52 protein-coding genes and 1 tRNA gene (2 of these 53 cut by a window edge) are annotated in these 57,671 nt (G+C 47.8%); 21 read left to right on the top strand and 32 right to left on the bottom strand.

Annotation, left to right across the window (positions count from 1 at the left end; translation table 11 throughout):
* A protein-coding gene (locus tag ACNI29_RS05910) for a class I SAM-dependent methyltransferase (RefSeq protein ID WP_419781274.1) crosses the window boundary here: on the bottom strand, window positions 1-13 show its beginning. 1,457 nt of this gene lie to the left of the window's left edge; only the first 13 of its 1,470 coding nucleotides appear in the window; its start codon is at window positions 11-13; the stop codon falls past the left edge of the window.
* Between the two features lie 359 nt (window positions 14-372).
* Window positions 373-1,197: a hypothetical protein gene (locus ACNI29_RS05905; protein WP_419781273.1), complete on the bottom strand. Its 825-nt coding sequence runs from the start codon at window positions 1,195-1,197 to the stop codon at window positions 373-375.
* 92 nt (window positions 1,198-1,289) lie between these two features.
* On the opposite strand from ACNI29_RS05905, the gene ACNI29_RS05900 reads away from it, so the two are divergent.
* Window positions 1,290-2,237 (top strand): hypothetical protein, encoded by a 948-nt coding sequence (locus tag ACNI29_RS05900; RefSeq protein ID WP_419781272.1) that lies wholly within the window; start codon window positions 1,290-1,292, stop codon window positions 2,235-2,237.
* Window positions 2,238-2,329: 92 nt separating this feature from the next.
* Here ACNI29_RS05900 and ACNI29_RS05895 read toward each other — a convergent pair whose 3' ends face one another.
* The 27 genes from ACNI29_RS05895 to modA (ACNI29_RS05765) all read right to left on the bottom strand — a co-directional run bounded on the left by ACNI29_RS05895 (window position 2,330) and on the right by modA (ACNI29_RS05765) (window position 31,463).
* On the bottom strand, window positions 2,330-2,623 hold the full coding sequence (locus ACNI29_RS05895; RefSeq protein WP_419781271.1) for a hypothetical protein: 294 nt from the start codon (window positions 2,621-2,623) through the stop codon (window positions 2,330-2,332).
* A 68-nt stretch (window positions 2,624-2,691) separates the two neighbouring features.
* The gene (locus tag ACNI29_RS05890) at window positions 2,692-3,624 is read right to left on the bottom strand and encodes an omptin family outer membrane protease (RefSeq protein ID WP_419781270.1); all 933 of its coding nucleotides are present in this window, start codon (window positions 3,622-3,624) and stop codon (window positions 2,692-2,694) included.
* Between the two features lie 68 nt (window positions 3,625-3,692).
* On the bottom strand, window positions 3,693-4,670 hold the full coding sequence (locus ACNI29_RS05885; protein ID WP_419781269.1) for an omptin family outer membrane protease: 978 nt from the start codon (window positions 4,668-4,670) through the stop codon (window positions 3,693-3,695).
* A gap of 21 nt (window positions 4,671-4,691) precedes the next feature.
* On the bottom strand, window positions 4,692-5,858 hold the full coding sequence (locus tag ACNI29_RS05880; RefSeq protein WP_419781268.1) for an ATP-grasp domain-containing protein: 1,167 nt from the start codon (window positions 5,856-5,858) through the stop codon (window positions 4,692-4,694).
* Window positions 5,859-6,365: 507 nt separating this feature from the next.
* Window positions 6,366-7,547 (bottom strand): iron-containing alcohol dehydrogenase, encoded by a 1,182-nt coding sequence (locus tag ACNI29_RS05875; RefSeq protein ID WP_419781267.1) that lies wholly within the window; start codon window positions 7,545-7,547, stop codon window positions 6,366-6,368.
* Window positions 7,548-8,065: 518 nt separating this feature from the next.
* Entirely contained in the window at window positions 8,066-8,653 is a 588-nt protein-coding gene (locus ACNI29_RS05870; RefSeq protein ID WP_419781266.1) for a peroxiredoxin, read from the bottom strand.
* 11 nt (window positions 8,654-8,664) lie between these two features.
* Window positions 8,665-9,210, bottom strand: a complete 546-nt coding sequence (locus ACNI29_RS05865; RefSeq protein ID WP_419781265.1) for a TlpA family protein disulfide reductase — start codon at window positions 9,208-9,210, stop codon at window positions 8,665-8,667.
* 162 nt (window positions 9,211-9,372) lie between these two features.
* Window positions 9,373-10,716, bottom strand: a complete 1,344-nt coding sequence (locus tag ACNI29_RS05860; RefSeq protein ID WP_419781264.1) for a sigma-54-dependent transcriptional regulator — start codon at window positions 10,714-10,716, stop codon at window positions 9,373-9,375.
* A 3-nt stretch (window positions 10,717-10,719) separates the two neighbouring features.
* On the bottom strand, window positions 10,720-11,910 hold the full coding sequence (locus tag ACNI29_RS05855; protein WP_419781263.1) for an ATP-binding protein: 1,191 nt from the start codon (window positions 11,908-11,910) through the stop codon (window positions 10,720-10,722).
* Window positions 11,910-13,052 carry an iron-containing alcohol dehydrogenase gene (locus ACNI29_RS05850; protein ID WP_419781262.1) on the bottom strand — a complete coding sequence of 381 codons (1,143 nt, stop codon included), beginning with the start codon at window positions 13,050-13,052 and terminating at the stop codon, window positions 11,910-11,912. Before ACNI29_RS05850 ends, ACNI29_RS05855 begins: the two co-directional genes overlap by 1 nt.
* Window positions 13,053-13,152: 100 nt before the next feature.
* Entirely contained in the window at window positions 13,153-13,776 is a 624-nt protein-coding gene (locus ACNI29_RS05845; RefSeq protein WP_419781261.1) for a histidine phosphatase family protein, read from the bottom strand.
* Window positions 13,773-14,909, bottom strand: a complete 1,137-nt coding sequence (locus ACNI29_RS05840; RefSeq protein WP_419781260.1) for a DVU_1551 family NTP transferase — start codon at window positions 14,907-14,909, stop codon at window positions 13,773-13,775. Before ACNI29_RS05840 ends, ACNI29_RS05845 begins: the two co-directional genes overlap by 4 nt.
* Before the next feature lies 1 nt (window position 14,910).
* The gene (locus tag ACNI29_RS05835) at window positions 14,911-15,948 is read right to left on the bottom strand and encodes an XdhC family aldehyde oxidoreductase maturation factor (RefSeq protein WP_419781259.1); all 1,038 of its coding nucleotides are present in this window, start codon (window positions 15,946-15,948) and stop codon (window positions 14,911-14,913) included.
* Window positions 15,945-17,279, bottom strand: coding sequence for a DVU_1553 family AMP-dependent CoA ligase (locus ACNI29_RS05830; protein WP_419781258.1), 1,335 nt, complete (start codon window positions 17,277-17,279; stop codon window positions 15,945-15,947). The genes ACNI29_RS05835 and ACNI29_RS05830 overlap by 4 nt, the downstream gene beginning before the upstream one ends.
* Window positions 17,272-18,621, bottom strand: a complete 1,350-nt coding sequence (trsS, locus tag ACNI29_RS05825) for a radical SAM (seleno)protein TrsS (RefSeq protein WP_419782091.1) — start codon at window positions 18,619-18,621, stop codon at window positions 17,272-17,274. Before trsS ends, ACNI29_RS05830 begins: the two co-directional genes overlap by 8 nt.
* The gene (locus ACNI29_RS05820; RefSeq protein WP_419781257.1) at window positions 18,611-19,075 is read right to left on the bottom strand and encodes a DVU_1555 family C-GCAxxG-C-C protein; all 465 of its coding nucleotides are present in this window, start codon (window positions 19,073-19,075) and stop codon (window positions 18,611-18,613) included. The genes trsS and ACNI29_RS05820 overlap by 11 nt, the downstream gene beginning before the upstream one ends.
* A 262-nt stretch (window positions 19,076-19,337) precedes the next feature.
* Window positions 19,338-19,988, bottom strand: coding sequence for a DVU_1556 family methyltransferase (gene trsM, locus ACNI29_RS05815; RefSeq protein WP_419781256.1), 651 nt, complete (start codon window positions 19,986-19,988; stop codon window positions 19,338-19,340).
* Window positions 19,988-20,203, bottom strand: coding sequence for a DVU_1557 family redox protein (locus ACNI29_RS05810; RefSeq protein WP_419781255.1), 216 nt, complete (start codon window positions 20,201-20,203; stop codon window positions 19,988-19,990). Before ACNI29_RS05810 ends, trsM begins: the two co-directional genes overlap by 1 nt.
* Window positions 20,200-22,473 (bottom strand): pyridine nucleotide-disulfide oxidoreductase/dicluster-binding protein, encoded by a 2,274-nt coding sequence (locus ACNI29_RS05805; protein ID WP_419781254.1) that lies wholly within the window; start codon window positions 22,471-22,473, stop codon window positions 20,200-20,202. The genes ACNI29_RS05810 and ACNI29_RS05805 overlap by 4 nt, the downstream gene beginning before the upstream one ends.
* A gap of 276 nt (window positions 22,474-22,749) precedes the next feature.
* A complete protein-coding gene (locus tag ACNI29_RS05800) occupies window positions 22,750-25,473 on the bottom strand; it encodes a molybdopterin-dependent aldehyde oxidoreductase (protein WP_419781253.1) in 2,724 nt (907 codons plus the stop codon).
* A gap of 66 nt (window positions 25,474-25,539) precedes the next feature.
* Window positions 25,540-26,559 carry a molybdopterin-binding protein gene (locus tag ACNI29_RS05795; RefSeq protein WP_419781252.1) on the bottom strand — a complete coding sequence of 340 codons (1,020 nt, stop codon included), beginning with the start codon at window positions 26,557-26,559 and terminating at the stop codon, window positions 25,540-25,542.
* A 615-nt stretch (window positions 26,560-27,174) separates the two neighbouring features.
* On the bottom strand, window positions 27,175-27,906 hold the full coding sequence (locus ACNI29_RS05790) for a Rossmann-like domain-containing protein (RefSeq protein WP_419781251.1): 732 nt from the start codon (window positions 27,904-27,906) through the stop codon (window positions 27,175-27,177).
* An 11-nt stretch (window positions 27,907-27,917) separates the two neighbouring features.
* Window positions 27,918-28,592 (bottom strand): molybdate ABC transporter permease subunit, encoded by a 675-nt coding sequence (locus ACNI29_RS05785; RefSeq protein WP_419781250.1) that lies wholly within the window; start codon window positions 28,590-28,592, stop codon window positions 27,918-27,920.
* A gap of 4 nt (window positions 28,593-28,596) precedes the next feature.
* Entirely contained in the window at window positions 28,597-29,322 is a 726-nt protein-coding gene (modA, locus tag ACNI29_RS05780; RefSeq protein ID WP_419781249.1) for a molybdate ABC transporter substrate-binding protein, read from the bottom strand.
* Window positions 29,323-29,344: 22 nt separating this feature from the next.
* Entirely contained in the window at window positions 29,345-30,067 is a 723-nt protein-coding gene (locus ACNI29_RS05775; protein WP_419781248.1) for an ATP-binding cassette domain-containing protein, read from the bottom strand.
* On the bottom strand, window positions 30,064-30,729 hold the full coding sequence (gene modB, locus ACNI29_RS05770; RefSeq protein WP_419781247.1) for a molybdate ABC transporter permease subunit: 666 nt from the start codon (window positions 30,727-30,729) through the stop codon (window positions 30,064-30,066). Before modB ends, ACNI29_RS05775 begins: the two co-directional genes overlap by 4 nt.
* Window positions 30,729-31,463, bottom strand: coding sequence for a molybdate ABC transporter substrate-binding protein (gene modA, locus ACNI29_RS05765; RefSeq protein ID WP_419781246.1), 735 nt, complete (start codon window positions 31,461-31,463; stop codon window positions 30,729-30,731). The genes modB and modA (ACNI29_RS05765) overlap by 1 nt, the downstream gene beginning before the upstream one ends.
* Before the next feature lie 136 nt (window positions 31,464-31,599).
* On the opposite strand from modA (ACNI29_RS05765), the gene ACNI29_RS05760 reads away from it, so the two are divergent.
* From ACNI29_RS05760 to ACNI29_RS05720, 9 genes are all read left to right on the top strand, one after another.
* Entirely contained in the window at window positions 31,600-32,679 is a 1,080-nt protein-coding gene (locus tag ACNI29_RS05760; RefSeq protein ID WP_419781245.1) for a TOBE domain-containing protein, read from the top strand.
* Window positions 32,680-32,865: 186 nt separating this feature from the next.
* Window positions 32,866-33,921 carry an ABC transporter substrate-binding protein gene (locus ACNI29_RS05755; RefSeq protein ID WP_419781244.1) on the top strand — a complete coding sequence of 352 codons (1,056 nt, stop codon included), beginning with the start codon at window positions 32,866-32,868 and terminating at the stop codon, window positions 33,919-33,921.
* Window positions 33,922-34,013: 92 nt separating this feature from the next.
* Window positions 34,014-34,529, top strand: a complete 516-nt coding sequence (gene tpx, locus ACNI29_RS05750) for a thiol peroxidase (RefSeq protein WP_419781243.1) — start codon at window positions 34,014-34,016, stop codon at window positions 34,527-34,529.
* Between the two features lie 106 nt (window positions 34,530-34,635).
* Window positions 34,636-34,711 (top strand) — tRNA-Thr (locus tag ACNI29_RS05745).
* Window positions 34,712-34,941: 230 nt separating this feature from the next.
* A complete protein-coding gene (locus tag ACNI29_RS05740; protein WP_419781242.1) occupies window positions 34,942-36,120 on the top strand; it encodes a hypothetical protein in 1,179 nt (392 codons plus the stop codon).
* Between the two features lie 652 nt (window positions 36,121-36,772).
* Complete coding sequence (locus tag ACNI29_RS05735) at window positions 36,773-36,985, top strand: hypothetical protein (RefSeq protein ID WP_419781241.1); 213 nt, start codon at window positions 36,773-36,775, stop codon at window positions 36,983-36,985.
* Window positions 36,986-36,990: 5 nt separating this feature from the next.
* Window positions 36,991-38,808 carry a DUF3987 domain-containing protein gene (locus ACNI29_RS05730; RefSeq protein ID WP_419781240.1) on the top strand — a complete coding sequence of 606 codons (1,818 nt, stop codon included), beginning with the start codon at window positions 36,991-36,993 and terminating at the stop codon, window positions 38,806-38,808.
* A gap of 129 nt (window positions 38,809-38,937) precedes the next feature.
* A complete protein-coding gene (locus ACNI29_RS05725; RefSeq protein ID WP_419781239.1) occupies window positions 38,938-41,484 on the top strand; it encodes an AICE element replication initiation protein in 2,547 nt (848 codons plus the stop codon).
* A gap of 327 nt (window positions 41,485-41,811) precedes the next feature.
* Window positions 41,812-42,678, top strand: a complete 867-nt coding sequence (locus ACNI29_RS05720) for a ParB/RepB/Spo0J family partition protein (RefSeq protein WP_419781238.1) — start codon at window positions 41,812-41,814, stop codon at window positions 42,676-42,678.
* Window positions 42,679-42,815: 137 nt separating this feature from the next.
* Here ACNI29_RS05720 and ACNI29_RS05715 read toward each other — a convergent pair whose 3' ends face one another.
* Window positions 42,816-43,127, bottom strand: coding sequence for a helix-turn-helix domain-containing protein (locus tag ACNI29_RS05715; RefSeq protein ID WP_419781237.1), 312 nt, complete (start codon window positions 43,125-43,127; stop codon window positions 42,816-42,818).
* Between the two features lie 262 nt (window positions 43,128-43,389).
* Here ACNI29_RS05715 and ACNI29_RS05710 point away from each other — a divergent pair, with 262 nt between their 5' ends.
* The 7 genes from ACNI29_RS05710 to ACNI29_RS05680 all read left to right on the top strand — a co-directional run bounded on the left by ACNI29_RS05710 (window position 43,390) and on the right by ACNI29_RS05680 (window position 54,116).
* Window positions 43,390-45,786, top strand: coding sequence for a type I restriction-modification system subunit M (locus ACNI29_RS05710; RefSeq protein WP_419781236.1), 2,397 nt, complete (start codon window positions 43,390-43,392; stop codon window positions 45,784-45,786).
* Window positions 45,777-47,072 (top strand): restriction endonuclease subunit S, encoded by a 1,296-nt coding sequence (locus ACNI29_RS05705; protein WP_419781235.1) that lies wholly within the window; start codon window positions 45,777-45,779, stop codon window positions 47,070-47,072. Before ACNI29_RS05710 ends, ACNI29_RS05705 begins: the two co-directional genes overlap by 10 nt.
* 80 nt (window positions 47,073-47,152) lie before the next feature.
* Window positions 47,153-48,268 (top strand): DUF262 domain-containing protein, encoded by a 1,116-nt coding sequence (locus tag ACNI29_RS05700; RefSeq protein ID WP_419781234.1) that lies wholly within the window; start codon window positions 47,153-47,155, stop codon window positions 48,266-48,268.
* The gene (locus ACNI29_RS05695) at window positions 48,261-49,367 is read left to right on the top strand and encodes an AAA family ATPase (RefSeq protein ID WP_419781233.1); all 1,107 of its coding nucleotides are present in this window, start codon (window positions 48,261-48,263) and stop codon (window positions 49,365-49,367) included. Before ACNI29_RS05700 ends, ACNI29_RS05695 begins: the two co-directional genes overlap by 8 nt.
* A complete protein-coding gene (locus ACNI29_RS05690; protein ID WP_419781232.1) occupies window positions 49,364-50,338 on the top strand; it encodes a hypothetical protein in 975 nt (324 codons plus the stop codon). Before ACNI29_RS05695 ends, ACNI29_RS05690 begins: the two co-directional genes overlap by 4 nt.
* A 14-nt stretch (window positions 50,339-50,352) precedes the next feature.
* Entirely contained in the window at window positions 50,353-53,400 is a 3,048-nt protein-coding gene (locus ACNI29_RS05685; RefSeq protein WP_419781231.1) for a type I restriction endonuclease subunit R, read from the top strand.
* The gene (locus ACNI29_RS05680; RefSeq protein WP_419781230.1) at window positions 53,400-54,116 is read left to right on the top strand and encodes a M48 family metallopeptidase; all 717 of its coding nucleotides are present in this window, start codon (window positions 53,400-53,402) and stop codon (window positions 54,114-54,116) included. The genes ACNI29_RS05685 and ACNI29_RS05680 overlap by 1 nt, the downstream gene beginning before the upstream one ends.
* Window positions 54,117-54,418: 302 nt before the next feature.
* On the opposite strand, the gene ACNI29_RS05675 is transcribed toward ACNI29_RS05680, so the two are convergent.
* Window positions 54,419-54,886: a hypothetical protein gene (locus ACNI29_RS05675; protein WP_419781229.1), complete on the bottom strand. Its 468-nt coding sequence runs from the start codon at window positions 54,884-54,886 to the stop codon at window positions 54,419-54,421.
* A gap of 244 nt (window positions 54,887-55,130) precedes the next feature.
* Window positions 55,131-55,502, bottom strand: coding sequence for a hypothetical protein (locus tag ACNI29_RS05670; RefSeq protein ID WP_419781228.1), 372 nt, complete (start codon window positions 55,500-55,502; stop codon window positions 55,131-55,133).
* 155 nt (window positions 55,503-55,657) lie between these two features.
* Between ACNI29_RS05670 and ACNI29_RS05665 the strand changes: the two genes are divergently transcribed.
* The 4 genes from ACNI29_RS05665 to ACNI29_RS05650 form a co-directional block, all read left to right on the top strand.
* On the top strand, window positions 55,658-55,978 hold the full coding sequence (locus ACNI29_RS05665) for a helix-turn-helix domain-containing protein (RefSeq protein ID WP_419781227.1): 321 nt from the start codon (window positions 55,658-55,660) through the stop codon (window positions 55,976-55,978).
* A gap of 52 nt (window positions 55,979-56,030) precedes the next feature.
* The gene (locus tag ACNI29_RS05660) at window positions 56,031-57,017 is read left to right on the top strand and encodes a putative phage abortive infection protein (protein ID WP_419781226.1); all 987 of its coding nucleotides are present in this window, start codon (window positions 56,031-56,033) and stop codon (window positions 57,015-57,017) included.
* The gene (locus ACNI29_RS05655; protein WP_419781225.1) at window positions 57,010-57,213 is read left to right on the top strand and encodes a hypothetical protein; all 204 of its coding nucleotides are present in this window, start codon (window positions 57,010-57,012) and stop codon (window positions 57,211-57,213) included. The genes ACNI29_RS05660 and ACNI29_RS05655 overlap by 8 nt, the downstream gene beginning before the upstream one ends.
* Window positions 57,214-57,394: 181 nt before the next feature.
* Window positions 57,395-57,671, top strand: partial view of an ERF family protein gene (locus tag ACNI29_RS05650; RefSeq protein WP_419781224.1) — the beginning only. 404 nt of this gene lie beyond the right edge of the window; the window shows 277 of its 681 coding nt (coding positions 1-277); the start codon lies at window positions 57,395-57,397; the stop codon falls past the right edge of the window.

The following is a 57,671-nucleotide window of genomic DNA, read 5'->3' as shown; positions in this document are numbered from 1 at the left end:
TTTGTCTGCTCACGAGTTGTCCGCTTTTTTGCAAGGTTAGACTTAGTCGTTATCTACCTGAAACCCGGACATAAAAAAAGCCCGCATAAAGCGGGCTTAAAAAAATAGTAACGGGCACCCCCCGTTAAGCAAAAAACTAGTCCTCTTGGCTGCCTGCTTTAATAAAAGCAATTGCAGCGATGGTCATAGCGAGTCCGAAGAAAAACCAGAAAAAGCTCATATCCTTACTCCTCCATTTAGTGCTTATTGAACTGGATTTCTTTCAAGTAGCAAAAAAAAAGAGAGTTGAACAGTAAATATGGGAGATTGAACCCGGTTTTTCAGCGGGATAGGTTTGTTTTGAACACTAAATATCCGGCGGGCCTGAATAGGCTATACGGAAATGTTGAGTACGGAACCTGTCGGAGGGGGAGCCATGTAGCTTCCGCTCTGAAGCTTGTCCATGATTTCTCCGGCGGCCATGGGAGCGACCATATCGGTTATTCCGGGGTTGGCCTTCTCGGCCTCGGTCAGGCTCTTGTCCAATCCTTTCTTGATGGAATCAATGCTCTTGCCATCGTCTTCAAGAACCTGTTCGATCATGCTCTTGATGCTTTCGGCGGTGTCTTCACCGAATTGCTGACTGACTTGCGCGAAAGTGTTCTGCAGGGTCAGCTGCGCGCCTGTTCCGGGGCTGGCGGCAAAGAAATGTTCCTGCAGCCCGTTTTCGAAATAGTCGTTGATGGCATTATTCAGATTGGAATTGAAATGGTCCATGACCTGATCCCCGGCGGCAAAACCGAAGTTGCGGTCAATGAACTGGATGGACTTGAGCAGTCCGTTGCTCAGGGAATCTTCAGTGATCTGGTCCCCGGAGTTGGCCATAACAATGCCTTTGAATGCAGTGGCTGCTTCATTACCGAATTTGCCTTCGATGAAATTGGCGGCACTGGCAAGTGCTCCGGCCAGATCAGAAGGGTCCTTTGGAGTTGTTTCTCCGTTGGACCCTTTCTGACTTTCGCCTGTCTGGTCGGGAGATACGGTCTTTTGAGCGATCAGATCAGCAAATTGGTCAGCAGTATTTACAGGCGGGGCCGATACATTCAGGCGCGTCGCTCTAACGCCGGAAGTCCGACTCCCGCCCAAAAGCGGAGAACCGTTGTCCAGTAAGTACGGAGCTCCGTAATTTGATTTTAATGCTGATCCACTTATTTGCATAACCGTATTCCTTCCATGTGGGTCATATCGGAGTATCTAAAGAAATGTTTAGGGCGTTCATGAAAAATAATGGGTAGAGGGGGGAAGTTTGGTTGACGGTTGACTGGGGTGTCCGTATCTTCGCGTTCATGAATATTGAAACCATTAAAGAATTCATCCAGTCGCGAAAAATTTTACTGGGCTGTATTGCCGGGGGCATTGCCCTGTGTATCGCCGGATACGGAATTTTTGCCGTGCAGCAGTCCATTGCCGTAGAAAATGCCCGTATTGCAGAGCAGAACAGGATCGAGCAGGAACGAATCCTCAAGGGAAAACAGGATGCGGAGCGGGCCAAGGTCATCGAGTCCATGAAAAGGCTCATTGAGACCGGCAATGCCGAGACAGCTCTTACTGTTGCGGAGCAGAATAAAGAGCTTATGAATAATGAATTGCGGGCCATGATTCATCTGGCTACGGAAAAAGACCTGCTGGACCGTATTGAGCGTACTTCCAAATGGAATTATTCCGATCTTGCCAAATATTACGGTGAACTGGCTGACCTTGATCCTGAAAACAGCAAATACCGCAAGGAACTCAAAGGATACGATAAAAAGTTGCGCAAAAGACTGGAGCGCAAACTTTATGCACAGGCGCAGGCTCTTCCGGTGCGCGATTTCAAAGCCAACATGGATATTTATGAAGAGTTAATGCAGCTCAATCCCGGCGAGAAACTTTATAAAAGTAAATATGACCGCTACAGGGAAAAGTATGATGCTTTCATGAAAGAACTGGCAAAGTTCGGTCCCAAGCCGGAGCTGTCAGCGGATCGTAAATTTTATCCTGAAGTAAAAAAATACCTGAAGAACTCTTCCATGTATCCTGAAACACTGGAAATGGAATCGGCTACGGATTGCTATTACACTGATTCGGGCTGGCTGGTCGGTTGTACCTACAGCGAGAAGAACGAGGTTGGAACAAAGTTCAGTGAATTCATGTGGTTTACCATTTCCAATTCAACTGTGCAGAAAGTTGAGCCGGGCGGGGCCTATACAGTAAATTAGAAATATTCATTTCCGCATAGAAACAAAAAACTCCGCCCGGATTGCCGGTCGGAGTTTTTTCTTATGCCCAAAGGCGAAATGTCTGAAGCGATTTAATCTTCCAGATCCTTGATCCAGCCTTGCAGGGCGTCGATGATCTTGCGGGCCTGATCGGGGCTGGAGATGTTGAATTTGGACTGCGGGCGGTATTCGCCTTTCATCTTGCGGAAACGGCGGATGGTGTACATGTCTTTGCCGTATTCACCGCTTTTACGGTCCAGCTGCTTGTAGCGGAACATGATGGTGGTCCATGCGCCTTTGGTCAGCACTTCTTTATCAAGTTCTTTTACAATAACTTCGCCGTCTTCTTCGTAATGTATAGTTAAATCTTCTATTGTTGAGCTCATGATCTCTCCTTGAGGGGTTGATATAATACCCGGAACCTGCCGTAAATGTCCGCTGATGTCAAAGGCGGTTAAAAGTTAAATCCCAGTTCGATTGAAAGGTGGATGGATTCGTTATCCATTCCGGCACTGTTGCTGGTTTTGGATGACTCCCCGGTGGCAGTGTCGGTCACTTTTGTGTGTCCCACCTGCCGGTAGTATTTCTGGTAGTCGAAGGAAATGCTGCTGAATACATTGGGGGTAAAGGAATAGCTGCCGGAAATCCCGGCTCCAAGAAATTTGATGTTGTAGATGTCTTCATTGAAGCGGAGATTGCGCAGGTAGTGGTGGTCTTCGTCATTTCCCCAAGCGTAAATGGTTCCCTTCACGTATGTTTTCAGCTTGAAATCGCCGAAGTCCGAGTCGGTCTGCAAGCCGAGGTAGGGGGTGTAAAACCACTGCTCGTAGCCGATGACCGATTCTCCTTCAGGAAAATTCATGGTTTCACTGCGCCAGCCGTTAAAGCTGTGCACGAATGTTCCGTCCTTAGAATCCCATTTCCAGTTGTCGAATTTAAAGCCGACCAACCCGGAAATATCCACATATTGGCTTTTAAATAAAATAGCCTCGAGGTTTGTGTCGGTCATGAAAACGCGCTCAACACTGGTCCGGGCGTTGTACCTGCTTTCCCAGCCACGCGGGTCAGCTGGAATACCCCAGTCGTAATCGTCCATTCGTCCATTGTCACCATTGGTCAGGTTGGTCCAGAATCCGCCATTGAAGCGCAACCAGTCTGTAAAATCAAAAGAGCCCTTAAAACCGGCAAGGACGACATTGTCTATTTCCCATTGCAGTTCGCTGATTTTCTGGCCCTTGTCTTCAAGATAAACCAGCTCTCGGGCCTGTCCGTTAGCAACCCCTATTTCAACACTCATGCTGACCGGAATTGTGGAGTTGTGTGATACCTGGGCATTGCGGAAAGAGTCAGCGTGATATGCCTGTGCCGGGATTGAACTGAGCAGCATCAAGGATACTGCCAGAACAATAAAAAATCCGTTTGAATAATATCTGTATTGCATAGAGTTATTACATCTTAGAAATTAATACCAAGTTCAAGGCCGATATTCCATGTTTCATTATCCATTCCGGCACTATTGCTGGATTCATATGTATCGCCGGTGATCAGGTCTGTTGTTTTGGTGTGCCCCACTTGCCGGTAATATTTCTGGTAGTCAAAGGACAGGGTGCTGAAAATGTGCTCGGTTATAGCATAGCTGGTCGAAATTCCTACTCCGAGGAATTTGATGTTGTAAATATCTTCATTGAAGCGGAGGTCACGGGAATAATGATGGTCTTCGTCTTCTCCCCAGGCGTAGATGGTTCCTTTTACGTATGTTTTCAGCTTGAAATCACCAAAATCCGAATCAGTCTGAATTCCTAAATAGGGCGTATAGAACCATTGCTCGTAGCCAAGACCTGATTCGTTTTCATCAAAGGTCCCACTGTCTGCACGAAAGCCGGACCAGCTGTAAACATAGCTCCCGCCACGATCCTGCCATTTGTAGTTGTCGAATTTGAAGCCGATCATACCTGATAGAGTCAGATACTCGAATTCCAGCAGATCCGCTTCAAGGTTGGCATCAGTAATGAGGACCCGTTTCACCTTCGCATTGCTGATGGAGTATGAATCCCAGCCGCGCGGATCATATGGAGTGGGCCAATCGGTGTCTTCAACTTTGCCGTTGTCCCCGGTGGTGAAGTTGGTCCAGAATCCGCCGTTGAAGCGCAGCCAGTCCGTAAAATCAAAGGAGCCTTTGACCCCGGCAATCATTACATTGTCCAGATCCCATTGCAGCTCACTGATTTTTTGTCCCTTGTCTTCAATGTAGACCAGTTCACGGGCCACCCCGTTGAGCAGTCCTATCTCCACACTGAGGCTTGCCGGGATGCCGGAGTCGTTTTGCAGTTTTGCACTGCGGAATGCATCCGCATGAAAAGCATGTGCAGTGGATGACAGACAGAGCAGGAAAGCAAATATACAAACAGTTTTTCGGAAAAAGCTTGCAGTCATTCTGGAATCCGGAGTTAGGGGTTAGAAATTAAGGTACGGTGTAAAATCCGCATGGAGCATCTTATTCAGTTCATCCATGTTGTCAGCAGCAACTTCAGCAAAGATGAAGGCGAACACCGGATGTATTTTGTAGTCGATTTCCCGTAACTCAAGCGGTTTTGAGAAATTGGCCTTGAATCCTTCGTAATCAACAGAAGTGATTTTGGAGCGGTCCACGGTGGAATCAATTTCACCGATGACCATGGCGAAGACCTTGCCGTCGCAACAGCCGGAAATCTTCTCCCAATCAGGCTTAATTCCTTCCATGAAATATTTATAGGGATTGATTCCGTATGCGTAGTAAGCGAGGTCGGTTACGCACCAGCCTGCAAAACGCATGGGGTTAACCTCAATGACCCCGATATTCCCAAGGCCGTCTGTGCGTACTTCAATATGAATGGGGAAGTTTTTGAGCTCCGCACGTTTGCCGATTTTCTGCAATAATTTCAGAAATTCATCGTGGTGTTTGTTGATGATCCCGGTGGAGGTGATGTAGCAGCGGTCGCTGACATCATCGCTTGATGCGAACAGGTGGCCGAGAATATTGATTATTACCGGGTTGCCTTCGGCATCATAGTAGGCATCAACAGCGAATTCTTCACCCTCGATGCATTCTTCAATGATGAAATTGTCCAGTTCCAGCACTTTTGCGGGGTACATGGTGCGGATGTCATCAACTTCGCTTTGGATGCTCTGCACAGCTTTTTGCCAGCCATCTACAGATTCAATCATATGCACGCCGAGACTGAAAAAACCGACACTGGGTTTTATGACGCAGGGGATAGGTAATTCTTCGGCCTTGATTGTATCCAGTTCTTCGAATTTAACAGTGCGGTAAAAGAAATCCGGGTACATTGATTTTACGAGATCACGGAATGCACCTTTGTCTTTAAACAGTCTGATCTTCCGGGGGAGTTCGCCGTTGTCCAGATTATTATCAATCCAGTCAATGGAGTTTTCGGAGTTGGAATAAACCGGCTGGGAGCGGTTTTCGTTGTAGGCCCTTATGAAATCTTTTGCTTTGGTGAGAGTGATGGAAGTGTTTTGCAGATTGTCGCAGGCAACATCATTTTCAAGTACCGGCTTTTCAAGTTCTGTAAGTGTTTTCTTCAACAGCTCGGATACATAGGGTCTTTCGAGAATAAACATTGTGTTTTCCTTTTTCGGGCTATTTTTCAATAGGAGTAATATCGCTATTGTCAGCCAAACACAATAGAGGAGGAAAACATAAACGGAAAGGTACAGAAATGAGAAAAGAAAGGGGAGCAGAAATCTTCAAAGAAAAAAGTGAGCAGGCCCGATTGCATTTGTTCCAAGGTGCCGGGGAGAACGGGCGGTATATACCGCTCGTGACTGAAACAATTTATGCATTGGTCCGTATGCTGTAATTGTGGGCTTATACAACAATCGGGCCTGCACGGGGTAAATTTCTGAGGGGGACCTTGCGTCCCCCTCGGGTAAATACTTTGTCCCTCCGGTAAATCCAGTTTGCAGCTCCACCTGCCAACTTTCATCCGGCTCTATACAGGAATAACGGATCCGACCTTTGCCTATCCATGACCTCTGTTATGCAAAATTATCCGCATTCCTGTGACAAAACATTTGAACATCCTGCCCGCGACTTGCAGAATCCGCAGGCAGGATGGAGTTCTCTAATTACATAGCAGCCTTGTAGATAGCAGCAACAGCTTCGTCAGTCATGCATCTGGGGTTGGTGAGACCACAAGCATCTTTCTGAGCGTTGGCGGTCATGGTCGGAATGTCTTTTTCGTCGACCTTCTTGCCGTATTTCTTGCCGAGTTCTTTCAGGCCTGCAGGGATACCTACGTCAGCGGAGAGCTGGCGGATAGCATCAAGAGCCGCATCAGCAGCAACGCGAGGAGCCATGCCTTCGGTGTTAACGCCGAGCCATTCAGCCATGGTTGCGAAACGGTCTACGTTAGCGATCAGGTTGTGCTGTTCAACGTGGGGCAGCAGGATAGCGTTACACTCACCGTGAGGCAGGTCATAGAAACCACCAAGCTGGTGAGCCATTGCGTGTACGTGACCCAGGGATGCGTTGTTGAATGCCATACCGCCGAGGTACTGTGCGTAACACATGCCTTCACGTGCATCGATGTCCTGACCGTTAGCAACTGCGCGGCGCAGGTACTGGTTGATCAGACGGATGGATTTTTCAGCACAAGCGTCAGTGATGGGGGTAGCGATGGTGGAAACCCATGCTTCAACGGAGTGAGTCAGTGCGTCCATACCAGTTGCTGCGGTCAGTGCCGGAGGCATGCCCATCATCAGCAGGGGATCGTCAAGTGCGATACCGGGGGTAACGCGCCAGTCAACGATAGCCATTTTAACTTTGCGGGAAGTGTCAGTGATGATGCAGAAACGGGTCATTTCAGAAGCGGTACCAGCTGTGGTGTTAACCGCTACATAAGGAGGCATGGGCTTAGTAGATTTGTCCACGCCTTCGAAATCATGAATTTTGCCGCCATTGGCAACAACGAGACCAACACCTTTACCGCAGTCATGGGAGCTACCGCCACCAAGGGTGATCAGGGAGTCACATTTGTTGTCTTCGTAGGCTTTAACACCGTCGGCAACATTAATGTCAGTGGGGTTGGGAATGGTTTCGTCATAGACTACGCAGTCCATACCTTCTGCTTTCAGAATATCAACGATCTGCTGGGTGATTCCGACAGCGGTGATACCCTTGTCTGTTACGAGCAGGGGCTTCTTACCGCCAAGTGCTTTAATGCGAGCGGGGATTTCTTTGTGTGCGCCAATACCAATAAGGGTTACGCTGGGAATGAAAAAACCGTTTACTTGTTCACGTACTGCCATTTTGAGACCATCCTTGTAGCTTAGTAGGTTTTTGAGAAGGTTGGGCCTAGTCTTGTACTTATTAACGCTTTCTATAGGGCAAGACGTGTGCCAAAAGTAAATATTATTAAAAAACAAACATTTAGAAGTTTTGGCGTCTTTTTGTAGTGAATCATTTGTGGTTGATTTACAGGTCCGATATCGGTTTTTTCAATGTGAAAAATATAACAAGAATGACAAAAGTGTTACACTGCAGGGCTTGAAAGAGGGGTGTGTCATTATGAACCAGCAATGTTCTGCTGTGTGTCAGATGGCACTTGTGCTCAGTTGGGCATACTTTTATGTTTGAAAAATGTCTTTTGCTGCACTTTTTACATGGTTTTTTTGTGTTTTAATACATTGATTACTAAATCAAATAGTTTTCTTTGTGTGTTGTTGTAATATGTGTTATGGATAAAAATTTTATTTTACATTGAATCTAAAGAAAAAGCTGTCCCGGTTTCCCGGAACAGCTTTAAATCTTCTATGTGATTCGACACCTAGTTTAGTTTTTCAAGGGCTTTTATTATCCCGCCGAGGTCCGGTCTTTTGTTTATGTCATGTACGTCAATATAGCGGATTACACCTTTCTTATCGATAATGATGATCGCCCGTTCACTGACTCCATCAGTGCGGAGGATTCCATATGCTTCTGCTGTCGCTCCGTGGGGGTAAAAGTCCGAGAGAACCGGAAACCAAATCCCGCCGTCGCCCATCTGGGTTGTCCAGGCATGCTGGGATGGGGTGTTATCGGTGGTGATCCCAAGGATGATCGCGTCATTCATCTCAAAAAGTTCACGGGCAATGTTGTAGCCCGGCCATTGGTCTGAGCATATGGGGGTGAATGCCGCAGGCACGAAGGACAAAACAACATTTTTGCTGCCCCGGTAATCTGAGAGGCTGACCTTCTTACCTGTGGTTGAGGGCAGGGTGAAGTCCGGTGCTAACGTGCCCACCTTAACTTTAAGCACGCTGTCCACCGGCTTGAGATGGCCCGGTTTGTAAATCTGTTCTTTGGCAACTTTTGCCGAGGCACTGCCGCAGAGCAGTAACAGCATAAGCAATATATAAAGCGATGTTTTTTTCATAACCGCCTCCGTTACAAATTATCTTTAATAGTTTTTAAGAATTTTTCAGGAGATTCAAAGGGGCCTTCGTGAGAAATAATTATCTTATATGAGATACCTTCTTTTTTGAGCATGAAAAAATGGGGAGTCCCTGGCTCGCCTATTTCGGAGTGTATATTCAGGTCCTGATCGCTGAATACCGGGAATTCTACTCCGAACTTTTTCTTGAAAAAATCTATTTCAAATTCAGAGTTGCCGGCAGCAATACCCATGAATTTAATATCTGCACACTCTTTTGATTCAGAGAGCATGTCGTAGAAAGAGTTTACCGCTGGGGCTTCTTTCTGACAGTGCGGGCAATACATACTGTACACTTCTATAATGATATGATCGGTATCCAGGTCATTTATCTTCCACGGACCATCTCCCTTCAGGCTGAGATAACTCTTATGGGTTTCGGTAAGCTTCCCTTCAAGCGTGATGTCCGGGAAAACGGCTCCGGGCTGGAGAGGTTTGGCGTAAGCCACTGAACTGAAAAGTATTACCAGCAATATGGTGGAAAAGAGTAATTTGCGCATAAAATGATCCTGTTTGAAGTTTATGATCATTCTATCATGGCTGAACAGGAAGAAAAGTCCAGAAGAACTGAAGATGGGGTTGGTTTGGCACTAAATAAGTAGGAAATAGCAAAGCCGCCCTGTGTGTAACAGGGCGGCATTAAATTTTTAATTACGGTTCAGTTAGAGGTTGTACTTGTCGATTTTCCGGTAAAGGGTCTTTCTTCCGATTCCAAGAGCCTGTGCAGCTTTCTGGCGGTTGCCGTTGAAAAAGTCGAGAGCCTTGATTATGTGCTCCCGCTCCATCCTTTCGAGGGAGAGGATTCCGGCTTCACTTTCTCGCTCGGGCTGGTCGGCGATTTCCTTGGGCAGGCAGGAGCAGGTGATTGTGTTATTGTCGGCGAGGATGATGCTGCGCTCCAAAACGTTCCGCAGTTCGCGTACGTTACCTGGCCAGTGGTAGGAGAGCATGCATTGTAAAGCTCTTTCACTTACTGTGTACTCGCCCTGCCCCATCTGAAAACCAAGCTTGTTGATGAAAAAATCTATGAGCAGTGGAACGTCTTCGCGGCGGTCTTTAAGTTCCGGCAGGCTGATGTTGAAAACGTTAATGCGGTGAAAGAGTGCTTCATGAAATCGGCCTTCTTCAACTTCTTTAGCGAGGTTGCGGTTGGTTGCAAACAGAAAGCGGATATCCACGGTGCGTTCATCTTTTTCACCTACCCGGCGGAACGTGTGCGCTTCGAGTACACGCAAAAGCGAAGCCTGCACTTCCATGGGCAGTTCCCCTATCTCATCAAGAAATAGGGTCCCGGTATGGGCGAAGGTCATCAGCCCGTCGCAGTTTTCCGTGGCACCGGTGAAGGAACCCTTGGTGTGACCGAAAAGTTCGCTGCGAGAAAGTTCTTTTTGCAGGGTGGCGCAGTTCTTGACGATCATTGGTTTAGCCGCGCGCTGGCTGGCACAGTGGATGGCGTGGGCCACAACATCTTTACCTGCACCGGATTCCCCGGTGATGAGTACCGGGACATTGGTTGGTGCGACTTTGTTGATCAGGTGGCGGATCTGTTTGATGGGAGTGGAGCTGCCGATAAGCTGGGAGCTGGCTGTCTCGCACTGCTGGGAATGGCGGTAACTGCGGTTTTCACGGGTCAGGCAGACTCTCTGCCAGGCCCGGTCGACCACCAGTTCCACCCGGTCAAGGCGGAAAGGCTTGGTGATGTAATCGTAAGCACCGATGCGGATGGCTTCCACTGCATTGTCGATGTTGCCGTGTCCTGTGATAAGGATGACTTCAACATCGGGTTCCATATCTTTGAATTCAGTTAGCAGTTCAAGTCCGTCCCCGTCAGGTAAGCGGATGTCGGAGACAATTACTTCATAGCGTTCCTTGCGGACCATTTGCCGGGCGGCTTCGGCACAGTTAGCTGTCTGTACTATGCGTTCCGGGCTGGCCAGTTCTTTGCTTAGCAGTTTGAGGATGGATTCTTCGTCGTCCACCACGAGCACTTTATACGATTCTGACATGTCCTAATCTCTTTGAAGTGGGAAAAGTACTGTAAAGGTGGACCCTTTGCCCACTTCACTATCTACAATTATTTCACCGTTATGTTCACGTACGATATTGTAACAGGTTGAAAGTCCGATACCGATTCCTTTGCCCACCTGCTTGGTGGTGAAGAACGGTTCGAAAAGCATATCCCTGTTGTCTTCGGGAATGCCGTAACCGGAGTCGCTGACCCTTAGTCCGACATGTTCGTTCTCAATGAACGTCTCGATACTGATTTTCCCGTTATTCTCAATGGCGTCCACAGCGTTGGTCAGCAGGTTGAGAATAACCTGTTTGAGCTGGGCTTCGTTACCCAGTATGGACTGCATGGGGGAAGTGAGCTGTACCTGCAAGTCTACGTTATGGTAGCGGCGGAATTGGTGGTCCAGCAGTCGCAGGGTGTCAGTTGCAACCTGATTCATATCAACAGGGATGAATTCCGAGGCAACCGGGCGGCTGAATGAAAGCAGGGTTTTTACGATGTCCTGACAGCGCAGACATTCTTTGAGAATGGTGTTGGTATAATCGTAAAGATCTTCAGCCAGATCATCGGGAATCTTGTCGTCCAGCCGGGTCAGACGGCGTTGGATTCCTTCAGCGAATCCGGCAACCGCAGCCATGGGGTTGTTGATTTCATGGGCAACACCGGCAGCCAGAACCCCGATAGTCGCCATTTTTTCAGCTTGGTAAAATTTGGCCTGATATTCTTTTTCCATGGTAACATCCCGTTTGAAAATGAGGATGCGGTCTTCCTCTGTGCCGGGTGTTTTCAGCGGCGAGGCAACCATGTCAAAGCGGAGGTTCTTGTCACCGACGCGGAAGATAGCGGTATCCTTGCAGACAGAGTTGGTGGAAAGAGATTTGAAAGCCGGGCATTCGGGACAGGCATGTTCACTTTCACGGAACAGGGTGTAACATTTTTTGCCAATGGGGTTCACGCCGGGAAAAAGTTGTTCAAAAACACGGTTTACGGAAATTATTTCAAGGTCTTCGGAAAGAACCATCATTACATCGGTGATGCCGTCAAGGATGGCCGCGATTTCGCAACGCTGATCCTCAGATTCGCGGTTGATTTCCTTGAGTTCTTCAATGTTCTGCTGGAGTTCCTGAAAGAAGTTCAGCTTGTGGTGTTCAATCCCGATCAGGTCGTGCAGTGCCGTTTTATTGGTCATTACCATGCCTCCCCGCAGATTTTAAGCAGGTCATCACAGTCTGCTTCCCTGGGGTTTGTAACCGTACAGGCATCCTTGGCAGCAAGGCGGCAGATCTCCTCCATCTGGTCATTGTCCGGTACAATGTCACGCAAACGCATGGGAATTTCCAGCTCTTCGAACATTGATTGCAGAATTACACTCAAATCACGTCTCTTTTGTTTGGCCGGGGCCGGGCAGCTTTCGTTGATGGTCCGGGCAATGGTTTCCATTTTGCGTTCCGCGCAGGATTTGTTGAAGCGGACAACAGACGGCAGCAGAATCGGCAGGGTCAGTCCGTGGGTGACGTCGTAGCGTCCGCCGAGCGAGTGGGCCAGCGAATGTCCTACTCCGAGTCCGGCGTTACTGAAAGACATCCCTGCTGCGGTGCTGGCGATAGAAAGATTTTTCAGGGCTTCCTTATCCTTGGAGTTGGCTGCGGTTTTGATGTTTCCGGCAATGAGCCTTATGGCTGTCAGGGCTTGAGATTCCGTGAACGGTGAGGCCAGACGCGAGACATATGATTCAATAGCATGGGCCAGCGCATCCACGGCAGAAGCCAGAATAAGCGAGCGGGGCTTGGTGACCAGCAGATCGGGATCAATGATAGAGATATTCGGCACCAGCGAACGGCTGATGATAGCCATCTTTACCTTGCGTTGTTTGTCAGTAATGATTGCGTATTGCGATACGTCGGACCCGCTCCCGGCGGTAGTGGGGATAAGGATCATGGGCGGCAGGGGACGGCTGATACGGTTTGCGCCCTCGTAGTCATGAATGTCGCCGCCGTTGCTGACAATTGTGGCGATTCCTTTGGAGGCGTCGATGGGACTGCCGCCGCCAAGACCGATAATGACGTCCGCTTTGTTGTCGCGGTAGAGCTGTGCGCCCTGCTGAATCTGGCAGGCTCGGGGGTTGGCGGTCAGCCCGTCGAAATATATACAGTCCAGATCTGCATCTCTGAGCAGATCGGTTATGACCTTTACCCACCCGGATTCTTCCAGCCCTTTGTCGCTGACCAGCAGGACCCTTTTGGCCCCCAGTCTCTGGGCGCATGAGGCCAGATATTTGATGCTGCCGTTTCCGAAAATGACTTCCGGGATGGCGAATTTGGTTACCTGCATATATTTACCCTGCTTAGTATTATGTCTATCTTCATACAATTATTGTATTATTTGATTGTTGTCCTGCAAGGAAAATAAGTCAAGAGCCGAGTAATCAACCTCAATCCGGCATCATTTTCAGCAGGTGATCACCTAGTCCCGGCTTAGGAGGCAGGTTGAATGCCTTTAACAAGAAGCCCTGTTTCGCCTTTTCAATAACTGTGGCATGGCAGTACTCGGGTTTTATCCTGAAAATGTTTCCCAGCGGAAACCCCAGCACAATGTGCAGCATGGATCTGATCACCCCTGCGTGGGTGACAATTATCACCGGTTCGTTATCATCAGCCAATTGCTCAAAAAAACTTTGCACCCGGATTTTAAGATCATTGAAGTTTTCCCCTTTAGGTGGGCGGAATTGCGCCATATCCTGACCCCGGTTTTCAAATTCATTCGGGTAGCGGGATTTGATGGTCTTGAAATCGAGTCCTTCCCAGCTGCCAAGGCTTATTTCCTTGATTTCAGGGACATGAATAGATTCGAGGCCATATTTTTCTTCAATGAGTGAGGCGGTCTGCAATGTTCTGCTCAGGGGGCTGCAATAGATACGCCGAGGTCGAAAGGAGTCCAATGATTCAGCCAGTTGCGCGGCTTGGGCCAGTCCGTTTTCGGAAAGAGGCAGGTCAATCTGACCCACAGCCCGGCCCTTTGCGTCCACAATCTCCCCATGTCTAATCAGAATGATCATACCAGTTCTCTAGCCATCAGCAGGGGGAGTTGTTCGGGGACACTGATCCCCGCTTCCTGTTCATAACGTTGCAGCAGGTCCTTGGCCCGGGCCAGTCTGGCGGTGATGGCAGCAACAGCTTCGGAATCTTCTTTCCAGCGTTCAAGGGTTTTGCCGTAACGCTGGTCAAGGGAGACCGGGTTGGTTCCCTGAAAAAGTTTGTCGGCCAGAAAAACGATTTCCTGTTCGGTGAGCGGTGATTCGGGCTTGATATCGGTATCCCGGTGGGCGGCGACGATATTGGCGATGCCTGAGAAACCGTATCCGGCGAGGATGGCTGCCCCGGCTGCTTCATGATTGCGTTTGAGCTTGGCAACGTCATGCATCAGTGCCGCACATTTGACTACATTGAGGTCCAGTTGATTCTGATGGTTGCGGGATTTGTTCAAGGCTTTAGCCATCAGGCAGGCGGCTTCCGCAACAGTCTTACAGTGTTCACGGGTCTGCAGCGGTGTATCGGCCAGTTCCCAGAGGGCTTCGCATTCCTCCGGCAGTGGAACACGGCGTCGCGAAATGAGCCGGGCCTGTTCGTAATCATCAGGAGTATCCAGATCGCGAAGAATGCCGAGGTCCGGCATGTTCAGCTCGCGTGCTTTGCTGTCGTGCCGTTCCAGAACAGTTCGCAAACCGCCCTGTCCGTCATGGGCGAGAATTTCCGGGATCAGTTTTGCGCTGATCAGCGGAGGGTGGCCCCGTTCGCCACGGAAACAGGGGTAAATGATGTCCGCAGATTCGGAAGTATAATCAAAGGTCAAAGCCCGGATGGTCGATGAACGCACCAGCGGAATATCCACAGGCAGAACCAGAAAAGCAGCCGCATCATCGGGCAGTTCCCGTAGTCCGGCTTTGACTGAGGTAAACATTCCCTGTTCATACTCAGGGTTGAAGATCTCATGCATTCCCAGTGCCTTGGCCTCTGCTCCGACTTGCTCAGCCATGTGGCCTGTGACCACAAAAATATCAGAAGCACCGCCGTTGACCAGCGAGCGAATACAGCGGGAAAGCACTGTACATCCGTCCAGCGGAAGCAGGGCTTTTAGTTTGCCCATGCGCGATGAAAGCCCTGCCGCCAGAATGAGTCCGTAAATTTCCATTTTATCCTCCGGACCGTATCTTGATCAACTCCCCAACGATGGATACGGCAATCTCTTCAGGGGTCTGCCCGCCGATGGAAAGGCCGATAGGGCAGTAGCAGCGGTCTATTTGATTTTGCTGCACACCCTCTTCACGCAGGGCTTCGTAAATGGCATTGCGTTTTTTGGAGCTGCCGATCATACCTACATAACGGGCCGGGGTGGCGAGGGCCTGTTTCAGCACTGTTTTGTCGTGCATGTGTCCACGGGTGACGATGATGATGTATGAATTTTCGTTTACATCCAGCCCGTCGAAACAATTCTTGAAATCGTCCAGCACATGAATTTCAGCTGCTTTTGGGAATCTCTCCTCATTGGCGAAGTCTACGCGGTCGTCGAGAACAACGGTGCGGAAGTTAACGGATGTAGCAAGTTCTGCTGTTGGGCGGGAAACATGGCCGGCACCGAAAATATAAAGGTCCGGCTGGGGGATGAAAGCTTCAGTGGTGAGCAGGGTTCCGCCCAGTTTTTTCATGACGGGAGTTCCGGATTTAATCGCCGCTTCCAGTTGTTCTGTGGCGGTCTTTTCTTCAACGCATTGCAGGTCCGGCAACTGGCAGCAGGGCCGTACAGCCTGACGTTCTTTTGCCTCTCCGTCTTCGGAAGCAGTAAATAGGACCGCATGCTTGCCGGTGCGTAAAGCTTCATTGACCGCAGAAAATACGGCAAGTGTGCTTTCATCCGCAGGCAGGTGTTCAAGCATTACTTCCACGTGTCCGCCGCAGATCATGTCCGCATTGGCGGCCAATTCGTTGGAGAGGTCGAACTCGTGGAAAACTACGTTTTTTTCAGGTTCATCAAACATCTTGGCAGCTGTTTTCTGGACCAGTGCTTCCACCAGTCCGCCGCCGATGGTTCCGTCAATGGAGCCGTCGCGCATTACTGTCATCTTGCTACCGGAAGAGCGTGGAGTTGAGCCGGAACTTTTTACAATGGAGGCCAGAATAAGGTCATTTCCGGCTTCGAGTTGTGAACAAAGATTGGAGATGAATTTTTTCATAAAGTACCGGCCTGTGCATTTTTAATTGTTATGGAACGTTTTCCGAAACCTGAATGGATGGTTCCGTTCTGGTTAGCAAGTCTGGTTGATAATTTCAAATTGTGATTATCGCAGGCCCGCCTGATCTTGGGGTATTCGAGTAACAGCTGTTTGATTTCCGGGCTGGGCTTGGAGCCGGGAAGAACATCCAGCTTGAAAGACAGCTGCATTTCCTCGGGTTGGTATTCCACAGTGAAATCAAGAATATCTTTGTGAGGCAGGATGGTATTGTTTAATTCGTTAAGGTCCAGCCTGCTGCCTCCGGGCAGAATGATTCCGTCTTCCAGTCTGCCTTCAACCGCTCCCAACCGGCGCAGCGGCAGTCCGCAGGAACATTGATCGGGCATGATGCAGCCCACATCTCCGGTGCGGTAGCGGATCAGGGGCATGGCCCGCCGTGAAAGGGTGGTCAGTACTATTTCTCCCTTGTGTCCGTCCGGCAACAGCTTTCCGGTAGCCGGGTTGATGATCTCCGTATAGAAATCCGGTTCCCGCAAATGCATTCCAGAGCCGGGAGAGCAATCAACGCCACCGCCGAGGCAGGTTTCAGTCATGCCCCAATGGGAGAAGACTTCGCAGCCGAAAACTCTAGAGATGGTCTGATTGCTGGCCTGTGGCAACACGTCCCAGCAGAGCAGTACCGAGCGGACATGGTTGATGGTGATTCCCTTGTTTTCCAGCATCCGGGCCAGTGCATGGATTTGAATAGCCGGGCCGAGGATGCAGCTGGCGTGTGAGTCGAGCAGCAGATTGAGCAGGGTGCTGATGTAGGAGGGGTTGACCGGAAGCACGGTTTCCCCGCCGAGCAGTGAAATTGATTCCGCAAAAAGGGAGCCTACTCCGCCGGGACGGGAGTCGGGCAGGATAGCCAGAATGGTTTCTCCTTCTTTAAGCATGGGGGACATTCCGAACTGAAAAAACTCGATAGTCCGTTCAAGATCACCGGCTGTGAAGAATAAGCGTTTGGGCGGGCCGCTGGAGCCGGAGCTTGCCAGAGTCACCGCCCGTGCAATCTCATCCTGCGAAACGCAAAGAAAGTTTTCTGGGCCGCTACGCAGGTCGTCAGCGGTGGTGAAAGGCAGTTTTGCGAGGTCCGCAGGGGTATGCACGGCCCCGGTTTGTACCCCGGCCAGTCGCTCATGGTAGAACGGGCAGTTTTTCACAGCTTGAAACATAGTCTGCCGTAAATGTTCAAACTGCCATTCCTGAAGTTTCTTTGCAGACACAGGTTCAAGATCGGGGGCACGGCCCATGCGCATGTTGAGCCATTCACCCAGTGGGCGGTCAGTCATCAATCATCCTCCTGTACAGAGTAGAGCCGTCCATGGCGGTCAGGTTATAGGCACAAAAAGGAATCAGCCTGCCGTCAGGAGCAGCCACATGGATACAACACCCTTTTAAGCGGTCAAGGTCAAGAGTCCAGGCATCCTGAAAAGCCATCCCGGAAATGGCGAGAATGTGGGTTTTAGCCCGGCTTAGGAAGCGATCGAGGTCGTCCATGGGTTTCTCACATCCGCATCCCTCTTCAGGAGCGGACCATTGACGTCGCACAAAAGCTTTGGATTTATCTGCACCTTCCGAAGCAGGTTTGGGTGTGCAGCAGCCTTCTTTTTTTGCGGACAGTTTTTTTAAGCTGCCGTCTTCCATAACAAGGTAATTGGCGTGAAAGGAACACAGGGAATGCTCACAACCCGGAGGCATGAAATCATCCCGGTGTACCAGCCTATGACTTTGTTCTTCCAGTTCGGTCATGATTTCCGGCAGGGTCATGCGCATATCGTCTGAAGGCGGGGCGGGGTAGCGTCCGAAGTAACTCACCGGCTGAAAATGCACTCCGCGCACGCCCGGAGCGTATGAAACTGCCAGTTTCAGGATTTCTCCGATGTCATCGTCATTAACACCGGGAACGACTGTAGGCACCAGCACTACCCCGATCCCCGCCGCAGTGAGGTTTTCAATTGCTTTAATTTTTTCTTCCAGCAGGCTGCGGCCCCGGATGGATTTGTAAATATCGTCCCGTGTGCCGTCGAACTGCAGGAAGGCGGAATCAACGCCCCCGGCAGCCCAGCGTTTGGCAAGTCCGGGGTCCTGTGCTACGCGCACCCCGTTGGTATTGACCTGCACAAAAGGGAAGCCGTGTTTTTTCGCCATTTCGGCAATGCGTGGAAGGTCATCACGTACAGCAGGCTCCCCGCCGGAAAGTTGTAAATTGCAGGGGCCGGCGGTTTTGCGGACTTTTTTCAACAGCTGATCCAGTTCCATTATTGTCGGATCAGCCGGTACTTTCTGCCCTGCCGAAGCAAAGCAGACTTTGCATTTCAGATCACAACGCCATGTAATTTCGACCAATGTGGTGCAGGTGTGCTGGTTATGGTCCGGGCAAAGCCCGCAATCAAAAGGACACCCTTTGCTTTCAGCAGTGTCCATAACCGGGGGAGCGGAAGGTATTTTAGGACGTGACCAGCCTGACACAGCAGGTTCCCCGCGCCAGAAAGGGGTGCTGAATTTACCATGTTCAGGGCATTCCTTTTCAATGCGGCTTTCACCCTCACTTGTAACCCGGCGGGCCGGAATCTTCTTTAAGCAGACCGGGCAAAGGGATTCGGTCTCTACAACGTCAAAGCTAATATTCATCGCCATCGTCCTTGCCTTCTGCCGGGTCATAGTCGTTCTCCAGCAAAATATTGATCAGTTCTGTATAAGCTTCGCCGAGCAGCACACCGCAACGGTCCGCACGTGGCGCACCGCATTCACCGTCAAGAATGTCATTGCATTTGATGCCGCCGAATTCAGCAGTGGTTCTTTCTTTGAACCATTCCCGGAAAGTTTCCACCAGCAGGGGATAATTGTCTTCGGCTGTTTCTGTGTCCGTACCCTTTCCGGCGTATAATCCCAGCGCGCACAGTCCGCCACTGAGGATTCCGCAGGTCCCGGCACAGTCGCCCATGCCCATGCATAAACCCTGTGCAGCCCGCACAAGCCCGGGGTTTTCCTGTTGTAGGTTATCAAGGCAAAGGATGATCATAATCTGGGCGCAGCAGTAACCCGCGCCGTTCAACTGCATTATTCTAAGATCTGTATCTGTCATTTTTTATGCCTCCGGCGGGTCTACCGGCGGTCCCTCCGGGGTCCAGCGCTGCTCTCTATATCCGTAAGACTCAAGCAAGAAGCTCTCGCCTAACGGCTATAGGTAAGAACCCTTTTGGAAAAGGGGGTTCTGGACTCTCCGAAAACTTATATCAGGGCTTCGCCGCGTTAGTTTTGAAATTCATATTTTGAAATTATGCGTGGTCGTTTATGGAAAGTGGTTAAGTATTCACATTTTTAAAATTACCAACGGAAAGACCCTATTAAAACTCAGCAATCATGAGCATATAACCGGGCCGGTCGCAGCAATTCTGCCCGGCGGCGGGATTTTTTTCCCCCGCGAAGACGAGTTTTGCGGCCAGTTCCACCAGCAGCCGGGAGTAGTCTTCTATGGCGGTTATATACAGGTCGTTTTCTCTTAAAATTTGTTCAATTCGGCCCAGATAGAGCGGTGAATTTGCGCATGATCCGTCGAGGCATTGAATCTGCCTGCTGCCGCGTCGGTAAAGATCGCTGATGATCAGTTTGCCGTCCTTTTTTAGTACCCGTTTAAATTCGCTGATGGTTTGTTCCTTGTCCTGCATCAGTGAAAGCACGCATTCGCAGAAGATGGCGTCGAAGCTTGAGTCTGCGAAGGGTAGTGCTGATCCGTCCGCACGGGCCAGCGGCAATTCTGCCGGGGCTTCGGCTAGTTGGTGCGGAGAATAATCCATGCCGCAGGCTTTAAAATTATATTTTGTGCGCAGGTGTTCAACCGTAGCACCCAGCCCGCAGCCCATGTCGAGGACCTTGGCTTCGGCACTCAATTCGGTCAGGGCTACGGCCCGGTCTGTGAGCGAGAAGCCTCCGGGACGCAGGGTGTTTCCGGCTGTGTCACGCAGGATGTCTTTTTCCCAGAGCGGGGTTTCGGTCATTACTTATCCTCCAGCATCCGCTCCACTTCAGCCATTTTCCCCAGTGCCAACTCCTCGGGAATAAGCACAAATCCACAATCCGGGCAGGCGGGCAATTCTACATTGAACCTGCTGTCCAGATATTCCAGTTCTACCGGAGATGGCTGCAGGTTATGTCCGCATGTCGCGCATTTCCATGAGGAAAAATCTTCATCCAGAACCTTCAAAGTGCTCATGATACTCCTCCCATAACCCTCATACGATGGGACCAGACCCGGTGAACCAGATATGCCCCACCCTCCATTTCGTATTCAACCCAGTAGGTTACTGTGACAGGTCGGCACTGTACCAGCTTGTGACCTGTGTCAGTGTTTTCAAGTACTTGCTTTGAATCCTGCACTGAGTGCAGTGTCTTTTGTACATCCGATAAAAGGATGCGCCGTGTTTCCATCATGGCGCGGGCTTCGTCGGTAAATTTTACGTCCACGGATTCGTAGTCATTACGGGGAACAGGCTGATCGTCCCATGTGTTGCGAAGCAGGCTTTCCTTTAAGCGGACCCTGTTTTCTCTGCGGTCCGAATAGCCGGGGGCGGTGCGACCGGCAGGGTCAGCGTTGCCATCGGGGAATATGATGTCGAGGATATGCCGGCAGCGTTTTCCGGCCTTGGAAAGCATGTCCCGGCACATGGCACAATAGGTCACGCCGTCATGGTCAAGGTGTTCGGCCCGTCGTAGGGCGGCTTTTTCGGAAAGAGGTTGATTGGCATTGGCCAGCAGTCCGCCGAAACCGCAGCATTCGGTATGCGTGCCGGAAAGTTCAGGTTCTTCGAAAGTTACATCCAGAGCACTTAGCAGCAGGCGTACATCATTCATAAGTTCATGATTGTCGCGGGCGGTACACGGATCCTGCAGGGAGAGAAGTTTAACTTCCGGATGCTGGGGCAGCCTTCCGGTTTCAGAACTTAAGACCGACCAGAGTGATGAAATTTGAGCTTCCGGCAGTCCTTTTTGAATGCTTTCGATGCATGAAGGGCATGCGGCAATAATCTGCGGGCGGCCCAGTGCTTCCCAGTCCCTTTTTAGGGAGTCCATCTTGCGGCTGAACATCTCTTTCTGTCCGGCCCAGTCTGCTGGAGCACCGCAGCAGCGCAGCATAAGTCCGGTTCCTCCTTCCAGTACGGAGCAGAGGTGTGCATAAGTGCGTTCAAGTGCTCCGGGGTCGGATGCGCTCAGCTGACAGCCGGGGAAGAAAACCTGTTTACTCTGGCTTGCGCCCGGTTGGTGTTTGACCACGGCGCAGGCGGTGGAGTCGGCAAAATCCATGTCGCGGAAGGCGAATTCGTGGGCGGAGGGCGGCATGTGGCCCTTATCAACCAGATCCTGACGCGCTTCAAGACAGATATCCTGCATGGCGAAATTTTCAGGACAGATCTTTTCACAAAGCCCGCAGAGCATGCAGGAATTGATCATGGTGTTAGCCATACGGGTTCCCATAACGATGGATGCATTGTTGTAAATCTGGCGGGCGTATGCTTTGGGATAGCTTTTGAACTCCTCCAGATAAACACAGTTGTTTACGCACTCCATGCATTCGCAGAGCAGGCAGCGTTTTGCTTCTTCGCGGGCCTGTTCAGTGGAATAGCCTTCGGCTGGAACTTTGACCGGATCAACCGGCTCGACCTTGCTGAGGTTGGTGAAGAGTCTGGTTTCGAATGGTGCTTCGCGGTCGCGCCCGGCAGTGAGTGATGCCTTTTGCAGTTTGCGCTCAATGGAAAGCGCTCCCTTGCGGCCAAGGGCAATCAGTTTGATGGGGGATGCTTCGCTTGCATCCGGGGATGCGAACAGCAAATCAATGCTGGTCTGCAAAGTGGCAGGGTCTACTTCGCTCAGTCCGAGTTGGGTGCTGTTGTAGATCAGAGGATCGATAAAAACCGCGTCGAAGCTTTGGCTGGCGGCCATAATTGTTTGTGGATCAGGCTTGCCGTGTTCCGCAAAGGAAACATTCATTTTGCCGAGCTGGGCCAGCTCCTTCTCAACAATTTCATCGCTGACACGGTCTGCCGGCAGACAGTCAAAGCCTTCGCGTTTGTTTTCACAGAAGACAACAACGGTGAAGCCCTTTTTGCCAAGATCCCATGCAGCGGTCAGACCGGAAAGGTTCGCACCGAAGATTGCGATATTTTTGTTTTTGGGCGGCAGGGACCGGAGTATGGGCGTGCGCTTGGCATTCTCAGCAGCGAAACGTTCCAGTGCGGCCAGCTCAATGCCGCCGCCCTTTTCCGCGCGTAGACAGTCTTTTTGACAGTCCCCGTTACAGAGTCTGGCTGTAACTGCTGGAAAAGGCATGGTTTTGCAAAGCACAGCCCACGCTTTGTCGATTTGCCCCGCAGCCAATAAACGGCAAAACTCGCGTCCATCTACATGCAGAGGACAACGAGCCTTACACTTAGGCGGTTCTTCCTGAGTACACTTTGCTTCCCAATCCCGTAAGTTCTTCTGATCCATTTTTTGATTCCTCCGGCGGCTGGGGAAGGGGAACTTTTGGGAAAAGTTCCCCTTCCCCAGACCCCATCCTCTCAAAACTTTTCAGTATGCTTCGCAGCTTCGTTTAGAAAAGTTGCGTTAAGCCTAATTTTTCATATTATCCGGCGAAGCTCTAATAAAAATTTTTGAAGAGTCCAGAGCAACGCTGGCCCCCGGAGGGATCGCCGATAGGCCCGCCGGAGGAAAAAAAGCCCGGACTCCGGCAGTTAACCGGAATCCGGGCCTAAGTTCAACTAATTAGCCTTTCATGGCAGCGAGAACCTTCTCGGGGCGAGCCGGGAGGTGGGTTACACGTGCGCCGCAGGCATTGTAGATTGCGTTAATGATGCAAGCATGCGGAGTGGTCAGCGGAAGCTCACCAACACCGGATGCACCGTGGGGTCCGTTAGGACGTTCGGTTTCAACGTAGACCAGTTCGATGTCATCAGGGATCTGTTTGATGTAGGGGAATCCAGCACCGACCATGGTGGCGTGCTTTTTGATGTCTTCGAAGTCCTCGGTAAGTGCGAGGCCGACACCCTGAGCAAGACCGCCGTACATCTGGCCGTCAACAGCAAGTTTGTTGTTGATCTTACCGATGTCAGCAATAAGCTTCATCTTTTCTACCTGAACTTTACCGGTAGCGATTTCAACTTCTACGCCGGACATGAACAGGCCGTACATGTAGCAGGCAAAGGGTGAACCCTGACCGTTTTCATCACAATCGCTTGCGGGAGCAGACCATTTACCTTCGTAACGGAGCTCTTTACCGGCTGCGACCATTTCGTCATAGCTCATGTAGGAGTTGTCAGATTTGCGCATGGCGTCCATCAGGCTGCGGCAGGCAGCGATGATGGCGTTACCGATAACAACCTGAGAGCGGCTACCGCCAGCGGGGCCGCCGTTGGGGCAGTTGCGGGTGTCGTTCATTACCAGATGGATCTGCTCAGGATCGAGTCCGAGAGGACGCAGAGTTTCGTGGGCAGTACCCAGACAACCGATGTCAGCACCCTGACCGTGGTCATGCCAGCAGTTGAAGAGGGTTACGGAACCGTCTTTGTTCAGTTCGATAGCGGATTCTGCGGTGTCAGGTCCGTCAAGACCGGAACCGTAGATACCTACTGAGATACCGATGCCGCGTTTGCAGCCTTCTTTAGCATCTTCAGCAGCCCATTTTTTCATTTCTTCATACTTGGGACGACCGGCGGTGAAGATATCTTCCAGGCAGTATACTTCAGGCTGACAACCGGTGGGAGTCGTGGTGCCCTGGCTTTCGCGGTAGACGTTCTTTTCGCGCAGGTCGAAGGGGTCCATACCGATTTTTTCAGCCAGTTCATCCATCATGACTTCGTAGCCGAATTCGGTTTCAGGAGCACCGTAACCACGGAAAGCGGAACCCCATGCATGGTTGGTGCAGACGGTTTTACCGAGGCCGCGAATGTTTTCCAGTTTGTAACCGGAACCGATGAACTGAGCACCGCGCAGGGTCAGCAGGTCACCGAATTCGGAGTAAGGACCGTGGTCACAAATCCAGTCTGTTTCCATACCGAGCAGTTCGCCGTCGTTGCTTGCAGCGAGGCGGATGTCGGTGAAGAAGGGAGAACGTTTACCGGTGTACTGCTGCTGCTGTTCCCAGGTGTAGTTCAGGAATACAGGCTTGCCGGTTGCGAGGCAGGCTGCGCCGACCAGTGCTTCCATGGTGGGGGAGAACTTGTAACCGAAGGTTCCGCCTGCATAGTTCTGAACCATGATCAGGTTTTCGAGTTCTACGCCCAGACCGGGAGCGATCATTGCTGCGTGCAGGTGCAGACCGATGGACTTGGAGTGAATGTTGAGTTTGCCGTCATCATCGAGGAAAGCAAAACCTACGTCCGGCTCGATGGGCATATGCGGCTGGCGCTGTACATAGTAGGAGCCTTCGAGAACAACGTCTGCTTTGTCCATGATCGGAGCTGTTTCTTCGCCCTTAACGATCTTCTGTTCAAAGTAAATGTTGGGGGTACCGGGATGGATTTCCATGGCGTCTTCAGCCATAGCGGAAGGAGCGTCCATGTATTCGGGCAGCTGTTCCAGCTCAACTTTAACAAGTTTGGCTGCAGCCTTAGCGATTTTTTCAGAAGTCGCGCAGACGATGGCAATTGCGTCGCCGTACTGGAAGACTTTCTCATCGTTAAGGATTGGGCGATCCCAACCGTCACCTTTGTTGGTGGGGAAGGTGATCAGGCCGGTGATGCGGTTTTTACCCTTGATGTCTTTGTAGGTAACGACTTTTTCAACGCCTTCCATGGCTTCAGCTTCGCTGGTGTCGATGGAAATGATGTTGGCGTGGGAAACTTCAGCCTGTACCAGTGCACAATTGAGGGAACCTTCGGGCATTTTCAGGCCGAGGTCTGCACCGTATTCGAGAGTACCGGTAACTTTGGCAACTGCGGTGGGGCGGGGATAGTTGGTACCCCAGATGCGCTGGTCTTCAGGCATTTTGAAGATAAGTTCTTTTTCGCTCATGTCGCCGCGCATAACTGCTGCTGCGTCCTGAACTGCGTCTACCAAGGGTTTGTAGCCTGTGCAACGGCAGGCGTTGCGGTGCTTCTGGAACCAATCGCGGATGTCTTCACGGGAAGGCTTGGGATTGGCGAGGAGCAGAGCGTAAGTGGAAACTACGAAGCCGGGAGTACAAAAACCGCACTGTGCGCCGCCGTGGGCAATCCAAGCGAGCTGGATGGGGTGCAGGTTGTTGGGGGAACCGATACCTTCGGTTGTAATGACTTCGGTGAAATCTTCAACGCGTTTCATGGAAAGCTTACAGGTGCGTTTGAGCTTGCCGTCGATGATGACGGAGCAGCTACCGCACTGTCCGGTTCCGCAACCGATCTTAACGCTGAGCAGACCGAGTTTTTCACGCAGAACACTGGCGAGGGTATCATCATTGTCGCAAATGATGAATTTTTCTACACCGTTAACTTTTAGAGTCCGTTTGAGCATGGGGGAAACCTCCTTGAATTACTGCTGTTTATTAGCAGGCGCCTGAAAAAGGCGTCGAACTGTCCTCTATTTACCGAAAGAACACAGCGGATAGCGGCAAGTATCGCAACCGGCACAGAAACCTCCGTGGCCCAATTCAGCGATCTCTGCGCGTGTGGGGCGTTCACCGGCCACAATCCGCGGAACTATAAGGTCAAAAATACTGGCCCGGTAGTACATGACACAGCCGGGCAGACCGACGATGGGAACACCGTTCAGGTAGCCGAGCATGAACATAACTCCGGGAAAGGTGGGGGAGCCGTAGGTGACGATTTCGGCACCGGTAGTTCTGATTGAAGCGGGGGTCTGATCGTCAGGGTCGACGCTCATGCCTCCGGTGACCACCACCATCTGCGCTCCGTCATCAATAGCTTTCAGGATCGCGGTACTGGTCATGTCGGGATCATCACTGACAAAAGTCTGGCCGATGACTTCCGAATTAAGCTGGGAAAATTTTTTGCGGATAACGGGACCAAATTTGTCTTTGATCCGTCCGTGGTAAACTTCGCTTCCGGTGGTGATCAGGCCCACCTTGAGGTTGCGGAAAGGCTTAACGCTGACGATGGGACCGCATTCACGGCAGATTTCTTCAACCTGTTCGATTTTGTTTTCTTCTATGACCAGCGGAACAACGCGGGTTCCGGCCACTTCGCGGGCTTCGGTGATCTGGATGCCGTTATGCAGGGTCGCCAGCACGACTTCATCAATGGAGTTGATGCGGTTCAAGGCTTCCACATTGATACATAGCAGGCCGGGAGAGGCGATCATGTTGATGCGTCCTTCACTGATGTCAGTGAGGGTGATGCCCGGTCCGGCAGCGGCCCTGGCTATTCTTCTGGCGGCATCGTTTTCATGCAGCTGGCCGTCTTCAAGGGTCAGGATGTAAACATGTTCCTTGCCGATTTCTAAAAGTACCGGAATATCTTCCGGGGTGATGATATGACCTTTTTTAAAGGCTGGTCCCTTGAATTCGCCGGGTACGATGCGGGTCATATCTTGGCAGAGGACGTTACCTATGGCGTCCTGAACAGGAACTGTTTTCATCATGAGTTGAGGCTCCGGGTTGAAAAAATAATGTTGTTTACAGGTCCGCAAATTCTTATTGCGATATATCAAAAATGACATAATTTAAGGTGTTAAGAGACCGCAGGGCAAGGCTTTAGGAGCGACTCTGTGATCTTGGGTCTTATATGTCCAAGAAGGAACAATAAGTCAAGGAACCACAATATATTGGTGGTTTGGAATCGTTCCTCTTTAGACAAGACAGGACAGCCCTTGGTTGGCAAGGGCTATCCGCATGCACCTCAATTGGCTAAAACTTACAGCAAAATTAGGTCCAAAATGATATAATTAATGAATACGGTAGGTTGGTCAAATAGTGATTTTCAAGAATGGATCAATATATTTAAAATTATTTTTACAGACTTTTATTTCTCTGTTATAATTTTGAGTTTAATGTGTGAAAAGTCGCATAAAAAGTACGTTGCGCTCAAGTGTGTCATTTTGGGACAGTTTTCATGATAATATGTGTCAGAAGTTGACTGTGCAAAATGGAAACGGAGCTATTGCAGTATTGGCGGGGGTTTGTGCGCAGTTGCAACGCAGTTGTGCAGAATGGAAACCAGTCGTAAAATCGATAATTCCGGCTGGTTTCCTTTTTATTTAAGAACTCTGGCAGCAGAATCGTTGCCAGCCCATCATTTCGGCTGCTGCAGCAACGGTGGTTCCGAAGAATATGGTCGGCTTGTCTTCGCGCAGAAAGTTGCCAAGTGTGTCGTTAACTATGGTTGACCCGGTGACAACCAGCAGGTTGACATCATCCAGCACGTCCGCAGTACTTTCAGGTCCTTCCACGTTAATTCCGCATTTGACGCTCCCTATATTGTCAGGGTCGAGGTCCACAATGCGCATCTTGAAACGGTTGGAAAGAGCCTTGATCATGGCTGGCTGGTAACCGATAAGTCCAAGTTTGGGATTGCCGTATTTCTCAACAATGTAATCTCCGAGTTGCGGTGCGCACAGGGCCGGACCTTCGTCCTTGCAGTGAATGGTACGGTCAGCCTGCCCCAGGCTGTTTTGAACAGCATTAAGCGCGGAAACAAAGATTGCCCGCCGGAAGTTGTTGCTCAAATCCATTTCAGCAATTTCGCGTAAAGTGTTGCTGAAATTTCCGTAACGGTCAGTGAAAGCCTGCCCTTTTGAGTTCCGGAATTGTGCTTCCATAAGTTTTTCCTTGCCTCTCAGTAGAGGAAAATCATCGCCTTCCGGATTGCCGATGGCTTCTTCCGTGCTCAGGGTGCGGGCTTTTACTTCAATATTTTCATCAAGTATGCCTGCGGATTGCCAGATAGCATAAGCTCGAGACTGAACTTCTTTTAAGATTGATTTGCTCATTACGTGTCCTCTTATTCCGCGTCAGAAAATTTTTTCAGGGCGGTAAACATGGTTATTGAAGCGATTCCGATGATTGAGGAGAGAACTGCCGCCCGCTCAAATTCACCATTAAAAACCGCGTTGTATATTTCAAGGGAAAGTGTATTGGTGCGTCCGATAACATTGCCGCCAAGCATTAGGCTCATGCCGACTTCGCCAAGGGAGCGGGCCATGGCCAGCAGAATCCCGGCAGCAATCGAACGCCGGGCGCATGGCAGCATGACCTGTAAAAATATGGCGCTTTCCGATTTACCCAGTACGGCGGCGACTTCGCGTAGTTTCGCGGCTTCGGCAGATTTCAGGGCTGCCTGTACCGGTTTGACCAGCAGCGGCAGTCCGGCAATGAAGGCCGCAACCACCAGACCGGGAAAGCTGAAGATAATGCTGTCTCCGAAAATGGAAGCGGCCGGTCCGCGTCGACCAAGCATGAAAAGCAGCACGAAGCCTGTTGCTACCGGGGGAAAGACCAGCGGCAGGGTCACGGCACTGTCCACGAAATTATGAAGCAGTCCTTTGGAACGGGAGAGCCAGAATGCCAGCGGAATACCTACGGTCAGCTGCAATACTCCCGCAACGCCGACAACCTTGGCGGAAAGAGCCAATGGATCAAGGGTTGCGCTGTCGGAAAGGATTGCCGCAATAGTCATAACGTTAATCCTGCATGCCGTGGGCGGTAACAATTTTGCGTGCTTCTTTTGAATTGAGAAACTTCATGAACTCGCGGCATTCCTGCGGGTGTGTTGAGCTTTTCATCTGCTCTGCGATGATGGCTATAGGTGTATAGGCTGACTCATCCACAGGAACGAAACCACCGATGGAATCGTTGATTTTGCGGGCATGGGTCAGGTTGATGAATGCATAATCCACTTCGCCCGCGATAACATATGATGCTGACTGCGGTACGGTAGCCACCACAAGCAGTTTCGGTTCCAGTTTAGTGAATAAATCCTTGTTTTTTAGATATTGCAGGGCCGCTTTTCCGTAAATTGCCCGTTTGGTGTCCGGCAGGGATATGCGGGATATGTCTGCAGCGAGCAGGTCCTCGGGGGTACTGAAGTTTTTTCCCTTGGGATAGGCTATAACCAGCCGTCCACGGCCAATCTTCTGTATTGTCGTATATTCCAGCGAAGCTTTGTCCAGAAAGGATTTATCACCAATAACCAGATCAACAGAGCCGCTGTTTCGGGCTTGGGCGGTGACTCGGGCCATGTTGCCGTAGACTAATTCAATCTTGTTTCCGGTTTCCTTGGTGAATGTATCACTCAACTCATCAACGAGGGAACGGTATCCGGCTCCGGAGGCAATGACTATTTTGGCTTGAGCAGCAGCTGGTGCAGCGAGCAGAAAGAGAAGCAGCAGGGTAAATATGTTACGCATGGGTATTCCTTTGTTGTGAAAGTTAAGCCGCAGGAGGCGAAATCAAATTATTCAATAGTGCAGAGTGCATTAGATTGGATGGCTCTGGACAGAACCTTCGCCGCTGTCGCTCCAGCCATTCCGGTGATTCATGACCGTTTTCAAGCACAAAAATGGAATCAGCCAGATAGTAGGCTTCCTCAAGATCGTGGGTCACGTGGATAATGGGGATATTCAGTTCTTTTTTCAGCTCCCGAAGTTCCCGGCGCAATCCTTCGCGGGTTGCTATATCCAGTGCTGAAAACGGTTCATCAAGCAGGAGAAGCACGGGCTCACGGGCCAGTGCCTGACAGAAGGCCGCCCGCTGCCGTTCTCCGCCGGAGATATTGACCGGTTTGCTCTCCGCAATGTGGGAGATGCCGAATTTCTCCAGCAGGCCGGGGACACATTCTTTATCCACGGCGGCAAAGGCCACGTTTTTGCGTACATTGAGGTGCGGAAAAAGGGTGTATTCCTGAAAGACAAGTCCCAATCCTCGTTTCTGGGGCGTGGTGAAGGTTCTGCTTGCAGTATCCACCCATATTTTTCCATCAAGCGAGATGTTACCGGCATCCGGTTTTTCCAGCCCTGCAATGATGCGTACCAATGTGCTTTTCCCGGCCCCAGACGGACCTACCACTGCGGTTAGAGTTCCGGGTCTACAGTCGAAGGCCACATCCAGCGCAAAGTTGGGCAACTCTTTACGTATGTTGATTTTTAAGGTCATGATCTGCTCCGGCTTACTCTGTTCAGACGGTTGATTGCCAAAAGGGCCAGAAAGCTGACCGGGATTATTGCCAGTGACATGTACATGGCGTCGGCATAACGCATGGCTTCCACTGCTTCATAGATGGCGATGGAGGCAACTTTGGTAGATCCGGGAATGGACCCGCCGACCATGAGGATGACCCCGAATTCCCCGAGGCTGTGGGCAAAGACCAGCATGGCCGAGGCCGCCAGTCCGGGTAGGCTGTTGGGCAGGACCACCCGAAAGAAAGTGGCTGTGGACGAGAGCCCCAGAACAGCAGCGTTTTCCAGCAGCCGGAAGTCCAGTTTTTCAAAAGCGGCCCGCATGGGCTGTACCGCAAAGGGAAGATTGTAGACCAGTGAGGCCAGCAATATGCCGGAAAAGCTGAAAACCATGCGTTCCCCGGTCAGGTCCCGCCATAGTCCCCCCAGCGGTCCTTGCGGTCCCATGGCTATTAGCAGCCCGAAACCGAGAACCGTTGGAGGAAGTACCATGGGGAGAGAAACAACAGCGTCAACCATGCTTTTGCCTTTGAAATCAAGGAAGGCAAGAATATATGCTATGGGTGCGGCTACAACCGGGATAAGCAGGGTTGTAGCCACAGACAGTTTTGCCGAGATATATAGCGGGTAGAAATCCATTAATCATACCCGTATTTTTTCTTGATGGAAGCCACTTCAGGGCTGGACATAAACTCGATAAATTTCGCAGCAGCAGCTTTGTGGGTGGAAGATTTGAGGATACAGGCGGACTGGATCACCGGAGGGGCTTCAGTAACTACATGAAATGCGCCCTTTTTACCGGTGGGGGTAAACATGGAAGAGTAGGCGCAGAACCCGCAGTCTGCAGCTCCGGTTGATGCAAACTGGAAAACCTGACTGATGGTCTGGGCATAGACCAGTTCCGGTTTGACTTTTGCCCACAGTTTCTCGTTTTCCAGGGCAACCATGGCCGCAGTTCCGTAAGGAGCAGTTTCAGTATTGGCGATGGCTATTTTGTGCAGTTTTCCACTTTTGACTGCTTCCTGCCAGCTTGTCCCGATTTTGTTTTTATCAAGTGACCAGAAGACCACTTTTCCCTTGGCATATACAAAGGGAGAGTCGGCTAAGCCGTCTTTGAACAGCTTTGCCGGACGGCGTTCATCAGCGGACAGGAAAATGTCGAAGGGCGCGCCGTTGACTATCTGGGCGTATAGTTTTCCGGTGGAGGTATATGTGGCCCGTACATCAAGTCCGCTTGTTTTTTTGAAGGCCGGGATGATTTCTTTCATGGCGGGCATGAAGTTGGCAGCCTGTGCGATCATGAGGTCGGCGGCTTGGGCCGAGACGGGCAGGGACAGCAACAGTATGAGTAAGAGAGAGCTAATACGTTTCATTTCATATTCTCCATTTTCAATTTGTAGTCTACCTGATTTGGCTTTATCAGTATCTTATGTTTATGCAGGGGAAGGATTAATTTTCAAACCGGTCACGCGTTTATTTAAAAACGTGACTGCTCGAAGGGTTATTACTTTGGCTAACAAAACAGGTGGAAATAAGAATTCAAAGGGCGGGGAAACAAAGCTTGCACCTTCAGAAGTATTTGATGTTCCTGACAATATCCTTCATCTGAATAGAAAAGAACTTGCTGCCCTTGAAGACGGATTCCGTTGCTGGAAGGATGGTACTTCCCGTGCGGATTATGCAAGGTCCCGCACAAGAGTCTTCTGTCTGTTCATGATTTTGCGCCATACCGGAGCCAGACTGGGGGAAATATTAAAACTTGATGAGCGGAAAGATATTGATCTGACAAGGGCTGTAATCTTCCTTGGTAGAGATGGTCAGCAGCGTGAAGTCCCTCTGCCGCAAGCCGTTTGCAGGGAGCTGAAAGGGTTGATCGACGGTCCCATGGGTGTTGGGTTGGAAGGTAATGTTTTTCATCTTGATCCCGGCTACATCCGCCGAATTTTTTATGAACGTGCAGGGGCATGCGGACTGGATCGCAAAAAAGGTGCTCCCTCTGTGCTGCGCCGTTCGCGGGCAGTGGAGATGCTGCGCAATGGTGTGCCGCTGGGAGTAGTGCGCAAGGTTCTCGGTCAATCTTCAGCTGATCTCGCGGCGGTCTTTCAGGAATGGTCTTCCGGGGATGTTAAGAATATCGTCCGGCGCATGGCACTTGAAGAAAATGCACTCAAATCAAGTGCCCGGAACACCTTCATAGGCCATGTCAGCTCCATTCTCAGGGATGGGGTGCTGGCTGATGTGGAGTTTGAAACAGTAGAAGGAGTCAGCATCAGTTCAGTAATTACTCTGGAGAGTCTTTACAAACTTGGGCTTGAGCCGGGAATTTCGGTCTCGGCTACAGTGAAGGCTCCACTTGTTGCAGTGCGGCCTTTGAAAGGAATGGGGACAAGCTCACGTAATTGTGTCCCGGCTAAAGTAACCTCCATTAAGCAGACCGAAGTCTTGGCCGAGGTTTCCGGTGAATCAGCCGGAGGCACAAAAATGTGCGCGCTGGTTACTTCATGGTCAATTGAGGAAGAAGGGCTGTTTGAAGGAGCGGATGTTGAATTCTGCTTCAAGGCATTGTCTGTGGTTCTGCATGCAGTCTGATTTTTTGTTGTATTTAGCTGGTTTTATAATAGTATAGAATATTCATCTTGGCATAAATATGATCGGGTGTTTTTCAAATCTGAATCACAGGTGGTGCGCGTGCGTTCTTTTTTGGCTATACTTTTATTTATTACATTTAGTTATGTTTTGTGTCCTTCTGTTGTTTATTGCGCGGACAGTAAGGATTTGTCCGGACCGATGGACGTTGTTTTTATCAATCCCGGCAAGTCCGACCCTGCTGATCCAACCGGTGGATTCTGGCTGGAAGTAAGTTCCTTCATGCAGGCTGCTGCCGATGATCTCGGTGTTGAGCTGGAAATTATTTATTCCGAACGCAACCATCTGATGATGCGCAAAAAAGCTGAGGAAGTGCTTAGCCGTGAAGATCTGCCCGATTATTTGATAGTGGTTAATGAAAAGCTTGCCGCCGGTGGTATTGTTGCCCTTGCTGATGAAAAAGGGGTCAAGGTTTTCAACATAATGATGGACTTTTATGGCAAGCAGGCGGCAAAGCTGGGGAAGCCGAGGGAAAAGTATAAAAACTGGATCGGCGGGTTAGTCCCGGATAACCGCTGGGCCGGAAATAATCTGGCTACCGAGTTGATTAAAAAAGCACGGAAACAGGGTGTTGCTGATAAGGATATAAGGTTACTTCCCATAGCCGGAGATTTCGTCACGCAGGCAACTCTGCTCCGGAATGAAGGTTTGGCCTATGCCCGGGCTGATTTTTATGAGTCGACATTTCTGCCTGAAATTCATTGTTTTTGGCGTAAGGACAAGGCCTATGAACTTGTCAGGAAATTTATCAAGCGTGATCCGGAAGTGAATGTGATATGGGCTGCCAATGATCCTATGGCACTGGGAGCAATAGACGGAATAAAGGAGAATGGCCTTAAGCCGGGCAAGGATGTTCTGGTCGGTGGAATCAACTGGGACAAACCTGCTCTTGAGGCGGTAAGGGACGGGCTGCTGACTCTTTCCATAGGTGGTCATTTCATGACTGGAGGCTGGGGGCTGGTCATGCTTTACGACTACCATCATGGTTTCGACTTTATCGAGAAAAGCGGACCGATGATCCGCAAGAGGATTTTCTGTGTGATTGATAGCGGCAATGTGGATGTTTTTTTGCAGAAATTCGGTGCTCGCGATTGGAGTAAAGTTGATTTCAAACGTTTCTCAAAGGCTTGTAATAAATCTTTGAAAGAATATGATTTTTCAGTTGGTGCTCTGATCAAGAATTAAAAAGCAGTTATAAAAAAACGGAGCTTGGTTGTAGGGAATGAAGGATTATGCTACTCAGGGTAAAACCTAAAATTAATCAATGGAGTTGAACCATGGCAGAAAGAACAGGTATAATCACATTTCAGGGCAATCCCCTGACACTTCTCGGTAATGAAATCAAAGTTGGTGACAAGGCTCCTGAATTTACTGCAACCGACAATGAACTCGGTCCCAAAACCCTGGCTGATTTCGAAGGCAAGGTGTTGATCCTTAGCGCAGTACCTTCTCTCGATACCCCGGTCTGCGACATGGAGACCCGCCGTTTCAATAATGAAGCAGCATCCCTTGGTGAGGACATCAAGATCCTGACCCTGTCCATGGACCTACCTTTCGCGCAGGCCCGCTGGTGTGGTGCTGCCGGTGTTGAAGCCGTACAGACCCTTTCCGACTACATGAGTGCATCCTTTGCAGAAGCCTATGGTGTGCTGATCAAAGAATTGCGTCTTCTGAGCAGGGCTGTTTTTGTGGTCGATAAGTCCGGCACAGTTCAGTACGTACAGTACGTAAATGAAATCACAGAAGAACCGGATTACAATGCAGCCCTTGAAGCGGCAAAAAAGCTGGTTTAAAAATAGTCTGTTAAGGAAAGGACTTTTCGCAGATTGCGGGAAGTCCTTTTTTATTTTGAGCTTGACCGCAAAATATATGCTAAGCTAAAGAAAGCACTTACCAAAAGCCAACGTAGCTCAGTCGGTAGAGCAGCTGATTCGTAACCAGCAGGCCGTCGGTTCAATTCCGATCGTTGGCTCCATGATTTCAATGGGTTACGCTTGTAAGAGCGTAACCCTTTTTTGTTTTTCGTGAATGTGGTGGCGGTTGTGGTGGCGGTACGGCTTCGGTATGGAGAGTGATGGTTAGGAAGGGGCTGGACAGGAAATTAATGGGTAACTTGGAGTAGGAGTAGCTTTTCATGTCTAAGGGGGAGCTGTTATGAAGAGCTTAAGTTTATATTTCTGTAACATTTGACCGTAGGGAGATGGCGTGCCTGATTCTATTTTTCAAGGTAAAAGAAAGGGACAGTTACATCCTCTTGACTCTTCTTTTAAACATACCGCAGTATATTTTTTTTGGAATGAATACGCCAAGAGATGTGCAATGAATTTGGACTGGGAAAGTTATGAAGCTGGTCGTTCTTTTTTTAATGAGTTGATAGCAAGTTTTTCAGATCCAGCATATCATTCCAGTTCTTATTCTGGTTGTTATGGCGATTCTACCTGTAAGGAGTATCTTTATGAACTTTTTCTTAAGGGCGGCTTTGAAAATGGAGAAATAATTTGTGCAAGTAGGGAACGGGAATGCTCCTACAACCCTAAGCATCTAGATAAAGAATGTTTAAGATGTTTTGTGGAGACAACAAAGAGCTTGCAAGAAAAATATCCTTGTTATTCATATGAATTTTATTCTAATTATGATTCATACAATCTTCTACAGTCATATATTAATCTTGAAGAAGATAAGTCTAAAGTGCCTGACGATGTAAAAACGGACCATAGTCCGATTTTTGGTATTACAGGAAATGATGAATTTTATGATGATTTTTTTGATGTAAGCAATAGTCAGAATGTAACGGCAATATACGAATTCTTGCCATATTTTAGAGTGCCATTTTTTGAAGATGTTGTTTTCGACACTGATCTAAATATAAAATCATTTACTATTACAAGGAATGAGTATTTATTATCGCAAGTAAGTGTCAGTGAAAGAGGGCAATGGCCTTTTGGAAAAGATCTTTTACCATCTTCGGCTCAAGAAGCGATAAATGAAGTAGAGGGGGTTTTTAATTTAAGGACATTTCCCTCAGTTTATTCGGCTTTGGATGCGAGCGTTACTGAGAGAATGAGCAACAGAATCCTTGGAAAATTTGAGTTAAGTTCCGTCTTTTGGCGACTTGGAGGGTTGGCTGTTTGGGATTTTGTAATGGAATATGAAAGGTCAAAAGGTGACAATAGGCCACAAGGAAAACTTTGTACTGATTTTGATGAGAAAATTCAGGCTCTTTTTTATGGGCTGTCTCAAGATGGATATAAGAGCTCTAAATTCGATGAAATTAAAAGTTCTAATGACACGGAGGGATTTGCTAAAAATCATTTTTCAAAAACGAAGTCAGCCATAGATAAATGGAAGAAACAATTTTATGGAAAATCTTTTTGTGAATTTTGAATTTTTAATTTTGAGTTAACTTGTTAAAATAGTGTATTTACTACTTTTAAGCTCCCTGCCGGTTCTTCTGGTTAGGGAGCTTTTTGCGTTTGCGCATAGCGCAGTTGCATTTTTTTTTTCAACCGACTTTCAGTAGCACTAAGGCCATGGAGTGACTGTCCCTCTGACCAGTGGGGCTGAGGAACAGGAAACTGTTAGTTTTTAAAAGTTAAATAGGAGTTTTTATGTGACACAAGTTGTCGAAAAAGTCAAAGAATCAGGCATTACGGTCAGTCCTGTGCATGTAGAAGAACACGTAATTGGCAATGAAATCGAAAGCTTGATTGAGCGGCTGAGGTCTGAACTCCCACCGGTTTTTACACGGTCGGAGATAGGGATTTTGACAGGAGGGGTATGCCATCCCGGATCCATTCGAAACATTGAAAGTGCTGAAGGTAAAATTCCTGGTGGGTTTTATATGAGGCGTCGCCGGTGTTTCGAGAGGGATAAATTCTTGGGTTGGCTGGCTACTCAGATATCTATGGTCCACCAACCTGTAAGTGCTAATTGAGAAATACTTGCTGACGTCTTACAGGGCGTCAGCAGGTATATTAAATAATCAAACGCGCAGCTCCGGTCTGATGGACGAGCGAAACCGAAAGGAGGATTTTATATGCCTGATGTACGAGAACTTGAAGTACTCCCGCCCGAAGGGAGAGATATCGTGCAGACCGATACCATGACTATTGCCAAGGCGATTGCCGAAAATGTTGCAAGTACACTGGCTACAGCACCGGGCAACGCCAGTGAAATGGTCAAGGCGATTGATGTTGAATGTGTACCGGTCATTACTTACCAGGTCTCTGTCCGACTTGAATTGAGATAAAAACCATGTCTGAAGACTTATGGAATCAAGCCAGATTGGCTGTATCCGGAACTGAAAGTGTTGAGCAGACTGTCTTGCATATTGGGACAAGTCCTCAAGCAGAAGGTCTGAACCAGGAAATTATGGATGCAAATCAGGTTAATCTGACTAAAGCAGTGATTGGCAGTGCGTCCGCGCAAGCAACAGTGACTATGCCTGTTCCGGGAAACCCAATTTCCCAGCAGGGCATCGTGGCAAATAACAATATCGGCGGGATGTGTGTTCAGGAACAGCAGATAACTCAGTTTTTTGAAGCCCATAAGAATGAACGCACGCTGCGGAACATAGCAAAGGAGAAGAAAAAGTTCCTGCAGGAAGATTCCTTTGAGCTCCATAAACAGGAGGCCAACTGCAGATTGGCAGTAACACCGGTTGTGCCTCTGCCGGAACAGCGCACCGTGAACGTACCGTTTCCGATCAATGTTTTTTCCGGAAAAGCCGGAAAATGGATTTCCAGTTTTAGCAATGCCTACGGAGTTCACCACTGCGTTGGCGGCGGGCTGTTGTTGGGAGTGTTGAGCATTTGCGCCAGTGGCAAGTTCAAGGTGCAGCGTCATGATGACCACACGGAACTCATGTCTCTTTACCAGCTTATTTCCCTGGCTTCCGGTAAGGGCAAGAGTCCCATGCTGGATAAGGCCCTGCAGCCGATCAGCGAACTTCAGAAACGCCTCCAAGATGAATATTTTGCAGGGGAGGGTAAACGTAAGGCCAAACGGCGTATTCTGAACAAACGCATAAAGCAGCTTGAAAATAAGGCTGCTAAAACAGGTGATTTCGAGTCTGTGCTGGAAGAAATCGCCGAGCTCGAAGAAATGATGCCCCGACAAATGGCAGTTCCGCAGTTGATGACTTTCAAGTTCACAGCAGAGGGGCTAGAAAAAGAAGCTGCAAGGCAGGGAGGAAAGTTCGCGATTGTGGGGGCGGAACTGGGATCATTCAAAAAACTGCCCGCAAGCAAGGATGATTTCATCCTGCAGGCATGGGGCGGGGAAGTCTTTAACAGCACCAAGGTAAAAGAACCGATCCGCATTGAAGACCCCAGTCTGACCATCTTAATTGCCACGCAGGAAGCCACCTCGGTCAACCTTTTGGGAGCCGAGGCCCTGCAGGAGGACGGACTTGTGGCTCGCTTCATGCCTTTGGTACCCCCGGATATTCACTCCGTTGTGCCGGGAGGCGTGTCTTCCATCGCCATGAACAGTGAAGACAGCCAGTGGTTAAAGAACACGGTAAATGAAATTTACTCAATATCTTCTGAAATTGACGGTCACCATCATTTTCATGTTCAAGATGGTGCTTTGCGTGGCTGGGATTCTTTCCGCAGCTATGCCCAGCAGCAGGCCGGGAATGAATCAAATCCTGTGGTGCTGCAGTACTGGTACCGCAAGCTGGCTGGAACAGCACTGCGCTTTGCCGGATTCCTGCACCTGCTGCGTTGTGTGGAAAATGATCTGCCGCTAAGGACCGAAATCGACCAGCATTGCATTCATGGTGGCATCGAGCTTGCGCAGTTTTATGAAGCTCACGCCCGCGTGGTGCTCAATATCGAAAGCAACGATGTGCTGCGCATAGCCAACAGGTTCCTCAAGCGTCTCCGGGATAGTCATTCTTCCGAAATCACCATGCGTGAAATCTACCATCCGGAACATGTAACCGCTGATGACGCCAAAAAGGCTTTCCGGTTCCTTGCCGAGCGCGGATACGTGATCCTGCTGCGCAAGGGGAAGTCGGATATCTGCATTGTGAACCACCGGCTCTGGGGGGTGCCAATGATGTACTAATTTGCACTTCCCCCTGTGACAATGGTGACAAATCACTATTGTCACAGGTTTTCGAGGTGGCAGTTATTTATATCTGGCAGGCCGAACGGCAAGGCAATAACTTTTAACTTTAATATATAGGAGTCCCAAATGATTCTTGGTAATAATAACCATTGCGGTCCTGATGATAAAGATTCAGGTGTAATCTTCTACGCCACACTGAAGGACGATAAACCTTTCGGGCAGTGGCAGGTCATTGAGGATACTCAGGAGGGCAGGCAGTCTGCCCTTGATCAGGGAGCGGCCTTTTTTTCCACCGTAAGTTTCGAATACGAGCCCGTGGAAAATAAGCCTGCACCATTACAGCAGGGCAACTTGATTATCGACTTTGATTCTGTGGAAGGATCGCTTCATAGTCATAATGATTGTATCAGACTAGTTTCTGCTCTGCGTGATGACTACGGTGTTGATCCTGAAAACTTGAAGATCTGGGTCACCGGCAGCAAAGGGTTTCATCTCGAAATTCCAGCTGAACTATTCGGAGCTACCCCGGATGTATCTTTGCCCTTGCTGTACAAGCAGTTTATGGAGAGTTTGATCCATGAAATATACGGTAAGTCTCCGTGTACTATAGATCTAAGTATGTATGCTGGGGGCAAAGGTAAGTTGCTCCGGGTTGAGAATATCAAACGTAGCAACGGCAAGTATAAGGTTCCTATCACTTATCAGGAACTTATCGGTCTGTCGTATCCTGATTTATTTAAGCTGGCCGAGGCCCCCCGGTACAAGATTCATCTGCAGGTATGCCCGCAGAAGTCGCAGCAGCTTTCAGAATTATACAGCAATGTCGCTGAAAGTCTGGTCCCGATTGTTCCGCAGCGTGCAGAAGGTATTGCTCTTGAGAGCATAGGCCAGTGTGTGTTCATTGATTACTGTGCGAAAAATGCTGAACACCTGCCTGAACAGTTGTGGCATGCGATGATCAGTGCTTTGAAGCCGTTGCGCAACTATGAACTGATCCACGAGCTGAGCCGGAGATATCCGAATTATTCCCGTGAGGAGACTGACCGAAAGATTGCCGCTGTCAAAGGCGGTATGCGCTGCAGTAAAATCAAAGAGCTTTTCAACTGTGGAAAAGAGTGCAATGTGAGTTGCCCTGCAAATCTGTGGCTTACAGCAGACTTGGCAAAGAATCCCAAGAAGGGGAATAAACTCAGTGAATCAGAAATCCTGACTATGCTACTGCAAAAGTTTGATTTCTTCATCGAAGAAGCTTCCGGTCAGTTATATGTTGATGACAGCAGCTTTGGTGTCAGAAAAACCTATGATGCAAGATCTGAGGATTTTAAAGATTTATACGCTTTGAAATACCATGAAGCTACCGGGAAATTCATCTCAAAGTTTTCACGTAATTCAAGTCTCGGGTTGATCAGGACGAAAGTGAAGAATTCCGGAAAGCCGATGCGTAAGCTACATCAGCGCATAGCCCATCACGAGTCAGCGGTCTACGTCGACCTCGGCAATGATCGCTGGGACGCAATTGAAATCACCAAGGACGGTTGGCGCATTGTAAGTAATCCGCCTGTCCGCTTCAAACGCTCTGCTGGGCAAATGCCGTTGCCCTATCCTGAAGAAGGGGAAGGTTTTACCTTGCTGCGTGACCTGTTCAAATTTAGTGACCCACGAACATCAACTCTGGTTGAGGGATGGTTGCTGGGAACATTTTCAGCTGGCCCGTATCCGATCCTGATTTTGAAGGGAGAGCAGGGCACAGCCAAAAGCACGACTTCAGCCTGCCTGCGTGGGCTCGTGGATAACTCCGCAGCAATAAACCGCAGCGTTCCAGGGAGTGTGAAAGATCTTGTCATCGGGGTAGGAAATTCATTTGTCTATTCCATAGACAATGCTTCGTACCTGAAGCCGGATATGTCCGATTTGCTCTGTCAAATTGCGACTGGTGGTACTTTTACCACAAGGGAGCTCTACTCTGATGACCGGGAGGTTACCTTTAAATTTCTGAATCCGGTTATCCTCAACGGCATTGGCGATTTTGCAGAAAGACACGATTTGATCGACAGGGCCATTGTCGTCGAACTGCCGGTAATTCCGAATGAAAAACGTATCTCCGTTTCTGAGTTTCAGCAGAAGTTCAATCTGATTGCACCTGTTGTTCTGGGATCTCTTTGTACGGCTGTTTCGAGCTGCTTGCGCAACATAGATCAAGTCCAACTGGACGGGCTCCCTAGAATGGCAGATTTCATCAAATGGTGCGTGGCCGGTGAAGATGCCATGCCCTGGAAGACCGGTGAATTCGAGAAGGTCTACATGGAGAACATCAGCAACGCAGTCGAAAGAGTGCTGGAAGCTGACGTCATTGGGAATGCTATTGCCCAGTTTATGCAGAATCGAGAGGACTGGCATGGAACAACCGCAGCGCTGTATAATGCTTTATCTGATCGGATGGAATATTCAACCAGATGTTCACGGAATTGGCCTGCCAACAGCATTACGCTGGGGAAACGTCTGGACAGGTCTCAGGCTTTTCTTCGTAAGTCTGGTATCAATATTGAGCGCACGCGCAAGGGCTGTACGTACCTCACCATTACCAATGATCATTTTACTGGTGAAACGGTGATTGGCAATAAGGAAATAACCATTGATCAGATGTTTGGATTAGCAGATGGGCTGGCAGGTTAAGATTGACCTGCCAGCCCTTATGATCTGAAGTACTCAGGGGCTGATGCAGGTTTGGCAGGAGTGGCAAGTGTGTGTGATAATTTCTTCTTATCTACTCTTATCTATTCTATTTTTCTTTTTGCTTAAAGAAGAAAAGAACCTGCTACACCTGCCACACTTGCCATTTATGTGCTCGTCCCCTGAGAGAGATAGGGCGTGACTTGAGAGTGTATGGCAAGTGTGTTTTTTGACTTGCTATGACCTGATTTTATATTTTGGGGTTCAACTTCGGTTGACCGAGGTTTGTTTATTAAGGTGCTGTAATTAAACATAATGTTTGAGGCTTCTATGGATGGTAAATTTTTGTCGATACCTAATCAAATGAATCAGATATATATGATCGAAGTGGCTGACCTTAAGCCTGATGCCGCTCAACCGCGAAAGAGCTTTAATGACGAAGCCCTTGAAGAATTGAAACAGTCTATTATTAAGAATGGTCTTCTTCAGCCTATTCTCTTTCGAGGTGGAGACGATGGTGAACCCATCGTAATTGTTGCGGGAGAGCGACGTCTTAGAGCTATTCGGGGTATTCTTGAAGATGCACGGCGACACCCTGAGTCTGCTGAATCTGAAAAGCTTATCAAACGATTTGAAAAGATTCCTGCCATGTATGTGGAAGGTGATCCTCAAGAAATTGCACTTGTTGAAAACATCCAGCGCGAAGATCTCAATCCGGTGGAATTGGCTCAAGGGCTGAGTAAGTTGAAAAAAGACAGAGGGTATACCAACAAGGATATTGGAAAGATAATCGGGAAAGGCGAATCTTCTGTTAGCGAGATTGTTTCAATTATTAAGCTTCCTGACGAGGTTCTCGATGAAGCAAAGGATATGCGGAATGTTCCGCAGTGGGTGCTTGTTGAGTGTGCTAAAGCCAAAGGTACTAAGGCGAAGATTAATAAATGGAAGAAGCTTAAAAAACAGGGCCTGACCCAAGGCGAATATCGGAAGAAGCAGGCAAAGGGCAATAAAGCTGCTGCGGGATTCAATTTTAAAAATAATCTAAGGGCTATCAAGTCTGCTTCAACTCAAGTGAGTAAACTGAGCGAGATTGACACCAGGGTTGTCTCTGCCGATGAATCCATAACGCTAAGGGAAGAACTAGAAAAACTGCAGTCAGAAGTAAGCCAAGCTTTGGATATGCTGTGTAAAAGTTAGTTATTTCTTAGCGTAAGCTAGACAGTCACAATTAATAAACCGAGGTTTCTGCATGTAGCCAGAGTCCTCGGTTTTTTTATTGCTGATTGTTTTGGGCTGTTAAGTATGAGTTTCAAGCTTGTATATTTCATCCGTGTTTACCCTCGGCCTCGTTGTCGTTTTTTGGGGATGCTTTTATCCAGAACCTGAGCCATTGAGGTAAACTCCTGCTCTTTGAGTTCTGTCGCTTTTATCAATTCATCAAGAACGTCCAGACAAAAGCAAATCCGCACAAAAGCATCCAAAGAGATTTTTCCTTTCTGCTCGAACTTTCTGAGAGTTGAAATAGGAACGCCGGACCTTTCCGCCAATGTCTTTTGAGTCCAGTTGCGGCTTAGTCTTTGTTCGCGGATGTTTTTCCCCAGCACTTGCATGGCTTCGGAAGGTATGACTTTGTCAATAAGTATCATAATAAGGTTATTTAATCATATGAATTATGGTTAGTAAACACAATAGTAGTATTTATTTTTTATAAATGTCTTTGTTGTCTCCCAGCTGATGTCGAGACCGACCTGCTTCTAACTAAAAAGAGGACACTTATGGTGTGCTGAAGTGTTTTGACGTTTGGCAGTATATAATTGTAAACAAAACCTTGCTGATACGCTAGAAACGACGTGCCTTACATGGGTGGTTGTTCAAATTTAAAAAGAATATACAAGGTGTTATAGATATATGGCTCTCAAGAAATCAGAACTTTACTCTTCCCTCTGGCAATCCTGCGATGAACTTCGTGGTGGAATGGATGCCAGCCAGTACAAGGATTATGTCTTGGTACTCCTGTTTATCAAATACGTAAGTGACAAGTACGCTGGTGCGCCCTTCGCGCCCATCACTATTCCGAACGGTGCCAGCTTTAAAGATATGGTTGCCCTTAAGGGTAAGACCGACATCGGGGACCAGATCAATAAAAAGATCCTCGCCCCGCTGGCTGAAGCCAACAAGCTCTCCAATTTTCCCGACTTTAATGACTCTTCCAAGCTTGGTTCCGGTAAGGAAATGCGGGACAGGCTCACCAACCTGATTGCTATCTTTGAAAAGCCTGAGCTAGACTTTTCCAAGAACCGTGCTGAAGGTGATGACATACTTGGTGATGCTTATGAATACCTCATGCGTCACTTCGCCACCCAGAGTGGTAAGAGCAAGGGGCAGTTTTACACTCCCGCAGAGGTCAGCCGTTTGATTGCCCAGATTCTGGGAATCCATGATGCAGAAACCAGTTCTGCCACAACAGTCTATGACCCTACCTGCGGTTCCGGTTCTTTGTTGTTAAAAGTTGCCGATGAAGCGACTACTGATGTGACGCTTTACGGACAGGAGAAGGATTCTGCCACAAGCAGTCTGGCTTACATGAACATGATTCTGCACAATAATCCGACTGCGGAAATCGTGCAGGGCAACACCTTATCCGATCCCAAATTCTTCGATGGCGAGATTCTTAAGACCTTCGATTACGTAGTCGCCAACCCTCCCTTTTCCGATAAACGCTGGAGCAACGGCGTAAATACCGAAGACGATCCTTACAAGCGTTTTACATGCGGAACTCCTCCGGACAAGCAGGGTGATTATGCTTATCTGCTGCATATCATTCGGTCCTTGAAATCCACCGGGCAGGGGGCCTGTATTCTTCCGCACGGCGTCCTCTTTCGTGGTAATGCCGAAGCCGACATTCGTACCAGCCTGATCAGACGCGGTTACATCAAGGGAATCATAGGTCTGCCTGCCAACCTGTTTTACGGGACAGGTATCCCTGCTTGTATTATCGTGCTTGATAAAAGCAGAGCCGGTGGCCGCAGGGGGATTTTCATGGTCGATGCCAGTGCTGGGTTTATGAAGGATGGCCCCAAGAATCGGCTGCGGTCCATGGATGTTCATCGGGTTGTGGATGTGTTCAACAAACGGATCGAAGTGGATAAGTTCTCACGCATGGTTAGTGTGGAGGAGATTGAGAAAAACGATTTCAACCTCAACCTGCCCCGTTACATTGATAGTCAGGAACCTGAAGATTTACAGGACATCGAAGGTCACTTGCGCGGTGGAATTCCGGTGGCTGATGTGGATGCCCTTGCCAGATACTGGGAAGTGTGTCCGAGTCTTAAGGATGATTTGTTCAATGAAAGCCGTCCCGGATATCTGGATCTCGCGGTAGATAAGGCTGACATCAAGAATTCCATTTATGAACATGGTGAATTCCGCAGTTTTATCGACGATATGACCAACCATTTTTACCAGTGGAAGGAACGTACTGAATCCACACTGAAAGATCTGGAGCCGGGACTGAATCCCAAGCTTCTTGTTTCCGATCTTTCCGAAGGTATTCTTGAGCATTACAAAGGTAAGCCGCTGGTCAACCATTACGACGTATATCAGCACTTCATGGATTACTGGGCTGAGACCATGCAGGACGACTGCTACCTTATTTCTGCTGATGGCTGGAAAGCTAAAACTGAGCGTATTATCGAGATCAACAAAAAAGGCAAGGCCGTAGATAAGGGCTGGTATTGCGATCTGGTACCCAAAGAATACATAGTTCTTCGTTACTTCGCTGAAGAGCATGAAGAAGTGGAACGCATTGCCGCCAGATTGGAAGCCGCTAAGTCCGGGAAGACCGAGCTTGAAGAAGAGCATGGCGGTGAGGACGGACCTTTTGCCGATCTGGAAAAGATCAACAATGGTAACGTGACCAAGCTGGTCAAGGATATGAAGGCCGGAGCCGGATCAGCAGAAGATATCAAGGTGCTCAAAGGCTGGCTGGAATTCAGCAAGCAGGAAACCGCCCTCAAGAAGCAGCTCAAGGAAGCTGAAGCCGAGCTTGATATTCTTGCCTACGAAAAGTATCCGCAGCTTTCCGAAGATGAAACGAAGGTACTGGTAGTAGAAGACAAATGGCTTGATGCCCTGAATGCAGCCATCCACGGAGAAATGGACCGGGTCAGTCAGCAGCTTACCCGCCGGGTAAAGGAACTGGCGGAGAGGTATGAAAGTCCGTTGCCGAAGTTGGCGGACAAGGTTGCTGAGTATGAGGCCAAGGTGAATAAGCATCTGGAAAGGATGGGATTCACATGGGAGTAAGGGCTGGGTACAAGCAGACTGAGGTTGGGGTTATTCCTGAGGATTGGGATAAAATTACACTAGAAAATATTTCTTCCTTTATAACTAAAGGAACTACGCCAACTACATATGGATTTAAATGGGAGTCACATGGGGTTTTGTTTTTAAGGAGTGAATGTGTTTCTGAGAATGGTTTAGACTTAAATCAATCTATGTATATTTCAAAAGAAGCGCATCGAGTTCTTAAACGTAGCCAAGTCAAGGATGGCGACATTTTAATTACCATTACAGGAAATGTTGGTCGTGTTCTTTTAATCAAAGATGTTGGGACTGCAAACCTCAATCAGCATATTGCACGAGTCCGTATCGTTAGTTCTGAAATTGATGCTAGATATATTTATCACTATTTGTCTCAACATTCAGTCAGAGACTACTATGAATCAATTACCACGGGCCAAGCTTATCCTCAAATAAGCTTGGCTCAAGTAAGAAATACACTTGTTCCGCTACCTCCCAAAGCCGAACAAGAAGCCATAGCCGAAGCCCTTTCCGATGCGGACGGACTCATCGAATCTCTGGTGCAGCTCATTGCCAAGAAGCGGCAGCTTAAGCAGGGAACCATGCAGGAGCTTTTGACCGGGAAACGGCGGTTGCCGGGGTTTGAAGTTAAAGCTGGGTATAAGCAGACTGAGGTTGGGGTTATTCCTGAGGATTGGGAGGTTGGAACGCTATCAAAGTTTGCTGACTTTCTTTCAAGTAAAAGGATTTTTGAACATGACTATGTTTCGACAGGTATTCCATTTTTACGAGGAAAAGAGGTCACTCAACTAATCGAAAATAAAAGCTTAAGCGAAAGTTTGTACATATCGGAGGCTAAATACAACAAAATTAAAACGAAATATGGAGTACCCCAAAAAGGGGATATTCTTATTACTGCGGTTGGAACTTTGGGTAATGTGTACACTGTCCCCAACAACAACCCATTTTATTTTAAAGACGGAAACCTTATTTGGCTAAAGAGTATTTCTGGGATCGACATTAATTACTTTGCAATACAGATACGGAATAACAGACAAACTATCATCGACAATGCAATAGGTTCTAGCCAAAAAGCACTAACCATAATTGTTTTAAAGGCGACTGTTATTTCTTTCCCTCCCACCAAGGCCGAACAAAAAGCTATAGCCTCCATCTTCTCCGACATGGACGCAGAAATAGAGCAACTGGAACAAAAGCTTACCAAGGCCCGCAAGATGAAACAGGGCATGATGCAGGAACTGCTTACCGGGCGGATACGGCTGGTGTGATGAGTGGGGCTGGCAAGTTAAGTATAAATTAGATACGGTGCAGTGATAAGAATATCGAACGTGATGGGAAGGAATATTTTATGACTGATGGATATAATGCTGAATTAGAAGAAGAGAAGGAATTTCCTGAAGATCAGGAAGGTGAATTCTTAGATCCGATAATGGAGCCTTTTAATCCTGCTGATATTTATATCGAATCGCATTGGCGTTCTGTTGATTCACTTGTCAGACGCATAGAATATAATGAAATCGATATGACTTATTGTAACCGCAATACCAATTTGTGGAGTCCAAAGACGCAGAGCCGTTTTATTGAATCCATATTGTTAAGGTTGCCGCTTCCTGCTTTTTATTTTGAAGAATCTTATGAGGGCATTTGGTATCTTATCGATGGAGGGCAACGCTTAACAACTTTAAATAACTTTGTAGTTGGGAAAAGTTTAAGATTAACTGACCTAGAATTTTTAGGTAATCTTAATGGATTAACTTTTAATCAGTTAAACCGTAATTTACAACGGAGAATTATGGAAAGTGCTGTACCCTGCTACAACGTTAGGTCTGGGACTCCTGAATCCGTAAGAAAGAGTATTTTTCGTAGAATTAATACAGGGGGCTTTCCTCTTAATCGGCAAGAACTTCGAACTGCTTCTGTTCGAGAGTATGTGAACAGTTTTATTAAAATTTTAGCTGAGAATAAATTCTTTATCGAAATGATGGGAGACCTTTCTAAAAGGATGAAAGACCGAGAATTGGTCTTACGTTTCTGGGCTTTTTACAAATTTAATTACCTTTCGGAAAAATGCCCAAAGAATATGGTTGAATTTTTAGATCTCGCGATGAAAGATATTTGTTTAGCTGAAGATTGGGAGAGAGACGAGATCAAGACAAGTTTCGAGAATGGAATATTTAGATGTCGTGAGTTGCTAGGAATAAAGGGATTTCAAAAGGATGTTAACATAAATGTAAAGAATCCTTCGTTATATGAGGTTTGGATGGTTAGCCTTGCTGGGTTGGATAATGAGCATTACAACCATTTACTAAAAAAGAAGTGGCTATTTCGGGAGAACTATAGGGAGCTTTTAACTGATTTAGAATTCATAAAGTCAATTAGTTCTTCGCCGCAAAAGGTTGATCATGTTAGAACTCGCTACGCTAAAGTTAAGAATTTGATAGAGGGGGTTTTGCCAAATGCTTGAGTTTATCCACATTAAGAATTTCAAAACACTCCTGAAAGCAAGTTTTCCCCTTGCCAAGATGAACTTATTTTCAGGGCTTAATGGCATGGGTAAGTCCTCGCTGATCCAAGTCTTGCTTTTGCTGCGTCAGTCCTATGAACGAAACGTGCTGCTCGATAAAGGGTTACTTTTGAATGGGGACTACGTCAGTCTTGGAACAGGAAAGGATGTCTTATCCATTGCCAGTGAAGATGATGATATACAGATAACTGTTCGCTGGAGTGACAAAGACCCTGCTCATTTTGTTTACGACTATAAAGCTGATTCCGACCTGATCCCGAATAATCAAACTCCTGAGTTGGATAATCCAGACGACGAGAGCCTTTTTAACTCCAATTTCAAGTACTTGAGTGCTGATCGTTTGAGCCCGACAAGCCATCATCAGCTTTCCGATTACCACATTCGCGAGCTGAACTCCTTGGGTAATAAAGGAGAGTACACGGTTCACTATATTGCTGAAAATGGTTCAAAGAAATTGCAAGTTGAATCTCTTAAACACCCCAAAGCCACCGCTGAAACTCTACTTTCTAATATCGAAGCATGGATGTCAGACATTACCCCCGGCCTTAAGGTTCAGGCCGTTGCTCAGCCCAAATTTAATACCGCGACCTTGAGCTATTCTTTTGTTCAAGGGACTGACAAAACGGACGAATTCAAGCCGCAGAACGTTGGTTTTGGCTTGAGCTACGTTCTTCCTGTAGTCACAAGTATCCTCAGTGCAGCCAAAGATGACCTGCTTATCATTGAGAACCCTGAATCACATTTACACCCGGCAGGGCAGGCCATCATGGGTAAGCTGTGCGCTATTGCAGCAGAGAACGGAGTGCAGCTTATAGTTGAATCCCATTCCGATCATTTCCTGAACGGCGTTCGGGTGGCTGTAAAAGAAGGGCTTGTTGACTGCGAGACTGTGAAAATTTTCTTCCTGCAACGTAACATGCAAAGCGACACCCATGAATCAGAAGTCCTTTACCCGAATATTGATTCACAGGGACGCATTGATATGTGGCCTGAAGGTTTCTTCGATGAATGGGATAATCAGCTGGATCGCTTGCTATGAGTCTGCCTCTGGTCCTGAATACCCACTCGCTCCCCTTTGAAAGTCAAGAGGCTGCTGACGAAGGTGTCTTGGAATTCATCAATGTATTCCATCGCTGTGCCAGATACGGATACAATATTCTCTTAAGAAGCCCCGAAGTAGACCCGGACTTGATGTATGTGATGCTTGCTGATCAGTATTCTTTTCAGAACTGGTATAGTCATGCCAGACAAAGCCCTTCACAGAGGGATATTACTCGTAAGTTTAGATCTATTGCGACACGTCCGCTTTTTGATGGCGTTGAACTCCCGGAAGAACTTGAAGCCGGATTGAAGGATAACGACGAGCGGTCGGATGTCCTTCTGGCTGCACATCATCACGACACCTTTCTGTGTAGTTTCTCCAGCCACGAAAGCTGGACCGGATTTACCGTGCAGGGTTGGGTCTTGGATTTAATGGTTGAAGGTGATGCTGATCAGCTAAAGGATAAAGATTTCCCTAACCTGTCGACGGGTGATTCCCTGTCACACCATGAACCTGCAATGGAGCAAACTAGAAATAACCAGCTTTCCAGAGGCAGGGATATCCTTACTGAACGCGAAACTTTTTTCCCAAAGTTGTTTTTTTTGGAGAATCAAATTGGCCAAGCTTTACGAAGATGGACCCACAGGGCTGATATTTTGCCTGCGGCACGTTCTGCTATGCTGGTTCTCAATGAGTTTGCTCAGAAGTGGGAGAATGGTGAGTTAGCTGATTACCAGCATCGATATTTAAGCGATTTGGGCTTGCAGGCCGAAGTTAGTGGGGAATCAGAATCTGTCAGGACTACCCCTAAAAAACGGAATGAAAGAATGTTCAACCTTGATGATGGCCGCTGTGTATTTTGTGAGAATCACGTAAAGCTTCCCTCTGGATTTAGACTTCATTTCTATCCTGACACAGCGAACAAACAAATCATACTAGCGTATCTTGGCCCTCACCTTACCCTGTAGAAAACGAGAGTTCCATGAACAGAATCGGACAGCCTGAAATAGTAACCCAGAACAGGGTCATCGCCTTGTTCCGTGACGAACTCGGATATCGTTATCTCGGCAATTGGAAAGATCGGGATAATAGCAATATTGAGGAAGAACTGCTCACGGGCTGGTTGAAGAAGTCAGGTTATAGCTCCGATCAGATTTCAAGGGCAATCTACCTGCTGCGCACCGAAGCCGATAATCATGGCAGAAGCCTGTACGCCAACAATAAGGAAGTCTATGGACTCCTGCGCTACGGTGTACCTGTGAAGATTGCTGCCGGGGAGAATACGGAAACGGTCAAACTCATAAACTGGCAGGAACCGGAAAAGAACGATTTCGCCATTGCCGAGGAAGTAACACTCAAAGGCTGCCATGAGCGCAGACCGGACCTTGTACTATACGTCAATGGTATAGCCTTTGGTGTTATTGAACTGAAAAACAGCCGTGTGTCCATTGGGGACGGCATCCGTCAGCTTCTTTCTAATCAGAAACTAGAATTCAATGAATGGTTCTTTTCCACTGTGCAGATTGTCTTTGCCGGAAACGATTCCGAGGGACTGAAGTACGGAACTATTGGTACACAGGAGAAATATTTCCTGAAGTGGAAAGAAGACGAGGACGATAACGAGCGCTACAAGCTGGACAAATATCTGCTTAAGATGTGCCGTAAAGATCGGATCTCAGAGCTGATGTACGACTTCGTGGTTTTTGACGGTGGAGTAAAGAAGCTGCCCCGCGTTCATCAATATTTCGGTGTTAGAGAAGCCCAGAAGCGTGTGAAAGCTTACGAGGGTGGGATCATCTGGCACACGCAGGGCAGTGGCAAAAGTATCGTTATGGTTCTGCTTGCCAAATGGATTTTGGAATATAATCCCAATGCGCGTGTAGTAATTATTACTGACCGGGATGAACTAGATAAGCAGATTCAGCGGGTATTTACAGATACCGGTGAAGCCATTGAGCGTTCCAGATCCGGACGGGAATTGTTGATTCAACTCAGCCAGCCAAAGCCGCGCCTGCTTTGTTCATTGGTTCATAAGTTCGGACGTAAAGATGTTAAGGACCACGAGGCATATATCAAGGAGCTGGAAGCCAATCCACAACCGTCAGTTGGGGAATTGTTTATTTTTGTTGATGAATGTCACCGCACCCAGAGTGGTAAGCTGCATCAGATCATGAAGGCGATGCTACCGAATGCCGTCTTTATTGGGTTTACCGGAACCCCGTTGCTTAAGAAGGATGCGAAGACCAGCCGTGAAGTTTTCGGCGGGTATATTCATACTTATAAATTCGGTGAGGCGGTCGAGGACCGGGTTATCTTGGATCTGATTTACGAGGCTCGTGACATTGACCAGCGTTTGAGTTCTGAAGCCGGTGTTGATGCCTGGTTCGATTCCATGACCAAGAAATTGAATAACTGGCAGAAGGATGAACTCAAGAAGCACTGGGGAACCATGCAGGTGGTGCTTAGCTCGCGTTCGCGCATGAACCGGATCGTTACGGACATAGTAACGGATTTCAGGGTCAAACCATATTTATCCGGGGAGCATCGCAATGCCATGCTGGTAGCCTCCAGCATGTACGAGGCTGCCAAATACTACACTATCTTTCAAAATACCCCGTTGCGCGGCAAGTGTGCGATCGTTACATCCTACAATCCACTTGCGCGTGACATTTCCAAAGAGGATGTTGGAGCCAATACCGAGACGGATAAAGAATTTCTCTACAACACTTACACGGACCTGCTTAAAAATGTAACACCCAAGGCGGGAATGTCAGCCACAGAAACTTACGAGGAAGAGGCAAAAAAGCTGTTCATCAAGGAACCGGCTAATATGAAGCTGCTCATCGTAGTTAACAAGTTGCTTACCGGATTCGATGCCCCTCCATGTACCTGTCTCTTTATCGATAAGAAGATGCAGGACCATGGACTGTTTCAGGCCATCTGCCGTACCAACAGACTTGATGGTGACGAGAAGCCTTTTGGTCATATTGTTGATTATAAGGATTTGTTCTCTAAGGTCGAACATGCCATTGGTGTATATACCTCGGAGCTGGATGAAGGACCGGAACAGGTAAGCTCACAGATTATGCTGAAGGACCGTTTAAAGGTTGGCAGGGAGAAACTTGATGATGCCATCGAAGCTATTACCTTGCTCTGTGAACCTGTAGAACATCCACGGACTGATCTGGAATTCATTCATTATTTCTGTGGTAACACCGAGATTGCAAGTGATCTTGAAGAGCGTGAGCCGCGCCGGGAGGCTTTATACAAGGCTACAGCTACTTTGGTTCGCTGTTATGCCAATATTTCAGATGAAATGGATTCCGCAGGCTACACCGACGCTGAAGCTGATCGCATTAAGCGTGACGTTGAAAGTTATGTTCGATTACGCGAAACAATCAAGAACGCAAGTGAGGAAGTTATTGACCTGAAGCCTTACGAAGCAGATATGCGTCACCTGATTGATACTTACATTGAAGCAGACCATCCTCGGAAGATTTCGCCCTTTGATGATATGCCGTTGTTGGATTTGATTGTTAAGACCGGAATAGCCTCCGCCATTGGTTCCCGGCTGGGAAATATTGCAAATAATAAGAATGCGGTAGCAGAAACTATTGAGAACAACGTTCGTAGTAAGATTATCAGGGAAAGTATCAATAACCCCGTTTTCTATGAAAAAATGTCCGAACTGCTGGATGAAATTATAGCAGCCCGTAAGGTTAAAGCTATTGAGTATGAAGAGTATTTGAAACGCATTGCCGCATTAGTAACCCAGATAGACACAGGCACTTCCTCTGGAACTCCCAAGTCTCTTGATACAAAGGGCAAACGAGCACTATATGACAACCTCGGACAAGAAGAGAAGCTTGCTTTAAAGATTGATGCGATCGTTAAAAGTATCCGTCCCGATGGCTGGCGCGGAATACAGCCCAAAGAACAGATTATTAAAGCCGGTTTGTTCGGTGTCCTTCAGGATGCAGCAGAGGTTGAGCGAGTATTCTGCATTATTATGGAGCAGCAGGAATACTAATGATTTCTAAGATTGAGCTTGGCGAAATTTCCGTTGATGTTTCGCACAAGGATATCAAAAATATCCATCTTAGCGTTAATCCGCCTTATGGACATGTTCGCATTTCTGCCCCCATACGCATGGATCTCGACACCATTCGCATCTTCGCCATTTCTAAATTAGACTGGATCAAGAAAGAGCGGCGTAAGATGCAGGAGCAGGAGCGCGAGACTCCACGGGAATACCTTGAGCGTGAAAGCCACTACTTGTGGGGAAAGCGATACCTCATGAACATTGTTGAAGAGGACAAAGTTCCTGAGGTCCGTCTGGGACATAAGAAAATTGTTTTACAGGTTCGTCCCGGAGCCACGGAAGAGAAGAAACGCGCTGTGGTCGATGAGTGGTACAGAGCCAGACTTCGCGAAAAGGCTACCCCCATTATCAAGAAGTGGGAGTCGCGTCTTGGGGTCACTGTTAACAAATTATTTGTTCAGAGAATGAAGACGCGCTGGGGTAGCTGTAATCCGCAGAAAGGGTATGTTCGCCTCAATACCCATATAGCCAAGAAGCCGGAGCAATGTCTGGATTATCTTGTGCTTCATGAAATGATTCATATTCTTGAGCCTACCCACAATGAACGGTTTAAAGTTTTGTTGGAAAGGTTTATGCCCCACTGGGAGCATTACCGTCGTATTTTGAACCAGTTGCCTGTTAGCCATGAGAGTTGGCGGTATTAAGATGTTGGGAATCTTACATATTATTAAGCCAGCCTTTTGTTCTAGGTTAACCGGCCTGACTATAGACTCATACGAGTAAAATGAAGTCTTCCAAAAAAACAGATGAGGTCTATACTCATGTATTTGGAACGTATCCTACTGTGCCTTCTCCATATTTTGGTGTTGTAAGTTAACACACAAAAGCCCCTCTCCGGCAGCAAAACTGGAAAGGGGCTGGAAGGCAGCATGAGGTACACCTAAATTACAGGTGACCCCAGTAAGCAATCTTGTATCGTAGCACACGGGAAAAGAACCTCAGTTAATTAACGACTGATATATCCACAAGCAGGACATTTCCATGATTTGCTTTTTTTCAGCATGACTCCATACCAGATAAAAATCCAGAAGCCAGAAGTAAAGAGAGCCATCAACCAGTTCAGACAGTGATTTACCTTATTGCGGATAGGCCGGACCTTTTCACCGCAATTGCTGCAAAGGACAACCGGCTGTCGTTTTGAGTCAGCCTTCCTGTACGCATACTGGAAAATTTTGTGGACAACCAAACCGATAATGGCCGTAGGCACGATAACTATGGTTATTATGCTTGGGTCATACTTCGAAAAGTTGTTGAATACATACCAGCATATTCCGGCAACCCCCAGAGCGAAAGCGTATGAAACGATCTGTCCGAGAAGGCGGATCTCTCCAAACCCTGGATTTCGATGGTAATGATTAACTGCTCCTGCGACCAACGACGCCAAAATGACGATAAAAAGCGGTGCTGCTAACACTTCTGCTCCTCGCGCTTGAGAACATTCCCAGCAACACTAACTTTTAGTGACTTTCCCGACTAAAAAGCCAATTCCGTATGACACACCGAAAGCAACAACGGCGATTACTATTATGGTACCCATTTGGACCTCTACTTTTTATTTGTGAATATCTACTTGCGTCCTGCCAGTACTCCCAGAAGGAACCCAACGATCATAATTATTAAAAGAAGCGGCATAATGTTTCCTATGTAAATTGCTGAATTTATTCTTCGATTGAATCAAGGTCGATAAACATGCTTGCAAATTCTGTAAGTTTGTCTTCCGGTATAGTCAGTAAATGTTTGTGCAGCTCCACGAACACAGGCCCTTTCTCAAGGGGAGATTCCCTTTCGGCCATGCGCCAGTATAGCGCATCGAAAATTATTTGCCGCTCGGGGCTGAGCTTGTCGAATTCCAAGAGCTCTTGCATGAATTCAAATGTGATCGAGTCCATGCCGCTTATGCCGGTATACTGACTGTTATAGTGCTCAATCCTTTCATCGTTCATCTTCTGTTCACTGACGGAAGCTATATTTTTCAGATAGGGTGCCATGTCACTTTTGCTGGAACCTGTCATGTGTTTTATAAAATTCATAAAATCCTCTTTTTGTTGATTTTAAATTGATTGTAATCGCATCAACTTCTTTTTATTTAGCACTTATAGGTGTCTTTGTTCAAGTATAAATATAACCTTCTATGGGTTTAAAGTAATAACAAAACTCCTCATGACTTAAACATGAGGAGAATAAGGTGAATAAATACGCTGAAATTGTTGGGAAAAATATTCGGAAGCTACGTAAGGACTTGGGGCTCAGTCAGCAACAGATGGCTGAAAAAGCAGAGATAAGCTACAAGTATTTAGGCGAGATAGAGCGTGGTGCGGTCAATTTGTCAGTTGAAATTCTGATGAAGATTTCCAATGCGCTACAGATTGCGCCTGAGAAGCTGCTTGTGTCAGAGGGGCAAGGAAACAGCACACTCCTTGAGGCGCAGGCCGTTCTGGCGGAGCTATCTCCGCAGCAGTTGGAGATTGCTTTGGATATGGTGAAGGTGTTGAGGAAGCACAATTAATGTCGTCCAGTGTCTTGAAATAAAGTCTCTTTATTAGGTGTAAACTATTCCAATGAGCAAAACAAAACACAATTCAATACTCGAATGGTGCCATTCAAATCCAATTAAAATTACAAGCATTTTAATTGCAGTGATGTTCCTGATCTGGCTAATGTTTTCTTATTATTTCAGTCGAATTGATGAAATAAGGTGGTTGTCATGTCTTTTCGGTAAGATAAGTAATTTAGAAGGTGTGTTTGCTGCAAGTGCATCTTTTTTTACAGTAATTACTTTTGCGGCTCTCATAATAACTTTAATTCAGCAGCAAAAAGGCATTATAAACAATTCTAAGGGGTATAAGATAACTAGCTTTGAGTCTATTTTTTTTAATTTATTAGAAATACATAGTACTAATCAGTCCGAAATAAATTTAAGCTCAAGTTCTAAAAGATCAGGCGCACCTTTTAATAGTTTATATAATGCTGTAGTGACGGCATACAAATTTCAAGAAGAAGACATCGATATTTTAAATGACCAAATATCCAAACACAAGCAATCTGAAAAGCAACGATTGGTCAATTTAATAAATAAAGATAAAAATCATCCCGATTATTTTATGAAGCATTTCAGTCTTGCTTTGGATATACGCAATCAAAGAGTACACAACGCGAACACCTCCAATATGCTTTTTTTTGATGCAATCCAAAATAAGTATGGAGAACATGTGACTAAGTATTATCGCCATCTTTTTCACACATTAAAGCATATAGAAAAAGCAAAAGACGATGGGATAATATCAGATGTTAGTCATTATTGTAATATCTTGAAAGCTCAGCTTACACCGAAAGAACAGGTTCTTTTATTTTATAATGGATTGTATTTTGACGAAATCAGAGAAAAAGATGGCTACAAAAAACTTTTAACTAAATTTTCTTTGTTTGATGATTTAGATCGTAGTTTACTGTTTTGTTCAGGAAAGCTGGGTAAATATCCTCAAAAGGCCTTCGGTAGCGATTATAAAAAGTTTTCAGAATATATTGAGGAAGCCAAAGATGATTGATTATGATGAAGATGAAGAAATTATAGCTTATTGTGATGTTTGTGGTGAACCATTAACAGAAGAAGACTGCAACGTTATAGAAAATTTTGGTGGAGAGGGGGGGAGAGGATATTTTTGTACATATCACTATGAGCAAATGGGTTACTCGACCTCCTACCGCACGTCTGAATTGTTCGATGACGAGAGCCAAGATTAACTCAGTAGGTAGACGTTTAATTTTCAGATAGGCACGACTTTCTGGAGATTACTAATTTTGTTGTAAACGCTTTTTGAATAATTTTAGACATATATTATCCAAGTAAGAGTGTGGTCTTTTTGGCTTTTATTGCTCCTGTCCGGTCTTCCGAGCAGGAGCTTTCTTTTTCAGGAGGTAATATATGAATGGAACGAACCTTTGTTCACCGGAAATTACAGATCTGGCTGGGGCGATGCTCAGGGTGCAGCAGGCTTTAAAGCCTGCCGCGAAGGATGGACAAAATAATTTTACAAACAGCAGATACGCCAGCCTGCAATCTGTTATGGAAACATGTCGTGAAGCTTTGCTGGCAAACGGGATCTGGCTGACTCAACTTCCGGTACAAGTGGAGAATGGAAATCTTGGATTGGTCAGTAAGATAGTTCATGCGGAGTCAGGACAATGGCAGTCATCGTTGC

It is taken from the genome of Maridesulfovibrio spiralis (SeqCode) (assembly GCF_048571135.1).
GTDB lineage: Bacteria > Desulfobacterota > Desulfovibrionia > Desulfovibrionales > Desulfovibrionaceae > Maridesulfovibrio > Maridesulfovibrio spiralis.
Note: the sequence above shows the minus strand (reverse complement) of the source record. Positions and strands in the feature narration are given on the sequence as shown.

Bases quoted from the DNA above. Each gene is read 5' to 3' on its own strand.
- ACNI29_RS05905 (WP_419781273.1), bottom strand. From the start codon at position 1,197: ATGCAAATAAGTGGATCAGCATTAAAATCAAATTACGGAGCTCCGTAC.
- ACNI29_RS05895 (WP_419781271.1), bottom strand. From the start codon at position 2,623: ATGAGCTCAACAATAGAAGATTTAACTATACATTACGAAGAAGACGGC.
- ACNI29_RS05890 (WP_419781270.1), bottom strand. From the start codon at position 3,624: ATGCTGCTCAGTTCAATCCCGGCACAGGCATATCACGCTGACTCTTTC.
- ACNI29_RS05885 (WP_419781269.1), bottom strand. From the start codon at position 4,670: ATGACTGCAAGCTTTTTCCGAAAAACTGTTTGTATATTTGCTTTCCTG.
- ACNI29_RS05880 (WP_419781268.1), bottom strand. From the start codon at position 5,858: ATGTTTATTCTCGAAAGACCCTATGTATCCGAGCTGTTGAAGAAAACA.
- ACNI29_RS05875 (WP_419781267.1), bottom strand. From the start codon at position 7,547: ATGGCAGTACGTGAACAAGTAAACGGTTTTTTCATTCCCAGCGTAACC.
- ACNI29_RS05870 (WP_419781266.1), bottom strand. From the start codon at position 8,653: ATGAAAAAAACATCGCTTTATATATTGCTTATGCTGTTACTGCTCTGC.
- ACNI29_RS05865 (WP_419781265.1), bottom strand. From the start codon at position 9,210: ATGCGCAAATTACTCTTTTCCACCATATTGCTGGTAATACTTTTCAGT.
- ACNI29_RS05860 (WP_419781264.1), bottom strand. From the start codon at position 10,716: ATGTCAGAATCGTATAAAGTGCTCGTGGTGGACGACGAAGAATCCATC.
- ACNI29_RS05855 (WP_419781263.1), bottom strand. From the start codon at position 11,910: ATGACCAATAAAACGGCACTGCACGACCTGATCGGGATTGAACACCAC.
- ACNI29_RS05850 (WP_419781262.1), bottom strand. From the start codon at position 13,052: ATGCAGGTAACCAAATTCGCCATCCCGGAAGTCATTTTCGGAAACGGC.
- ACNI29_RS05845 (WP_419781261.1), bottom strand. From the start codon at position 13,776: ATGATCATTCTGATTAGACATGGGGAGATTGTGGACGCAAAGGGCCGG.
- ACNI29_RS05840 (WP_419781260.1), bottom strand. From the start codon at position 14,909: ATGGAAATTTACGGACTCATTCTGGCGGCAGGGCTTTCATCGCGCATG.
- ACNI29_RS05835 (WP_419781259.1), bottom strand. From the start codon at position 15,948: ATGAAAAAATTCATCTCCAATCTTTGTTCACAACTCGAAGCCGGAAAT.
- ACNI29_RS05830 (WP_419781258.1), bottom strand. From the start codon at position 17,279: ATGACTGACCGCCCACTGGGTGAATGGCTCAACATGCGCATGGGCCGT.
- trsS (WP_419782091.1), bottom strand. From the start codon at position 18,621: ATGAATATTAGCTTTGACGTTGTAGAGACCGAATCCCTTTGCCCGGTC.
- ACNI29_RS05820 (WP_419781257.1), bottom strand. From the start codon at position 19,075: ATGACAGATACAGATCTTAGAATAATGCAGTTGAACGGCGCGGGTTAC.
- trsM (WP_419781256.1), bottom strand. From the start codon at position 19,988: ATGACCGAAACCCCGCTCTGGGAAAAAGACATCCTGCGTGACACAGCC.
- ACNI29_RS05810 (WP_419781255.1), bottom strand. From the start codon at position 20,203: ATGAGCACTTTGAAGGTTCTGGATGAAGATTTTTCCTCATGGAAATGC.
- ACNI29_RS05805 (WP_419781254.1), bottom strand. From the start codon at position 22,473: ATGGATCAGAAGAACTTACGGGATTGGGAAGCAAAGTGTACTCAGGAA.
- ACNI29_RS05800 (WP_419781253.1), bottom strand. From the start codon at position 25,473: ATGCTCAAACGGACTCTAAAAGTTAACGGTGTAGAAAAATTCATCATT.
- ACNI29_RS05795 (WP_419781252.1), bottom strand. From the start codon at position 26,559: ATGATGAAAACAGTTCCTGTTCAGGACGCCATAGGTAACGTCCTCTGC.
- ACNI29_RS05790 (WP_419781251.1), bottom strand. From the start codon at position 27,906: ATGAGCAAATCAATCTTAAAAGAAGTTCAGTCTCGAGCTTATGCTATC.
- ACNI29_RS05785 (WP_419781250.1), bottom strand. From the start codon at position 28,592: ATGACTATTGCGGCAATCCTTTCCGACAGCGCAACCCTTGATCCATTG.
- modA (WP_419781249.1), bottom strand. From the start codon at position 29,322: ATGCGTAACATATTTACCCTGCTGCTTCTCTTTCTGCTCGCTGCACCA.
- ACNI29_RS05775 (WP_419781248.1), bottom strand. From the start codon at position 30,067: ATGACCTTAAAAATCAACATACGTAAAGAGTTGCCCAACTTTGCGCTG.
- modB (WP_419781247.1), bottom strand. From the start codon at position 30,729: ATGGATTTCTACCCGCTATATATCTCGGCAAAACTGTCTGTGGCTACA.
- modA (WP_419781246.1), bottom strand. From the start codon at position 31,463: ATGAAACGTATTAGCTCTCTCTTACTCATACTGTTGCTGTCCCTGCCC.
- tpx (WP_419781243.1), top strand. From the start codon at position 34,014: ATGGCAGAAAGAACAGGTATAATCACATTTCAGGGCAATCCCCTGACA.
- ACNI29_RS05735 (WP_419781241.1), top strand. From the start codon at position 36,773: ATGCCTGATGTACGAGAACTTGAAGTACTCCCGCCCGAAGGGAGAGAT.
- ACNI29_RS05730 (WP_419781240.1), top strand. From the start codon at position 36,991: ATGTCTGAAGACTTATGGAATCAAGCCAGATTGGCTGTATCCGGAACT.
- ACNI29_RS05725 (WP_419781239.1), top strand. From the start codon at position 38,938: ATGATTCTTGGTAATAATAACCATTGCGGTCCTGATGATAAAGATTCA.
- ACNI29_RS05720 (WP_419781238.1), top strand. From the start codon at position 41,812: ATGGATGGTAAATTTTTGTCGATACCTAATCAAATGAATCAGATATAT.
- ACNI29_RS05715 (WP_419781237.1), bottom strand. From the start codon at position 43,127: ATGATACTTATTGACAAAGTCATACCTTCCGAAGCCATGCAAGTGCTG.
- ACNI29_RS05710 (WP_419781236.1), top strand. From the start codon at position 43,390: ATGGCTCTCAAGAAATCAGAACTTTACTCTTCCCTCTGGCAATCCTGC.
- ACNI29_RS05705 (WP_419781235.1), top strand. From the start codon at position 45,777: ATGGGAGTAAGGGCTGGGTACAAGCAGACTGAGGTTGGGGTTATTCCT.
- ACNI29_RS05700 (WP_419781234.1), top strand. From the start codon at position 47,153: ATGACTGATGGATATAATGCTGAATTAGAAGAAGAGAAGGAATTTCCT.
- ACNI29_RS05695 (WP_419781233.1), top strand. From the start codon at position 48,261: ATGCTTGAGTTTATCCACATTAAGAATTTCAAAACACTCCTGAAAGCA.
- ACNI29_RS05690 (WP_419781232.1), top strand. From the start codon at position 49,364: ATGAGTCTGCCTCTGGTCCTGAATACCCACTCGCTCCCCTTTGAAAGT.
- ACNI29_RS05685 (WP_419781231.1), top strand. From the start codon at position 50,353: ATGAACAGAATCGGACAGCCTGAAATAGTAACCCAGAACAGGGTCATC.
- ACNI29_RS05680 (WP_419781230.1), top strand. From the start codon at position 53,400: ATGATTTCTAAGATTGAGCTTGGCGAAATTTCCGTTGATGTTTCGCAC.
- ACNI29_RS05670 (WP_419781228.1), bottom strand. From the start codon at position 55,502: ATGAATTTTATAAAACACATGACAGGTTCCAGCAAAAGTGACATGGCA.
- ACNI29_RS05660 (WP_419781226.1), top strand. From the start codon at position 56,031: ATGAGCAAAACAAAACACAATTCAATACTCGAATGGTGCCATTCAAAT.
- ACNI29_RS05655 (WP_419781225.1), top strand. From the start codon at position 57,010: ATGATTGATTATGATGAAGATGAAGAAATTATAGCTTATTGTGATGTT.